The organism is Pseudomonas sp. PICF141 (genome assembly GCF_002286815.1).
In the GTDB taxonomy this organism is placed as follows: domain Bacteria; phylum Pseudomonadota; class Gammaproteobacteria; order Pseudomonadales; family Pseudomonadaceae; genus Aquipseudomonas.
Window position 1 is genome coordinate 57672 of sequence record NZ_MUNM01000054.1, and the last position, 55717, is coordinate 113388.

The 55717-nt window shown below is 59.4% G+C and carries 54 protein-coding genes and 3 pseudogenes (1 of these 57 running past the window's edge); 32 read left to right on the forward strand and 25 right to left on the reverse strand.

Features of this window, described 5'->3' with window-relative positions:
• Positions 1 to 110: 110 nt before the first annotated feature.
• The 5 genes from BZL43_RS28290 (at position 111) to BZL43_RS14730 (ending at position 5010) form a co-directional block, all read left to right on the forward strand.
• Complete coding sequence (locus BZL43_RS28290; protein WP_168185095.1) at positions 111 to 251, forward strand: hypothetical protein; 141 nt, start codon at positions 111 to 113, stop codon at positions 249 to 251.
• Positions 252 to 318: 67 nt separating this feature from the next.
• Positions 319 to 759 (forward strand): carboxymuconolactone decarboxylase family protein, encoded by a 441-nt coding sequence (locus BZL43_RS14715; protein WP_095632981.1) that lies wholly within the window; start codon positions 319 to 321, stop codon positions 757 to 759.
• 214 nt (positions 760 to 973) lie between these two features.
• The gene (locus BZL43_RS14720; RefSeq protein WP_095632982.1) at positions 974 to 1474 is read left to right on the forward strand and encodes a sigma-70 family RNA polymerase sigma factor; all 501 of its coding nucleotides are present in this window, start codon (positions 974 to 976) and stop codon (positions 1472 to 1474) included.
• Positions 1475 to 1514: 40 nt separating this feature from the next.
• Positions 1515 to 2489 carry a FecR family protein gene (locus tag BZL43_RS14725; RefSeq protein ID WP_095632983.1) on the forward strand — a complete coding sequence of 325 codons (975 nt, stop codon included), beginning with the start codon at positions 1515 to 1517 and terminating at the stop codon, positions 2487 to 2489.
• A gap of 97 nt (positions 2490 to 2586) precedes the next feature.
• Entirely contained in the window at positions 2587 to 5010 is a 2424-nt protein-coding gene (locus BZL43_RS14730) for a TonB-dependent receptor (protein WP_095632984.1), read from the forward strand.
• Positions 5011 to 5123: 113 nt separating this feature from the next.
• Here BZL43_RS14730 and BZL43_RS14735 read toward each other — a convergent pair whose 3' ends face one another.
• A complete protein-coding gene (locus BZL43_RS14735; RefSeq protein ID WP_095632985.1) occupies positions 5124 to 6275 on the reverse strand; it encodes an MFS transporter in 1152 nt (383 codons plus the stop codon).
• Positions 6276 to 6443: 168 nt separating this feature from the next.
• Between BZL43_RS14735 and BZL43_RS14740 the strand changes: the two genes are divergently transcribed.
• Complete coding sequence (locus BZL43_RS14740) at positions 6444 to 7436, forward strand: diaminopimelate epimerase (protein WP_095632986.1); 993 nt, start codon at positions 6444 to 6446, stop codon at positions 7434 to 7436.
• A gap of 102 nt (positions 7437 to 7538) precedes the next feature.
• On the opposite strand, the gene codA is transcribed toward BZL43_RS14740, so the two are convergent.
• The 5 genes from codA to BZL43_RS14775 all read right to left on the reverse strand — a co-directional run bounded on the left by codA (position 7539) and on the right by BZL43_RS14775 (position 12889).
• The gene (codA, locus tag BZL43_RS14745) at positions 7539 to 8786 is read right to left on the reverse strand and encodes a cytosine deaminase (RefSeq protein ID WP_095632987.1); all 1248 of its coding nucleotides are present in this window, start codon (positions 8784 to 8786) and stop codon (positions 7539 to 7541) included.
• A 13-nt stretch (positions 8787 to 8799) separates the two neighbouring features.
• The gene (gene codB / locus BZL43_RS14750; RefSeq protein ID WP_095632988.1) at positions 8800 to 10071 is read right to left on the reverse strand and encodes a cytosine permease; all 1272 of its coding nucleotides are present in this window, start codon (positions 10069 to 10071) and stop codon (positions 8800 to 8802) included.
• A 261-nt stretch (positions 10072 to 10332) separates the two neighbouring features.
• Positions 10333 to 11160: an alpha/beta fold hydrolase gene (locus tag BZL43_RS14760; RefSeq protein ID WP_095632990.1), complete on the reverse strand. Its 828-nt coding sequence runs from the start codon at positions 11158 to 11160 to the stop codon at positions 10333 to 10335.
• 217 nt (positions 11161 to 11377) lie between these two features.
• A complete protein-coding gene (gene queD, locus BZL43_RS14770; RefSeq protein ID WP_003173033.1) occupies positions 11378 to 11734 on the reverse strand; it encodes a 6-carboxytetrahydropterin synthase QueD in 357 nt (118 codons plus the stop codon).
• Between the two features lie 75 nt (positions 11735 to 11809).
• Positions 11810 to 12889, reverse strand: coding sequence for a hypothetical protein (locus BZL43_RS14775; RefSeq protein ID WP_095632991.1), 1080 nt, complete (start codon positions 12887 to 12889; stop codon positions 11810 to 11812).
• 248 nt (positions 12890 to 13137) lie between these two features.
• On the opposite strand from BZL43_RS14775, the gene BZL43_RS14780 reads away from it, so the two are divergent.
• From BZL43_RS14780 to BZL43_RS14795, 4 genes are read left to right on the forward strand one after another with little or no spacing between them, the layout of a single operon-like run.
• Positions 13138 to 13446 (forward strand): PepSY domain-containing protein, encoded by a 309-nt coding sequence (locus tag BZL43_RS14780; RefSeq protein WP_095632992.1) that lies wholly within the window; start codon positions 13138 to 13140, stop codon positions 13444 to 13446.
• Positions 13446 to 13766 carry a PepSY domain-containing protein gene (locus BZL43_RS14785; protein WP_095632993.1) on the forward strand — a complete coding sequence of 107 codons (321 nt, stop codon included), beginning with the start codon at positions 13446 to 13448 and terminating at the stop codon, positions 13764 to 13766. The genes BZL43_RS14780 and BZL43_RS14785 overlap by 1 nt, the downstream gene beginning before the upstream one ends.
• Before the next feature lie 3 nt (positions 13767 to 13769).
• Positions 13770 to 14438 (forward strand): response regulator transcription factor, encoded by a 669-nt coding sequence (locus tag BZL43_RS14790; protein WP_095632994.1) that lies wholly within the window; start codon positions 13770 to 13772, stop codon positions 14436 to 14438.
• Positions 14435 to 15748, forward strand: a complete 1314-nt coding sequence (locus BZL43_RS14795; protein WP_095632995.1) for a sensor histidine kinase — start codon at positions 14435 to 14437, stop codon at positions 15746 to 15748. Before BZL43_RS14790 ends, BZL43_RS14795 begins: the two co-directional genes overlap by 4 nt.
• 54 nt (positions 15749 to 15802) lie before the next feature.
• On the opposite strand, the gene BZL43_RS28830 is transcribed toward BZL43_RS14795, so the two are convergent.
• A complete protein-coding gene (locus BZL43_RS28830; protein WP_371916214.1) occupies positions 15803 to 16558 on the reverse strand; it encodes a methyl-accepting chemotaxis protein in 756 nt (251 codons plus the stop codon).
• Positions 16559 to 16660: 102 nt separating this feature from the next.
• A pseudogene (locus tag BZL43_RS28835) lies at positions 16661 to 17950 on the reverse strand (HAMP domain-containing protein); the annotation flags it as partial.
• Between the two features lie 374 nt (positions 17951 to 18324).
• Between BZL43_RS28835 and BZL43_RS14805 the strand changes: the two are divergent.
• The 4 genes and pseudogenes from BZL43_RS14805 (at position 18325) to BZL43_RS14815 (ending at position 21938) form a co-directional block, all read left to right on the forward strand.
• Positions 18325 to 19641, forward strand: coding sequence for a Na+/H+ antiporter family protein (locus tag BZL43_RS14805; protein ID WP_095632997.1), 1317 nt, complete (start codon positions 18325 to 18327; stop codon positions 19639 to 19641).
• A gap of 146 nt (positions 19642 to 19787) precedes the next feature.
• Positions 19788 to 20606, forward strand: a pseudogene (locus tag BZL43_RS28840) (cache domain-containing protein); the annotation flags it as partial.
• Positions 20607 to 20708: 102 nt separating this feature from the next.
• Positions 20709 to 21464: a methyl-accepting chemotaxis protein gene (locus BZL43_RS28845; RefSeq protein WP_371916215.1), complete on the forward strand. Its 756-nt coding sequence runs from the start codon at positions 20709 to 20711 to the stop codon at positions 21462 to 21464.
• A 315-nt stretch (positions 21465 to 21779) separates the two neighbouring features.
• Positions 21780 to 21938, forward strand: a complete 159-nt coding sequence (locus BZL43_RS14815) for a metallothionein (RefSeq protein WP_095632999.1) — start codon at positions 21780 to 21782, stop codon at positions 21936 to 21938.
• Between the two features lie 70 nt (positions 21939 to 22008).
• Here the strand turns inward: BZL43_RS14815 and BZL43_RS14820 are convergent, their stop codons facing one another.
• The gene (locus BZL43_RS14820; protein WP_007907010.1) at positions 22009 to 22236 is read right to left on the reverse strand and encodes a DUF6555 family protein; all 228 of its coding nucleotides are present in this window, start codon (positions 22234 to 22236) and stop codon (positions 22009 to 22011) included.
• A gap of 253 nt (positions 22237 to 22489) precedes the next feature.
• On the opposite strand from BZL43_RS14820, the gene selD reads away from it, so the two are divergent.
• Together selD and mnmH are read left to right on the forward strand one after the other, a co-directional pair.
• A complete protein-coding gene (gene selD / locus BZL43_RS14825; protein ID WP_095633000.1) occupies positions 22490 to 23524 on the forward strand; it encodes a selenide, water dikinase SelD in 1035 nt (344 codons plus the stop codon).
• Positions 23524 to 24627, forward strand: coding sequence for a tRNA 2-selenouridine(34) synthase MnmH (mnmH, locus tag BZL43_RS14830; RefSeq protein WP_095633001.1), 1104 nt, complete (start codon positions 23524 to 23526; stop codon positions 24625 to 24627). Before selD ends, mnmH begins: the two co-directional genes overlap by 1 nt.
• A 136-nt stretch (positions 24628 to 24763) precedes the next feature.
• Here the strand turns inward: mnmH and BZL43_RS14835 are convergent, their stop codons facing one another.
• Positions 24764 to 25438 carry a histidine phosphatase family protein gene (locus BZL43_RS14835; protein ID WP_095633093.1) on the reverse strand — a complete coding sequence of 225 codons (675 nt, stop codon included), beginning with the start codon at positions 25436 to 25438 and terminating at the stop codon, positions 24764 to 24766.
• Between the two features lie 286 nt (positions 25439 to 25724).
• On the opposite strand from BZL43_RS14835, the gene BZL43_RS14840 reads away from it, so the two are divergent.
• A complete protein-coding gene (locus BZL43_RS14840) occupies positions 25725 to 26432 on the forward strand; it encodes a glutathione binding-like protein (RefSeq protein WP_095633002.1) in 708 nt (235 codons plus the stop codon).
• Positions 26433 to 26498: 66 nt separating this feature from the next.
• Here the strand turns inward: BZL43_RS14840 and BZL43_RS14845 are convergent, their stop codons facing one another.
• Positions 26499 to 28031 carry an FAD-dependent oxidoreductase gene (locus tag BZL43_RS14845; protein WP_095633003.1) on the reverse strand — a complete coding sequence of 511 codons (1533 nt, stop codon included), beginning with the start codon at positions 28029 to 28031 and terminating at the stop codon, positions 26499 to 26501.
• A 395-nt stretch (positions 28032 to 28426) separates the two neighbouring features.
• Here BZL43_RS14845 and BZL43_RS14855 point away from each other — a divergent pair, with 395 nt between their 5' ends.
• Positions 28427 to 29521 carry a DUF1615 domain-containing protein gene (locus BZL43_RS14855; RefSeq protein WP_095633005.1) on the forward strand — a complete coding sequence of 365 codons (1095 nt, stop codon included), beginning with the start codon at positions 28427 to 28429 and terminating at the stop codon, positions 29519 to 29521.
• Between the two features lie 245 nt (positions 29522 to 29766).
• Positions 29767 to 30387 carry a glutathione S-transferase N-terminal domain-containing protein gene (locus BZL43_RS14860; protein ID WP_095633006.1) on the forward strand — a complete coding sequence of 207 codons (621 nt, stop codon included), beginning with the start codon at positions 29767 to 29769 and terminating at the stop codon, positions 30385 to 30387.
• A 183-nt stretch (positions 30388 to 30570) separates the two neighbouring features.
• Here BZL43_RS14860 and BZL43_RS14865 read toward each other — a convergent pair whose 3' ends face one another.
• The gene (locus BZL43_RS14865; protein WP_095633007.1) at positions 30571 to 31011 is read right to left on the reverse strand and encodes a CBS domain-containing protein; all 441 of its coding nucleotides are present in this window, start codon (positions 31009 to 31011) and stop codon (positions 30571 to 30573) included.
• 235 nt (positions 31012 to 31246) lie between these two features.
• On the opposite strand from BZL43_RS14865, the gene BZL43_RS14870 reads away from it, so the two are divergent.
• A complete protein-coding gene (locus BZL43_RS14870; RefSeq protein WP_168185096.1) occupies positions 31247 to 33607 on the forward strand; it encodes a DNA polymerase II in 2361 nt (786 codons plus the stop codon).
• On the opposite strand, the gene BZL43_RS14875 is transcribed toward BZL43_RS14870, so the two are convergent.
• The 3 genes from BZL43_RS14875 to BZL43_RS14885 all read right to left on the reverse strand — a co-directional run bounded on the left by BZL43_RS14875 (position 33572) and on the right by BZL43_RS14885 (position 36173).
• Positions 33572 to 34042, reverse strand: coding sequence for a DUF1810 domain-containing protein (locus BZL43_RS14875; RefSeq protein WP_095633009.1), 471 nt, complete (start codon positions 34040 to 34042; stop codon positions 33572 to 33574). The two genes, BZL43_RS14870 and BZL43_RS14875, sit on opposite strands and share 36 nt — an antisense overlap.
• Before the next feature lie 30 nt (positions 34043 to 34072).
• Positions 34073 to 34894, reverse strand: a complete 822-nt coding sequence (locus BZL43_RS14880; RefSeq protein WP_095633010.1) for an aldo/keto reductase — start codon at positions 34892 to 34894, stop codon at positions 34073 to 34075.
• 130 nt (positions 34895 to 35024) lie between these two features.
• On the reverse strand, positions 35025 to 36173 hold the full coding sequence (locus tag BZL43_RS14885; RefSeq protein WP_095633011.1) for an aldose epimerase family protein: 1149 nt from the start codon (positions 36171 to 36173) through the stop codon (positions 35025 to 35027).
• Between the two features lie 251 nt (positions 36174 to 36424).
• Here BZL43_RS14885 and BZL43_RS14890 point away from each other — a divergent pair, with 251 nt between their 5' ends.
• The 3 genes from BZL43_RS14890 to BZL43_RS14900 all read left to right on the forward strand — a co-directional run bounded on the left by BZL43_RS14890 (position 36425) and on the right by BZL43_RS14900 (position 39519).
• The gene (locus BZL43_RS14890; protein ID WP_095633012.1) at positions 36425 to 37174 is read left to right on the forward strand and encodes a hypothetical protein; all 750 of its coding nucleotides are present in this window, start codon (positions 36425 to 36427) and stop codon (positions 37172 to 37174) included.
• 116 nt (positions 37175 to 37290) lie between these two features.
• The gene (locus tag BZL43_RS14895) at positions 37291 to 38076 is read left to right on the forward strand and encodes a sulfite exporter TauE/SafE family protein (protein ID WP_007901717.1); all 786 of its coding nucleotides are present in this window, start codon (positions 37291 to 37293) and stop codon (positions 38074 to 38076) included.
• Positions 38077 to 38160: 84 nt separating this feature from the next.
• Positions 38161 to 39519 (forward strand): erythromycin esterase family protein, encoded by a 1359-nt coding sequence (locus BZL43_RS14900; protein ID WP_095633013.1) that lies wholly within the window; start codon positions 38161 to 38163, stop codon positions 39517 to 39519.
• Positions 39520 to 39537: 18 nt separating this feature from the next.
• Here the strand turns inward: BZL43_RS14900 and BZL43_RS14905 are convergent, their stop codons facing one another.
• Entirely contained in the window at positions 39538 to 39906 is a 369-nt protein-coding gene (locus BZL43_RS14905) for a VOC family protein (protein WP_095633014.1), read from the reverse strand.
• A gap of 178 nt (positions 39907 to 40084) precedes the next feature.
• Here BZL43_RS14905 and BZL43_RS14910 point away from each other — a divergent pair, with 178 nt between their 5' ends.
• Positions 40085 to 40618, forward strand: coding sequence for a DUF4174 domain-containing protein (locus BZL43_RS14910; RefSeq protein ID WP_095633015.1), 534 nt, complete (start codon positions 40085 to 40087; stop codon positions 40616 to 40618).
• A gap of 200 nt (positions 40619 to 40818) precedes the next feature.
• On the opposite strand, the gene ampC is transcribed toward BZL43_RS14910, so the two are convergent.
• Positions 40819 to 41973 (reverse strand): class C beta-lactamase, encoded by a 1155-nt coding sequence (gene ampC / locus BZL43_RS14920; RefSeq protein WP_095633016.1) that lies wholly within the window; start codon positions 41971 to 41973, stop codon positions 40819 to 40821.
• Between the two features lie 139 nt (positions 41974 to 42112).
• On the opposite strand from ampC, the pseudogene BZL43_RS28575 reads away from it, so the two are divergent.
• A pseudogene (locus BZL43_RS28575) lies at positions 42113 to 42184 on the forward strand (hypothetical protein); the annotation flags it as partial.
• A 160-nt stretch (positions 42185 to 42344) separates the two neighbouring features.
• Here the strand turns inward: BZL43_RS28575 and gudD are convergent.
• Positions 42345 to 43688, reverse strand: a complete 1344-nt coding sequence (gudD, locus tag BZL43_RS14925) for a glucarate dehydratase (protein WP_095633017.1) — start codon at positions 43686 to 43688, stop codon at positions 42345 to 42347.
• A gap of 36 nt (positions 43689 to 43724) precedes the next feature.
• Entirely contained in the window at positions 43725 to 45071 is a 1347-nt protein-coding gene (locus BZL43_RS14930) for an MFS transporter (RefSeq protein WP_095633018.1), read from the reverse strand.
• Positions 45072 to 45435: 364 nt separating this feature from the next.
• Here BZL43_RS14930 and BZL43_RS14935 point away from each other — a divergent pair, with 364 nt between their 5' ends.
• Positions 45436 to 46149: a FadR/GntR family transcriptional regulator gene (locus BZL43_RS14935; RefSeq protein WP_095633019.1), complete on the forward strand. Its 714-nt coding sequence runs from the start codon at positions 45436 to 45438 to the stop codon at positions 46147 to 46149.
• A 93-nt stretch (positions 46150 to 46242) separates the two neighbouring features.
• Positions 46243 to 46485, forward strand: coding sequence for a hypothetical protein (locus BZL43_RS14940; RefSeq protein ID WP_095633020.1), 243 nt, complete (start codon positions 46243 to 46245; stop codon positions 46483 to 46485).
• Between the two features lie 137 nt (positions 46486 to 46622).
• Here the strand turns inward: BZL43_RS14940 and BZL43_RS14945 are convergent, their stop codons facing one another.
• Both BZL43_RS14945 and BZL43_RS14950 read right to left on the reverse strand, forming a co-directional pair.
• Positions 46623 to 47972 (reverse strand): heavy metal sensor histidine kinase, encoded by a 1350-nt coding sequence (locus BZL43_RS14945; RefSeq protein WP_095633021.1) that lies wholly within the window; start codon positions 47970 to 47972, stop codon positions 46623 to 46625.
• Positions 47972 to 48652 (reverse strand): heavy metal response regulator transcription factor, encoded by a 681-nt coding sequence (locus tag BZL43_RS14950; RefSeq protein WP_095633022.1) that lies wholly within the window; start codon positions 48650 to 48652, stop codon positions 47972 to 47974. Before BZL43_RS14950 ends, BZL43_RS14945 begins: the two co-directional genes overlap by 1 nt.
• A gap of 153 nt (positions 48653 to 48805) precedes the next feature.
• Here BZL43_RS14950 and BZL43_RS14955 point away from each other — a divergent pair, with 153 nt between their 5' ends.
• A complete protein-coding gene (locus BZL43_RS14955) occupies positions 48806 to 49342 on the forward strand; it encodes a plastocyanin/azurin family copper-binding protein (RefSeq protein ID WP_095633023.1) in 537 nt (178 codons plus the stop codon).
• Positions 49343 to 49403: 61 nt separating this feature from the next.
• On the forward strand, positions 49404 to 50234 hold the full coding sequence (queF, locus tag BZL43_RS14960) for an NADPH-dependent 7-cyano-7-deazaguanine reductase QueF (RefSeq protein ID WP_095633024.1): 831 nt from the start codon (positions 49404 to 49406) through the stop codon (positions 50232 to 50234).
• 170 nt (positions 50235 to 50404) lie between these two features.
• Here queF and BZL43_RS14965 read toward each other — a convergent pair whose 3' ends face one another.
• Positions 50405 to 50668: a DUF4404 family protein gene (locus tag BZL43_RS14965; RefSeq protein WP_095633025.1), complete on the reverse strand. Its 264-nt coding sequence runs from the start codon at positions 50666 to 50668 to the stop codon at positions 50405 to 50407.
• Positions 50669 to 50777: 109 nt separating this feature from the next.
• Positions 50778 to 51398 (reverse strand): phosphatase, encoded by a 621-nt coding sequence (locus BZL43_RS14970; protein WP_095633026.1) that lies wholly within the window; start codon positions 51396 to 51398, stop codon positions 50778 to 50780.
• Between the two features lie 201 nt (positions 51399 to 51599).
• Between BZL43_RS14970 and BZL43_RS14975 the strand changes: the two genes are divergently transcribed.
• The 3 genes from BZL43_RS14975 (at position 51600) to rssC (ending at position 54378) form a co-directional block, all read left to right on the forward strand.
• Entirely contained in the window at positions 51600 to 52289 is a 690-nt protein-coding gene (locus BZL43_RS14975; protein WP_095633027.1) for a VacJ family lipoprotein, read from the forward strand.
• Between the two features lie 425 nt (positions 52290 to 52714).
• Positions 52715 to 53896 carry a two-component system response regulator RssB gene (rssB, locus tag BZL43_RS14980; protein WP_095633094.1) on the forward strand — a complete coding sequence of 394 codons (1182 nt, stop codon included), beginning with the start codon at positions 52715 to 52717 and terminating at the stop codon, positions 53894 to 53896.
• The gene (rssC, locus tag BZL43_RS14985; protein ID WP_095633028.1) at positions 53896 to 54378 is read left to right on the forward strand and encodes an anti-sigma factor antagonist RssC; all 483 of its coding nucleotides are present in this window, start codon (positions 53896 to 53898) and stop codon (positions 54376 to 54378) included. The genes rssB and rssC overlap by 1 nt, the downstream gene beginning before the upstream one ends.
• Positions 54379 to 54597: 219 nt before the next feature.
• On the opposite strand, the gene tal is transcribed toward rssC, so the two are convergent.
• Positions 54598 to 55524 carry a transaldolase gene (gene tal, locus BZL43_RS14990; protein ID WP_095633029.1) on the reverse strand — a complete coding sequence of 309 codons (927 nt, stop codon included), beginning with the start codon at positions 55522 to 55524 and terminating at the stop codon, positions 54598 to 54600.
• Positions 55525 to 55702: 178 nt separating this feature from the next.
• Positions 55703 to 55717 carry the final stretch of a tRNA dihydrouridine(20/20a) synthase DusA gene (dusA, locus tag BZL43_RS14995; RefSeq protein WP_095633030.1) on the reverse strand. The gene runs 996 nt beyond the window's last position, so 15 of the gene's 1011 nt are visible here — the last part of the coding sequence; the start codon falls outside the window, past its right edge — the gene reads right to left on this strand; it ends in the stop codon at positions 55703 to 55705.

Here is a 55717-nt window from a genome sequence, read left to right on the forward strand (position 1 = left end):
GTAACAAGCCTAGACGAGCCAGGGTTTGGCGACGTGTCAGCGGTTGCTGATGCGCCGTCCCAGAAATTGACGAAGTGACACAGGACAACGGCATTCGGGAGGAGAGCGACATGATGGCAGATACTCCTTTCGGGCATCCCGGCCGCGTAATCAAGAATGAATCGCATTCTAATGGCGTCGAGGCGCTGATGGCAATTACCCATGCCTTCTATTTATCGCGCTTGCCTTTGGCATCCTCAACTTCCCAATAATTGGCTATTTGTTCCACCGCAGGCCGGCATTAACGTAGCGCCAACCCATCTGTGACTGGAGCTCACCATGCAACCTCGTATCGATTTCTACACCGCCTCCCCGGACGGCCTCAAAGCGATGATCGCCCTGGAAGCCGCTGTCTCGAAGCTGCCCCTGGAAAAATCGCTGATCGAACTGGTCAAGCTGCGCGCATCGCAGATCAACGGCTGTGCCTTCTGCCTCGACATGCACGCCGCCGATGCCCGCAAGGATGGCGAGACCGAGCGTCGGCTTTACACCTTGTCGGCATGGCGTGAAACGCCGTTTTTCACCCCCCGTGAACGGGCGGCCCTGGCCTGGACCGAGTCCTTGACCCAACTGAGCCTGACCCACGCCCCGGACGAAGACTATGTAATGCTCAGCGCCGAGTTCAGTCCCAAGGAAATGGTCGACCTGACCGTGGCGATTTCCACCATCAACAGCTGGAATCGCCTGGCCGTGGGTTTTCGCAAAATGCCTCAAGCCTGATTTTTTGAGATAGCGACCAGGCTCAATGCCCATCGGTATTGAGCATTGAGCATTGAGCATTGGGCGCCCGCGGCATCGATGCCGGCGCGGGCCGCCCGCTATTTTTTATCCTGGTTCGACATCTCCAGTCTTCCGACGAGCTACACGAGGGAATCCATTGCTTCCAGTTAATAGGAAGCATTACTATTCGCGCCCCCCTCCACAGCACACCGCAATGACCTCCAAGCTGCCCCGCAGACACGGCTTTTTCGAGCATTACGAAGAGTTGATTGGCACCTGGACCCGTCGCCTGAGAAATCGTCAGCAGGCCGAGGACCTGGCCCACGACACCTTCGTGCGGGTGCTTGAGTCCGATTCGGCGGAGGTGCAACAACCTCGGGCGTATTTGCACCAGACCGCACGCAACATTGCGGTGGATGGTTATCGGCGTGAGGATCGGCGGGGCGCCATGGAGTCGGAGGCGATCGATCACAGTGCGTCGTCGTCCGGCGACCCGGAGCATTTCATGCACGCGATCCAGTTGGCGGATTCCATCGAACGGGCGCTTACCGAGCTGCCGCTCAACTGCCGCAAGGTGTTCGTCTGGCAGAAGATCGAAGGCCTGACCCAGGCCGAAATCGCCGAACGCCTGGGGCTGTCCAAGAACATGGTGGAAAAGTATATGATCCGCACCCTGCGGCATTTGCGTGATCGCCTGGACGGGTTGCAACCATGATTCGCCGCGCCTTTTCATTCCCGGCCCAACAGGACTTTCCATGATGGATACTTGTGATTGTGCGTGCGGGCAAACAACGGTTCGCGATGAAGCGGCGCGCTGGTTTGTGCGTTTGCAGGACCCTGCCGTCAACGCCGAAGAGCAGCGGGGTTTCGAGGTCTGGCTGGACGAACACCCACAGCATCGCGACGAATATCAAATGCTTCAGCGTCTGTGGGCAGCGGCCGATCTGCTACCCGCCAAACGCTTGCACGCCTTGTGCGAAACTCCGCCGGCACGCCGCACACGTCATTCGCTGGTGGGTTATGCAGCGGCCGCCAGTGTGTTGGCGGTGGCGCTCGGCCTGGGCGTATTCAGTGGCTTGAACCATCCGGCGACCTACACGGCTGAATATTCCACGGCCTTTGGCGAACGTCGCCATGTGGCACTGCCGGACGGTTCGGTGATCGATTTGAACAGCCGCAGCCGGGTGCAGGTGCGCTATGAAAAGGATCGTCGCAGCATCGAATTGACGCAAGGCGAGGCGATGTTCAGCGTCGAGCACGACAGCGGCCGACCGTTCGTGGTCGAGGCGGGCAGCGGCAAGGTGACGGTCACCGGCACCCGTTTCGACGTGCGTCGCGACAGCAGCGAAACCCGGGTCGCAGTGGAGCAGGGCACGGTCAAGGTTCAAGGTAGCGGCACGGATTTCGTCAGCCTCACCGCCGGCCTTGGTACTCGCGTCAATGCCCAGGGCTTTGTCGCTGCCGCCTATGCGGTCAACCCTGCTGAACTGACCGCATGGCGCAGCGGCAAACTGGTGTTCAACAACGCCAGCCTGAGCGAAGTGGCCGAAGAAGTGTCGCGCTACCGGGAAAAACCGCTGACGGTCGGTAGCGCCAAAGTAGGCAATCTGCGCCTGACCAGCGTGTTCAAATCCGACAACACTGACGCACTGCTCAAGGCCTTGCCGAGCATTCTGCCGGTAGCCATTCGGACCCTCGATGACGGCAGTCAGGAAATAATTGCCCGTTAGATTCAGGTTTTTTTCGAGTTCTTCGTCTTCTTGTCCAACTGCAACTGGTTTGCATTAACAGCCGCACACTTTTGCGATCCACAGGACAACGTTCGACGTGAAGAAAACCACCGCTAAAAATAACAAAACATCCTGGCTGCCCCTCGCTCTCGCCTTGGCGGTCAGCTCGGCGCTGCCTCAGGCGTTCGCTGCCGATGCCATTCATATTCAGGCGCAGCCGTTGGGCCAGGCCTTGAGTCAGCTGGGCCAGCAAACCTCGCTGCAGGTTTTTTTCAGCCCTGAACTGGTGGCTGGCAAACAAGCCCCGGCAGTCGACGGTAATCTCTCGCCGGAACAAGCCTTGCGCCAATTGCTGCAAGGCAGTGGTCTGGAATACCGGATCGATGAAGGCTCGGTGACCCTGATGCCAGCCCCGACTTCTGCCGCCAACGGCCCGCTGGAATTGGGCGTGACCAACATCAAAGTGGTTGGCGACTGGCTCGGCGATGCCAATGCCGCCGTGGTGCAAAACCATCCCGGCGCGCGCACGGTGATCCGTCGCGAAGCCATGGTCGAGCAGGGCGCGATGAACGTGGGTGAGGTGCTGCGTCGTGTACCCGGCGTGCAAGTGCAGGATGCCAACGGCACCGGCGGCAGCGATATTTCCCTGAACGTTGGCGTGCGTGGCCTGACCTCGCGCCTGTCGCCACGCTCTACCGTGCTGATCGACGGCGTACCGGCCGCCTTTGCGCCTTATGGGCAACCGCAGCTGTCCATGGCACCAATTTCCTCCGGCAACCTGGACAGCATCGACGTGGTGCGTGGCGCCGGTTCCGTGCGTTATGGGCCGCAGAACGTCGGTGGCGTGATCAACTTCGTCACCCGGGCGATTCCGGAGAAAGCCACCGGTGAAATCGGCACCACTTTGGAAACCACTCAGCGCGGTGGCTGGAAACACATCGACACCGCGTTTCTGGGGGGGACCGCCGATAACGGCATGGGCGTGGCACTGTTGTATTCCGGGGTGAACGGCGACGGTTATCGCAAAAGCAACAACAGCAATGACATCGACGACGTGATCCTCAAGACCCATTGGGCGCCCACCGATCAGGACGATTTCAGCCTCAATTTCCACTACTACGACGCCAGCGCCGACATGCCCGGCGGCCTGACGCAGAAGCAGTACGACGCCGATCCGTTCCAGTCCGTTCGCGATCATGACAACTTCAGCGGCCGGCGCAAGGACGTGTCCTTCAAGTGGATCCGGCAGATCGACGACCGCACCCAGGCCGAAGTGCTGACTTACTATTCCGACAGCTTCCGTGGCAGCACCATCGCCGCACGCGACCAGAAAACCCTCAGCTCTTATCCGCGCACTTACTACACCTTCGGCATCGAACCGCGGGTGTCCCATGTGTTTGACCTTGGGCCAACCACTCAGGAAGCCAGCGTCGGTTATCGCTACTTGAAAGAAGGCATGCATGAGGAGGCGAGCCGCCTGGCGCTGGTGAACAATCAGCCGGTGGTCACCAAAACGTCTGATGGCCATGTGTTCCAGGATCGCACCGGCGGCACCGAAGCTCACGCCATTTACATCGATGACAAGATCGACGTCGGCAACTGGACCGTGACTCCCGGCATCCGTTTCGAGAGCATCAGTACCGAATGGCACGACCGTCCGGTTCTCGATACCGCCGGCAAACCTGTTCAGGAAAAGCGCCGCAGCATCGACAGTAATGAACCGCTGCCGGCCCTGAGCGTGATGTATCACATGTCTGAAGCCTGGAAGCTGTTCGCCAACTACGAAACCTCGTTTGGCAGCCTGCAATATTTCCAGCTCGGTCAGGGTGGTTCGGGTGACAACACCGCCAACGGCCTGAACCCGGAAAAGGCCAAGACCTACGAGATCGGCACGCGCTACAACGATGACGTGTGGGGCGGGGAAGTGACGCTGTTCTACATCGACTTTGATAAGGAGTTGCAATACATCAGCAACGATGTGGGCTGGACCAACCTGGGCGCCACCACGCACCAGGGCCTTGAAGCCTCGGTGCACTACGACATGGCGGCGCTGGACCCACGGCTCGACGGCCTGACCGCCAATGCCGGTTTTACCTACACCCGCGCGGTTTACGAAGGTGAGATTCCAGGCTTCAAGGGCCGTGATCTACCGTTCTACTCGCGTCAGGTGGCCACCGCCGGGCTGCGTTACGACATCAACCGCTGGACCTACAACCTCGATGCCTTTGCCCAGTCCAAACAGCGCTCGCCGGGCACCGCGGTGAACGCTGATGGCAGTTTCAGCGGCAACTACATCACCGAAGGCAGCGCGGACGGCCAGTACGGCGACATTCCGGGTTACGTCACCTGGAACGTGCGTGGCGGTTATGACTTCGGCTCGCAACTGTCGAACCTGAAAGTCGGAGCGGGGGTGAAGAACATTTTCGACAAGCAGTACTTCACCCGCTCCAGCGACAACAACTCGGGGATGTACGTCGGCGCGCCACGCACATTCTTTGTGCAGGCCAGCGTCGGGTTCTGATTGACCGAGGTGGATTCATCGCGGGCAAGCCCGCTCCCACATGATCTTTGACGTCCACAAAATCTGTGTTCACTGAAGACCTATTGTAGGAGCGAGGCTTGCCCGCGAAGCTTTTAAACCTTCAACACCCTCCCGCCAATCGCCACGGCCACCAGCAATATCGCCATCAACCCAAAGGCAAAACTCAAGCTGCTGCCGTGGGCGATAAAGCCGATCACCGCAGGCCCGGCGAGAATGCCCGCATAACCAAGAGTAGTAATGGCCGGCACGGCAATGCTTTCCGGCATGACGGTCTGTTTGCCGACGGCGGTGTACAGCACCGGCACAATGTTCGAGCAGCCAGCCCCCAGCAACGCATAACCCACCAGCGCCGCCTCCCAGGCCGGTGCGAACGTCGCCAACGCCAGGCCTGCCGCGGCCGTCAGCCCACCGAACACAATCACCCGCGTATAACCAAGACGCCGAACAATCCTGTCGCCGGTCAAGCGCCCGACGGTCATGGTCAGCGCAAACGCCGCATAACCCAGCCCCGCATACGCCGTGTCGATCCCGCGCTCCTGTGCCAGGAACACCGCGCTCCAGTCGAGCGCCGCGCCTTCGGCCAGGAACACGATGAAGCACATCCCGCCGATAAACAGCACGATGCCATGGGGCACGGCGAATGCCGGGCCAGAACTTTCACTGCCGTAAGGTAACAGGTGCGGCGCAGCTTTGAGCAAGGCCAGCACGAGTATCACGATCACCACCAACATCGCCCCCAGCGGCGAAAAACCCAAACCGAGCAGGGCGCTGACACCCGCCGCACCGACGATTCCGCCGAGGCTGAACAGCCCATGAAAACCCGACATCATGGTCTGGCCGCTGGCCCGCTCGACGATCACCGCTTGCAGGTTCACCGTCGAATCCACGGTGCCCAGGCCCGCGCCGAACATGAACAATGCTGCGATCAACGCCGGAATCGAAGACACCGTCGCCAACAGCGGCAGTGCCGCACAGATCAATAAAGTCCCGCCGCTCAACACCCGGCGGCAGCCGAAACGCGTCGCCAGAATACCGGCCATGGGCATCGCCAGAATCGAGCCCACCCCCAGACACAGCAGCAACAGCCCGAGGGTTCCTTCATCCAGGCCGGCCCGTGCCTTGGCGTAAGGCACCAACGGCGCCCAGGCCGCGATGCCGATGCCTGCGATGAAAAAGGCGATGCGGGTGGACATCTGTTCCAGACGCCCGGGGACGAATGCGGCTTGGGTGTTGAGGCTGGTCATATCGATCCTTGGCAAAAAACGTCGCGTCCCCAAAGGGACACTGAACAACCGCAACGGGTTCGATCACCTCGTTGGGGCGGGCTGCTGTCAGACAGCGTGACATCCTTGCACAGCCGGCCATTGTTTCGCGATATTGTCAACGCATCAGTTATTCATAGAGGGAACGCCATGACACGGATGTACGACGCTCGAGGGAATATCTACGCGGTCGTGACGCCGGACAACGTGCGCGATAACGGAATCCAATTGCCTGCGCTGGCCAGCCTTGCCGCGCAAACCCGCCAGGCGTGGACGTTGTCGGTCATCGAGGCATTCTGCGCTTGGGCGCCAGGTACACAGCCGCCCGGCAGCAAGGCACATTGCTGCGATGGTCTGCTGGTAGGGCCGTTTCAATCGTCGCCGCCGTTTGATCTGTTGATCGTCAACACTGACGGCACACTGGCCGAGCGTAGCGGCAATGGCCTGACGATTTTTTCCCAGGCCCTTGCTGAACAAGGGTTGATGCCCACGCAACAGACTTGTCTGCTTCAGGTTCATCACGACAAGAGCGACACGGTTTCGCCGGTGCAGACTTTGGTGAAGCCCGCTGAAATCGATGGCGTGCAAGGGTTCTGGCTGGACCTGGGGCAGCCATCGTTCGGGCCTGAAGCGGTGGCTGCGCAAGGGGTTGAACCGGCGACGTTGAAGGGTTGTGAAGTCAGTCATGTGCGGCCATTGTCGACGCTCGATCCCGCCTGGAACCGCAGCCAGTTCGTGCGCATCGGTAATCCCCATTGCGTAACGTTGGTGACCGGTGCCGAGGCGTTGCCGAGTAACGCGCAGATGCGCGAACCGGGATTGGCCAACGGCTTGACCCGCATCGCATACGCCATGCCGACCGGGGCCGGGCAGCCATGTCCGGCAGGGGTCAACCTGCAATGGGCGATGCTTGAAGCCGAGGGCCGAATCATTGCGCGGGTGTTCGAACGCGGCGAAGGGCCGACTGCCTCGTCCGGCACCAGCGCCAGTGCAGTGGCGTGTGCGGCGTGGCGCGTGGGTTGGGTGACGGCCGGGGAGGTGAAGGTGGTCATGCCTGGCGGCACGGCGCCGATTTTGCTGGAAGAGTTGGATGGTGAATTGAGTCGGGTCAAATTATTCGGGACGGCGCGGTTGATGCGGTGAATTTTAAACCGCTATCGCGGGCAAGCCCGCTCCCACAGGGATCACGCTGAACCTGTGGGAGCGGGCTTGCCCGCGATGGGGCCATCACATTCAACGAAGATCTCAGCTCAAACCACCACTAAACTCCACCACCGGCATCTGCCGCTTCATCAACACCTTGCCCTCGCGAACCGAATACAGCGGCAAACCCTGGCTGCGAATCACCTCATAATCGCTGTCCGCTGACAGAATCAGCAGATTCGCCGGTCGCCCTTGTTCCAGTCCATAGCGATCACCCAGGTTCATGGCCTTGGCACTGTTGTCGGTCACCAGATCCAGCGCACTTTGCAGATTGCGATAACCGAGCATGTGGCAGATGTGCAACCCAGCCTCGAGCACCCGCAAAATGTTGCCATTACCCAGCGGATACCACGGGTCGACGATCGAATCCTGGCCGAAGCACACGTTCATCCCGGCTTCGAGCAACTCGTTCACTCGGGTCACGCCGCGGCGTTTCGGGAAGTTATCGAAGCGTCCCTGCAGGTGAATGCTTTCGGTGGGGCAAGAGACAAAGCTGATCCCCGAATGCCCGAGCAGCCGGAAGAGTTTGGCGCAGTAGGCGTTATCGTAAGAGCCCATGGCCGTGGTATGGCTGGCGGTGACGCGCGAGCCCATGTCGCGGCTGCGGGCCTCTTCGGCCAGTACCTCAAGGAAGCGTGAATGCGGGTCGTCGGTTTCGTCGCAATGCACGTCAACCAGACAACCGGTGCGCTCGGCCAGGTCCATGAGGAACTTCACCGAACTGACGCCCTGATCCCGGGTGTACTCGAAATGCGGAATGCCTCCGACCACATCGGCGCCCAGGCGGATCGCTTCTTCCATCAGCTCCCGACCGTTGCGGTACGACTCGATGCCTTCCTGGGGGAACGCGACGATTTGCAGGTCGATCAGATGATGGCTTTCCACGCGCACTTCAAGCATCGCCTTGAGCGCTGTCAGCTCGGGGTCGGTGACATCGACGTGGGTACGCACATGCTGGATGCCGTGGGCGGCGAGGGTCTGGATAGTCTTCTTGGCGCGGGTTTTGGTGTCTTCCTGGGTGATGGTTGCCTTGCGCTCGCCCCAGCACTCGATGCCTTCGAACAGCGTGCCGCTCATGTTCCAGCGCGGCTCGCCGGCGGTCAGGGTGGCATCGAGGTGAATGTGCGGTTCGACAAAGGGCGGCACCACCAGATTACCGCCAGCGTCCAGGTCGTCAGGCCCCAGTGACGGGGCTTCGGTTTGCCGGGCAATGCTGTGAATCAGGCCCTTTTCCAGGTGCAACTCATGCAGGCCTTCTTGGTTGCGCAGGCGGGCATTGATGATATGCATCAGGCAATCCTTCTCAGAGATCTTGTAATGGTGCGTCGGCGGTACGGATACCCAGTACCCCGGTCAATAGCACATACGTTAGCGCGGCTACGGCAATCCCTACCAGCGGCGCGACCCACGGCGAGCTGAAGGCGGCGATTGTGCCGACCGCATAAGCGCTCAGCCCCGGCCAGTTGAACGCGGGCAACCGTGTGTCGGCCAGACGTGGGTAGCGGCCCCGATAGCGAAAGAAAAAGTCCGCCATGATCACCCCGCCAATTGGCGGAATCACTGTGCCCAGCAGAATCAGATAAGGCACCAGCATGTCGTACATGCCCAGCAGCGCCAGTAACGTACCGATCACCGCGCCGGTCAGGGTCACGGCTTTGCGCCGGCCGGTGCGCAGCAGGTTGCAGCCGGCGACGGCGAAGTTGTAGATGGTGTTGTCCTGAGTGCTCCAGATGTTGAGCAGCAACATTGCCATCGCGGCCATGGCGAAGCCTTGCAACAGCAGCACTTCGACCACATCCGGCTGCTGATAAACGATGGCGCCGTAGGCACCGATCAACACCATCAGACCGTTGCCGACGAAGAAACCGATCAGGCTCGCCAGCATCGCCACCCGCGCCGAACGGGAGAAGCGTGTCCAGTTGGTGGCTTGCGTCGCACCGCTGACGAACGTGCCGAACACCAGGGTAATGGCGGTCGACCAATCCAGCGTTCCCGTCGGCACCACCGCGAGCAAGCCCTCGAGACCGCCGACCTTCACCGTGGCGACCCACATCGACAGCATCAGCAGCAACATCATGGCCGGCACGGCGATGTACGACAGAATCTCCAACCCGCGATAGCCGATGTAGGCCGTGGCGCAGAAACCCAGGCCGAACAGCACCATCAGCCCCAGAACCGTGCCCTCGCTCAGTTCGAAATATTTGCCCAGCACCACCGCCGCCGTTGCGGTGCCCCAGGCGTACCAGCCGATCTGGGTGAAGCCGAGGATCAAATCGCTGAGCTTGCTGCCCACTTCACCAAAGCAGAAACGTCCCATCAGCACCGAGTTCAGGCCGCTCTTGAAGGCGATGTAGCCTAGCCCCGCGGCATAAATTCCCAGCAGCAGATTGCCGACGATAATCACCGCCATCATCTCGCCGAAACTGAACGCCACACCGAGCTTGCCACCGGCAAACATGGTCGCGGTGAAGAAGGTAAAACCCAGTAGCACCATGGCGGTGGAGGCGAGTCCCTTGCGGGCATGCATCGGGACTTCGCTGAGGGGGTAATCGTTGCCCGAATCGTTTTGCGTCATGTGGCGTTCCTTGCTGGATGGAGGACGCGGGGGTGTTGCAGTGCTCGTGCCAAGCGTGGGGTGGCGTAGTTATTTATAGCCGAGCCAACGGAGTTGGCCCGCAGAGGGCTCGAAAGCGGTGCGGAGTTGAGTCAAATTGGAACATTTGCTGATCGTTCCCACGCTCTGCGTGGGAATGCAGCGCGGGACGCTCTGCGTCCCTTTCGAGGCGGACGCAGAGCGTCCATTGAGGCATTCCCACGCAGAGCGTGGGAACGATCATCATCCACCGGCCAACGGCAAAAACCGCAGCAGCGCCGCCACAATCGCTTCCGGCGCATCCTCCTGAACCAGATGCCCGGCATTGGCAATGGCATGAAACTGCGACCCCGCAATCATCTGATGCAACGCCCGGCCGCGTTCGATGGGAAGCCACTGATCGTTCTCTCCCCACAGAATCTGCACCGGGCACCGAACCGTCGGGTACAGCTCTTCTACCTCGCGGGTATAACGTTCATCCATCTGCGCGATCTGCCGATAAAACGCTGCTTGTCCAGACTCCCCAAGCCATGGCTTCACATGGGGCGCCAGCTCCTGATCGGGAATCTCGCGCTTGATCGCGCCACGAATATAGGCCGGCACAATTGCCTGTTGAATGTAATCGGGCAGTCCACTGAATGCGGCTTCATGCTGACGCACATGCTGCACGAACGGCGAACCCCAGGGCGACAGCGCCACGGGATCGATCAGCGTCAGGCTGCGGTATTCCTTGCCATTGAGCAGATGCGCGCGCAACGCGGTGGCGCCGCCGAAATCGTGGGCCACCACGTCTGGCCGTTCCAGGCCCCAGTGCTCCAGCAGTTGCGCCAATAGTTGGTTTTGCACGCCCAGCGACACATCGCCGTCCGGCTGTGCGGATTGTCCGTAACCCAGCAGATCGAAGTAGTGCACCCGATGCGTGGTGATGAAGTGCGGCGCAATCCGGTGCCACACATAAGAAGAGAAGGGCGTGCCATGCACGAACACCAGCGGCGGCCCGTCGCCACGCACGGCGTAGCGCACGAAGTGCCCGTTGAAGCGATAGGTCTGAGCCAGCGGCCAGTCAGCCATTGGGAGCGTCCTCTTGGCGTGTGCGAGCCAAGAAGCATAAGCATAAAAAAACAGCCATTGAAGGCTGTTTTTCTATTCACTGACGAAACGCAGTTCCACCTGTGGGAGCGGGCTTGCTCGCGAAGGCGTCGTGTCAGGCGACATCGATGTTGACTATGCCGCCGCCTTCGCGAGCAAGCCCGCTCCCACAGGGGATTTTCGTTGTCTTTAGATCGGCTTACTCACCGCGATAGATGCAACCGCTGGTGCACGTCTCGTGGATACGAATCGCGCTGAGTTCCGGCAACAGGGGCTTCAATTCATTCCAGATCCACTTGGCCAGCACTTCGCTGGTCGGGTTTTCCAGGCCGGGAATGTCGTTCAGGTAGTTATGATCCAGGCGCTCGTAGAGCGGCTTGAAGATCGCCTTGATTTCCGAGAAGTCGCGGATCCAGCCCGTGTGCGGATCGAGGTCGCCGCTCAGGTGAATCGCCACTTTGAACGAGTGACCGTGCAGGCGACCGCATTTGTGGCCGTCTGGCACGTGGGGCAGGCGGTGGGCGGACTCGAAGGTAAACTCTTTGAAGATTTCCACAGTGATGTTCAGCTCTGTCAGGTGGCGATCGCCGCGGCGATATGGGCAGGCGGCGAGTTTAACAGTTTGTCCTGACTAAAGGGTCAGCAAGCGCTCGCCAAGGCGACCGTTGGCGGTCAGTTCGAGGAATTCGTCACCCAGCCTGCGGCTTTCATCCATCGTCGTGCGCCAGTATTTCTGCCGGCTCGGGGCATCGCCCATGAAGCGCTTGAAGTCGTTACGGTCCGGCAGTTTGCCGTAGGGCAGGCGCGACAGATAGTCCCTGGAGGGCGCCAGCAACAGAACATCCTGCAAGCGCGCAGGGCAGGCGCGGCGCCACGGCAGGGTCTTGTCGAACCAACCGGGGATCACTCGATCAGTGAAATGCGGATACAGCACAATATCGTTGCCGCTGTAGGGCAGGTCGAGGTGATAGTCCAGCAGCCCCCCATCGCGAAACGTCCCGGCACCGGCACCCGGCAGGTCACGCACGCCTTGCATGACCATCGGGATGGAACCGGAGGCGAGCAGGGCCTGGCGCAGGTTGCCGGCATCCAGCGCAACGAAGCGCGACGGGAAGTCATCCAGCGCGTTGACCGGTGGCGCCAGGCGCGGGTCGTGGATGATCAGCCGCTCGAAATGCCGCGACAACCGCGCGCGCCCGCGCAGGTTGTCGGCGATCACCGACGACAGCCCCAGCCCAAGCCGACCGCGATGATCGTCCGCCAGCAGGCCATGACTTTTGACCACCATGATGTTCAGTCGATAGTGGGCGTTGTCCAGAATCGAGGCATCGCGGCCGTCGAGCAAGTCATCGAGCATGCGTCGGGAGCTCTGGCTGATCTGCGCCATGGTCACGCCCTTGGCGAAATTCTGCTCGGTGTACAGATGACCGAGGCGGCGGATGCCTTCGGCGGCGTCCGGCAGGCAGGCGCTGGCGAACCGCCAGGAACCCACCGAGGCACCGATCAGCGAACGTTCCCGTGGCGCCGCCGGCAGCCATTCACCGAACAGCGCCAGATCCAGCCCCTGAATGCCCAACGCCTTCGGGCCGCCGGCGGCACCCGGCAGCGTGCCCACATCGGCGGCGCTCAAGCCATTGGCGCGGATGCGCGCCAAGGCACGCGGGCCGGCCTTGAGCGTCAGGGAAGGGAACTTGATGTGGATCGCGGTCATACCGGTCTCGCTGTCTGGCAGGCGGGGGATTATAAGCGCGTGTCAGACAGCGCAGCGCACAATCTGTAGGAGCCAGGCTTGCCGGCGAAGGCGATTTCGAGGACGCCTTCGCCGGCAAGCCTGGCTCCTACAGGGATTTGTGCAGGTCAGTAATGTCGAGTTGCCGTCGATGATGGCAATTCAGTTTCAGTTAAGTTCAAATCACTAAGGTAGCTCTCGTAGCAACACATAAAAATACGGAGACACCCATGAAAATCCTGACTGCCCTGTTTACCGCCTCCATCATCACCATGACCGCCAGCATCGCCCACGCGCGCGACCTCGGCCCCGACGAAGCCCTGAGACTGCGCGACGCTGGTACCATTGTGTCCTTCGAGAAACTCAACGTCACGGCATTGGCCAAACACCCCGGCGCCAAAATCACCGAAACCGAGCTCGAAGAAGAGTACGGCAAGTACATCTACCAGGTGGAACTGCGCGATCCGCAGGGCCTTGAGTGGGACCTGGAACTGGACGCTGTCAGCGGGCAGGTTCTCAAGGATCATCAGGATACGTAATGAAGGTGTTTTCTTTTAATCGGCGTGCCAGCGGTCGGATGGCGCTGGTGCTGCTGGCTTTTTGCTCGGTGGTCCTGGCCCGCGACCTGGATCAGGACGAGGCCCTGCGCTTGCGCCAACAAGGTGTGATCCTGCCGCTGGAGCAGCTCTTGCAGCAGGCGCTGGACCTCTATCCCGGGGCCAAGCTGCTGGAAGCCGAGCTTGAGGAAAAGCACGACGTCTACATTTATGAGGTCGAGCTGCTGACCGGCGAAGGCGTGGTGCGCGAGCTGGACCTTGATGCCATCACCGGCCAATTACTGAAAGACAAGGAAGACTGACCGATGCGTTTGCTTCTGGTGGAAGACCATGTGCCGCTGGCCGACGAATTGATAGCCGGCCTCAACCGACAGGGGTACGCCGTGGACTGGCTGGCCGACGGTCGCGATGCGGTGTACCAGGGCAGCAGCGAGCCTTATGACCTGATCATTCTCGACCTCGGCCTGCCGGGTTTGCCGGGGCTCGACGTACTGGCGCAATGGCGGGCCGGCGGCTTGGCCACGCCAGTGCTGATCCTCACCGCGCGCGGTTCCTGGGCTGAGCGGATCGAAGGTCTGAAGACCGGCGCCGACGATTACCTGACCAAACCGTTCCACCCCGAAGAGCTGCACCTGCGAGTCCAGGCATTGTTACGCCGCTCCCACGGGCACGCCAATCAGCCCACGCTCAAGGCCGCCGGTTTGCATCTGGATGAAGCTCGCCAATGCGTGACCCGCGACGGCGCCGACATCCAGCTCACCGCTGCCGAGTTTCGCCTGCTGCGTTATTTCATGCTGCACCCCGAACAGATCCTTTCCAAAAGCCACCTTGCCGAACACCTCTACGACGGTGAAACCGAGCGCGATTCCAACGTGCTGGAAGTTCATGTCAACCACCTGCGACGCAAGCTCGGCCGCAGCGTGATCGAAACCCGTCGCGGTCAGGGTTACCTGTTTGGCGGGCAAGCCCAGTGAGGTCGATCCAGCGCCGCTTGAGCCTGGGCCTGATCAGCGTGATGGTGATCGTCGGCCTGGTGCTGGCGCAAACCAGCTTGTGGCTGTTCGAAATGGGATTGCAGCGCTACCTCGAAGCCGGGCTGCGCAACGACAGCGAAAACCTGCTGGTGGCGCTGGTGCGTGGGCCGCAGGGTTTGCAACTGGATGAGCGGCACTTGTCGCCGGCCTATCAGCGACCGTTTTCCGGGCATTACTTCCGTATCGATTTTGCCGACAGCCATTGGCGTTCCCGCTCGTTATGGGATCAGGAGCTACCGCAACTTGACCACCCTGGCCTGCATAGCAACTTGCAACTGGGGCCGGAAGGGCAGCAATTGCTGGTGTTGCGTTCGGACTATCGCCGGTTGGGCCTGGCGATTTCCATCAGCGTCGCCCAGGACTACACCCCGGTACGCGAGAGCTTTTGTCGCATGCAACAGGTCGGCCTGGGGTTGGGGCTGGCGGGGCTGTTGTTTATTTTGCTATTGCAACGGATCACCGTGCGCCGCGCCTTGCGTCCCCTGGAAAAAGCCCGCGAGCAAATCGCCCAGTTACAGCAGGGGCAGCGCTCGCAACTCGACGAAGAAGTGCCGTTGGAGCTGGAACCGCTGGTGGCGCAGATCAACCATTTGCTGGCCCACACCGAAGACAGCCTCAAGCGTTCACGCAACGCCTTGGGCAATCTCGGCCATGCCTTGAAAACCCCGCTGGCGGTGTTATTGAGCCTGGCGTCCAGCGAAAAACTCGATGCTCACCCGCAACTGCGCAAAGTCATGCAGGCGCAACTGGAACAGGTTCAGCAACGGCTCAATCGCGAACTCAACCGCGCCCGCCTGTCCGGCGATGCACTGCCGGGGGCGTTGTTCGATTGCGATGCCGAACTGCCGGGCTTGCTGGCCACTTTGAACATGATTCACGGCGAACACCTCGACTTGAGCTACCGGGCCCCGGCCGGTTTGCAACTGCCATGGGACCGCGAAGATCTGCTGGAATTGCTCGGCAATCTGTTGGACAACGCCTGCAAATGGGCGGATGCCGAGGTTCGATTAAGCGTGGTTGAAACGGCTGAAGGGTTTGAGTTGAGCGTGGAGGACGATGGGCCGGGAATTCCCGAAGACCAGCGCGCTCAGGTATTCAGCCGCGGTACCCGGCTGGATGAACAGACGGATGGGCATGGGCTGGGGCTGGGCATCGTGCGTGATATCGTCGATACGTGGGGCGGGGTGTTGAAGTTGCAGGAAAGCGAGTGGGGCGGGTTGAAAGTCACGATCGAACTGCCCAAACGCTGATTTCCCTCCAGCCGATCGTTCCCGCGCGGAGCGCGGGAACGATCATGCGTTGGATCACACGCGAAACTGATCCATCAAGTTCTGCTGCTGATTCGCCAAGCTATTAAGCGACTGGCTCACCCGCGCCGATTCATTGGCCTGCCCTGACAGGGACTCGGTCACATCCCGAATGGTCGCCACGTTGTTATTGATTTCTTCAGCCACCGCGCTCTGCTCTTCTGCCGCACTGGCAATCTGCAGGTTCATGTCACTGATCACCGTTACCGCCTCACCAATCTGCCGCAATGCCGTCACCGCCTGACTAACCTGCTCGACACTGCCCTGAGCCTGGCGATGGCTGTTGTTCATCGAACTCACCACCTCCTGCGTACCGCTCTGCAGCTGCTCGATCACCAGACGGGTTTCCTCCACGGACTCTTGAGTACGCCGCGCCAGGTTGCGCACTTCATCGGCCACCACGGCGAAACCGCGTCCGGCTTCACCGGCACGGGCGGCTTCGATGGCGGCGTTCAGTGCCAAGAGATTGGTCTGTTCGGCGATAGCGCGAATCACTTCCAGCACTGAACCGATTTTTTCGCTGTTCGCTGCCAGGCCTTCGACCTGGACCATGGCCGCGCTCATGTCGACGGCGAGGTGGTCGATGCTGGCGGTGGTGCGGTCGATCACGGCCAAACCCTGACGGGTCGCCTGATCGGCATCGCGCGCCGCTTGTGCGGCCTGCGCGGCGCTACGGGCGACGTCCTGGGCGGTGGCGCTCATTTCGTGGGACGCGGTGGCGACCTGATCGACCTGACGGTATTGCTGCTCCATGCCGGCGCTGGTCTGGGTAGCGATGGCGGATGATTGGTCCGCCGTGCTGCGGGCGTCCTGCACCGAGCGTTTCACTTGGGCAATGATCGGTTGCAGCTTGTCGAGGAAACGGTTGAACCAACCGGCCAACTGGCCCAGCTCATCCTGCTTGTCATAAGCCAGGCGCCGGGTCAGGTCGCCTTCGCCGCTGGCAATGTCTTCCAGCATGCGGGCCACGCCCAGGATCGGTCGGGTCACGCTACGCGCCATCAGCCACACCAACAGCAGACCGACGAGCGCCGCCAGCACACCCAGGCACAGTTCAATCAGCGTACCGGTGGTGTTGCTATCGTCGAGTTGTTTTTTCAGCGCTTCGGCGGGGCCGACCAGGACCTTCTCGGGCACGTCGAGCAACACGCCCCAGGATTTGCCACCGGGAATCGGCTGGAAGGGCGACAGCACTTTCAGTTGCCGATGGCTATGCAGGCTTTCGGTTTTACCGCTGGTGGTCAGTCGGCGCAGCAATTGGGCACCGTCGATCGTGTCCACAGCGTCCAGGCGCTGGCTGAGCTTGCTGGCGTCCGGGCTGTAGCCGGCGAGCAAACCGACCGGGCTGACGATGCTGACATTGGTCTGGCCGTCATAGAGTTTTTGGCTGGCGTTCTGGCTGATCGCTTGCAGGCTGTTGAGGTTGATGTCCACCGACAGCGAGGCAATGACTTTGCCGTTGACCATCAGCGGGAACACGATGCTGGTCATCAGCACGTTCTGGCCGTCGATCACATAGAAGTAGGGCTCGATCACACATGGCTTGAGCGTGGTGCGCGGGCACGTGAACCAGGCGTTGGCCGGCTCGCCGCTGGGGCCGGTGGCGGTGTCGGCCATGTCGCTTTCCGGCAGGGCCATGGAGGTCAGCTTGCCCGGTATCGGTTGCGACCAGTACAGGGCGAAGCGACCCTTTTCGTTACTGCCAATCTCTGCCTGATCGGCAAACAGTTCATCCTTGCCGTCCAGCGCATTGGCTTCGAACACCAGCGACAGGCCGAGCAGTTCCGGGTTGGCTTGCAGGGCCGACTTGACCTGCCGGGTCAGATCTTCACGCAGATCAAAGGCATCGAGAAAACGCTTCTCGGCCTGATCGCGCAAAAACAGCACCTGCCGCGAAAAGCCATGGCCATATTGATACGCGTCCATGAACTGCTGACGAATACCCAGCGCCTGAACTTCCCCTTGGGACTCGATGCGCGCCTGGGCGGCTTCGGTCAGCATGTCCATGCTCGAGGCTTTCACCAACGCGGAGCTGTGCTCCATGCGATACAGCGAAAGCCCTACCAGCAGGGTCACGATGCCTGCCAGGCACAGCCCGGCCAACAGGGTGATTTTCCATTGAATGGAAAGTTGTCTGAGCGACATGGAAACGTCCTTTTATTCGATAAATATCTGAGACTTTGCACTGTAGCGGCCAGAATCCGGCTTTCTTTATGTCGTTGGGCCGAATATCCACTCATACCCTTGTGAGACTGATTCACCCCCTGTAGGAGCTGCCGAAGGCTGCGATCTTTTGATCTTCTGGCGTCATCGAGGTCATTGAAAATCAAAAGATCGCAACCTTCGGCAGCTCCTACAGGGGGTGGTGTTCGCTTTGACAAGGGGACGACGGTCCGGCACAGTGCGCGCCCTCTGATAAAACCCTTTTCTCCATCCGCTGGTGACGCTCATACAGACTACCGGCCGGACTCATCCGTTTGGCGGTGATGCCTCACCGCGCTGCTTTTGAGGTAACGACAATGAATGCAGTAATTGCCGCGGTCGGCATCATGCTGATACTCAGCCTGTCCCGCGTGCATGTGGTGATCGCGCTGATCGTGGGGGCGCTGGTCGGTGGCTTGACCGGTGGCCTGGGCATCGACGCGACCCTTAAAGCTTTCAACAGCGGCCTCGGCGGCGGAGCGACTGTCGCGTTGTCCTACGCCTTGCTCGGCGCGTTCGCGGTGGCCATCGCCAAGTCCGGCCTGGCCCATGCGCTGGCCGACAGGGCCCTGGCCCTGGTCGATCGCCAGCACGCCAACGGTGGCGGAAATGTCAAATGGCTGCTGATCGGCTTGCTGTGGGTGGTGGCCATCGCCTCCCAGAACATTTTGCCGATTCATATCGCCTTTATCCCGTTGCTGGTGCCGCCACTGCTCTATGTGCTGACCAAACTGCAACTGGACCGTCGTTTGATTGCCTGCGTTATCACCTTTGGCCTGATCACGCCGTACATGTTCCTGCCCGTGGGCTTCGGCAACATTTTCCTCAATGAGATCCTGCTGGCCAATGTTGCCCGTAGCGGCGTGGACATCAGCGGCATCAACGTCACCCATGCCATGGGCATTCCAGCATTGGGCATGGTGTTTGGCCTCGCAGTAGCCTTCATCAGCTACCGCAAGAAGCGCGTTTACAACCTGGAAAAGATCGAACAGGTCGAACAGGTCGCGGTGCAATACAACCCGTTGAGCTTGATAGTCGCCGGCCTGGCCATTGCTGCTGCGTTCATTATTCAGTTGCTGCTCGATTCGATGATTATCGGGGCGCTGGCCGGCTTTCTGATTTTCTCGGCGTCGGGCATCGTCAAATGGCGCGACACCGATGACCTGTTCACTGAAGGCATGAAGATGATGGCGATGATCGGCTTCATCATGATCGCCGCGTCCGGTTTTGGCGAAGTGATCAAAGCCACCGGGCAAGTGCAGACGCTGGTCGAAGCCTCGGCCTCATGGATCGGCCACAGCAAAGCCATTGGCGCGTTGTTGATGTTGCTGGTGGGCCTGTTAGTGACCATGGGCATTGGCTCGTCATTTTCCACCGTACCGATTCTGACGGTGATTTTCGTACCGTTGTGCATGCAACTGGGCTTCAGCCCGCTCGCGATTGTCAGCATCATCGGTACCGCCGGCGCATTGGGCGATGCCGGGTCTCCCGCGTCGGACTCGACCCTGGGCCCGACCTCCGGTCTGAATATCGACGGCCAGCATCACCACATCTGGGACACCGTTGTCCCGACCTTCCTGCACTACAACCTGCCGCTGCTGGTGTTTGGCTGGGTAGCGGCGATGGTTCTCTGATTTCGCTCCCGTAGGAGCCAGGCTTGCCGGCGAAGGCGATTTCGAGGACGCCTTCGCCGGCAAGCCTGGCTCCTACAGTTTTACGTTGGCCTGCCGTTATAGCCTTGACCACGCCAACAAAAATCAAAAGAGTGAACCTCATGCGCATGAGTCTGAAGGCTAAAGTCCTGTCCCTTGCCGTCCTCCCGGTGTTGCTCTTTGCGCTGGTCATCAGCCTGACCACATTGTTCATTCTGCAGGAGCAGGCCCGCAAGGAAGTCGAGCAAACCCGTCAGCGCCTGCTCAGCGATGCCAAGGCAACCCTGCAAAGTTACGTTGCCGTGGCCATGACCACGATCAAACCGCTCTACGACGCGGCAGCCCCCGGCGATGACGCCGCGCGTGCGCAAGCGATCAAGTTGCTGTCGAGCATCAGCTACGGCAAGGACGGCTACTTCTTCGGCTATGACTCCAATACCGTGCGCCTGTTCAAGGCCAGTAGCCCCGAAGGCGTGGGCCAGAGCTTCAAGGACAATCGCGACCCGAACGGCGTCTACGTCAACCGCGACCTGGTGAAAGTCGCCAAGGACGGTACCCACTACCTGCAATACAGCTCGACGCTGCCCGGCAACACCCAAATGCTGGTGCCCAAGCTCGGCTACACCGAATACCTGCCGAAGTGGGACATGGCGGTCGGCACCTCGGTCAACCTCGACGGCATCGAAGCGCAAGTGGCGGTGGTTGAGGCCAAGGTCCAGGAACGCATGCAAGGCGTGGTGCTGAGCATTGTCGGGATTGCCGTGGTGGTGCTGCTACTGATCGCGGCTGCCGGGATGCTGTTGGCCAACACCATTCTGCGTCCGCTGAACCTGATGAAAGCCAACCTCGACGACATCGCGGCGGGCGAGGGCGACCTGACCCGGCGTCTGGCCATCACCCGCCAGGATGAACTCGGCCAGCTGGCCGGCTCGTTCAACCGTTTCGTCGACAAGATTCATGGTCTGGTACGGCAGATCACCGAAATGACCTCGCAACTGACCGGGCTGGTGAATCAGGTCTCCGATCAGGCCCAGCGCTCGGATCAAGCCATGGAGCGTCAGCGTCACGAAACCGATCAGGTGGCCACCGCAATCAACCAAATGTCAGCGGCGGCTCAGGAAATGGCCAAAAGTGCGCAAAACGCGGCAGTTGCTGCCCAGCAGACCGACGAAGAGGGTCAGGCCGCCAAACGCGTGGTGGCCGGCAGCATCGTGAAGATTCATGCGTTGGTGAATGACATTCGCAGCAGCGGCGTGTCGCTCGACAGCCTGCAGAAAGACGTGTCGTCAATTGTCAGCGTGCTCGGGGTGATCCGTTCGATTGCAGAGCAGACCAATCTGTTGGCGCTCAACGCTGCGATTGAAGCGGCCCGCGCCGGTGAGGCCGGGCGTGGTTTTGCGGTGGTCGCCGACGAAGTGCGTGCATTGGCCAGCCGCACGCAAATCAGCACCCAGGAAATTCAGAGCATGATCGACCGCTTGCAGGCCGGCACCCAATCGGCGGTCGAAGCCATGCGCCGCTCCAGCGAGGCCGGCGACGGCACGTCGGCCCAGGCCAACGAGGCGGGGGCGTCTCTGGACGCCATGGCCCAATTGATCGGCACCATCAACTCGATGAACGCCCAGATCGCCAGCGCCGCCGAAGAGCAAACCGCCGTGGCCGAAGAGATCAACCGCAGCGTGCATCAAATCGCCGTGGCCGTAGACAGCGTCGCCGATGAAACCCAGCTCGGCGCCCAGACCTCGCGTAGCCTGGCCGATCTGGGGCAGCGCCTGGGGCAACTGGTCGGGCAATTCCGTATCTGATTGATGTTGCTTTTGTGGCGAGGAGGCTTGCCCCCAATGCCGGTAAGTCAGGACGTAGAACCTGTAGGAGCTAGGCTTACCCGCGAAGAATGCGCCGCGGTTTTTCAGGTATTACGTGTCATCGCTCTTCGCGGGCAAGCCTCGCTCCTACAGGTGCTGTGCTTCCCCTCACCATAGGGCAATCGCGACTACCCTCATAAGTAAGCAAGCACCGTCCAAGGGTTAGTTTGAACCCGTTTGGGGAGCGGACGGTCACCTGCTTCAGGTGTCGCGCATTCGCGGCACCCGGACGACCCTAACCACGGAGTCAGACTTATGAATGACGGTACCTGCGACTGCCCGAAATGCAACTGTAAACTCGGTGAACACCCTATCGTGCGTCACGGCAAGCACTATTGCTGTGAAGCCTGCGCCAAGCACCATGAAAACGGCGAAGCCTGCGCCAACAAAGACTGCAAGTGTGCTCAACCCTGACCGCTCAGGCAAAAAAGTGGAGCCGTCCAGGCTCCACTTCACTTCAAATCTTTCCCCTCCTGTTTGACGCTCAACTGGCGGGTCGCCAAGTTACATTCTCGATGCCGAATTTTTCCGCCAGCGGCTTGCTGGTCTTCTGCACCCGTTCACGGCCAAAGCGCGGGATCCGGCCTACTCCGGCATCGCAACTTGCCCAGTGCCAAGCCTCTGCATTGTCCATCTTGTCGAGGCGGATAATGAAAGACTTGGGCTTGCCATGAAGGGTGTATTCAATGACGAAAAGTTTTGCGTTGTTCATAAAACCTGTATTCCTCCCTGTAGTTATAGAGGGATCGCGAGGCGCGGCGAAAATTCAGTCGAATTGTCGGACGGCGACAGTGACTGGTGACAGCCGGACGCCCCGTAATCCTGGTTGAACCAGTCCGACAGGCAGGCACCTTTTTTCTGCAGGTTCGCCACAATGGATCGCTTATTCCTGCGGGTTGTGAAGACCCCGCAGGAATGGGGTTGCTGTAGAATCCTCGGCATTGACTTTACAAGGTGCATCCCCGATGAGCGAGCCGATTCGTCTGACCCAATATAGCCACGGCGCAGGCTGTGGCTGCAAGATTTCACCCCAGGTACTGGAGGTGATTCTGGCCGGCAGCGGCGCGCAAAACCTGGACCCGAAACTCTGGGTCGGCAACGCTTCTCGCGATGATGCGGCGGTGTATGCCATCGACGAAGAACGCGGCGTAGTGTCGACCACCGACTTTTTCATGCCGATCGTCGACGATCCATTCGATTTCGGCCGTATCGCCGCGACCAACGCCATCAGCGATATCTACGCCATGGGCGGCGATCCATTGATGGCAATTGCGATTCTCGGCTGGCCGGTCAATGTGCTGGCGCCGGAGATTGCCCGGGAAGTGATTCGCGGTGGGCGTTCGGTCTGCGATGAGGCGGGGATCCCACTGGCGGGCGGCCATTCGATCGATGCGCCAGAGCCGATCTTCGGCCTGGCCGTGACCGGGCTGGTGGAAAAACGCCACATGAAGCGCAACGACACCGCCACCGCCGGTTGCTTGCTGTACCTCACCAAACCCTTGGGCATCGGCATCCTCACCACCGCCGAGAAGAAAGGCAAGTTGCGCACGGCCGACATCGGCCTGGCCCGGGACTGGATGTGTACCCTGAACAAACCCGGCAGCCGTTTCGGCAAACTCGACGGCGTGACCGCGATGACTGACGTCACCGGTTTCGGCCTGCTTGGGCACTTGGTCGAGATGGCCGACGGCAGCAACGTGACTGCACGCATCGAATATGACCGGGTGCCGCGCCTGCCAGGTGTCGAGTATTACCTCGATCAGGGCTGCGTGCCGGGCGGCACGCTGCGCAATTTCGACAGCTATGCCAGCAAACTGGGGCGGCTTCAGGAACTGCACAAACGGGTGCTTTGCGATCCGCAGACCAGCGGTGGCCTGCTGATTGCGGTCACGCCTGAGGGCAATGAACAGTTTCTGGTGGTGGCAGCCGAACTCGGCCTGGCCCTTGAGCCGATCGGCGAACTGATCGAGCGACAGACTAATGCGGTAGAGGTGTTTTGATGTCCATCGACTTCACCGATTACCGCGACATCTTTCTAAACGACCGGCCAATGATGGATACCCGCGCGCCGATCGAATTCTGCAAGGGCTCATTCCCTGGCGTGGTCAACCTGCCGCTGATGAATGACCTGGAAAGGCAACGGATCGGCACTTGCTACAAGCAGCAAGGTCAGCAAGCCGCCATCATCCTGGGGCATCAATTGGTGGCCGGCGAAATCAAGGCCGAGCGCATCCAGGCCTGGGCCGATTTTGCCCGGGCGCATCCGGATGGTTATTTGTATTGTTTTCGCGGCGGTTTGCGTTCGCAGATCGTTCAGCAATGGCTCAAGGACGAAGCGGGCATCGACTATCCGCGGGTCGGTGGCGGCTACAAGGCCATGCGCACCTTCTTGCTCGATACGCTCGATCAGGCTATTGCCCAGTGTGATTTCGTTTTGCTGGGCGGCATGACCGGCACCGGCAAGACCGAGGTACTCACGCAATTGAGCAACGGGCTGGATCTCGAAGGCCACGCCCATCATCGCGGCTCCAGCTTCGGCAAACGCGCCACCGGGCAACCTTCCAACATCGATTTTGAGAACCGCCTGGCGGTGGATGTGCTGAAGAAGCGTGCCCGTGGTATCGAACAGTTCGTGCTGGAAGACGAGAGCCGCATGGTCGGCAGCTGCGCCTTGCCGTTGCCGTTGTATCAGGGCATGCAGCAATTTCCGATGGTTTGGCTGGAAGACAGCCTGGAAGGGCGGGTCGAGCGAATCCTGCGTGATTACGTGGTGGACTTGTGCGCCGAATTCATCCAGGTGCATGGCGATGAAGGCTTCGCAATGTTTTCCGAGCGTTTGCTGGCAAGTCTGAACAATGTCCAGAAACGATTGGGCGGCGAACGTCATCAGCGGATGTTGGCCTTGATGGAAGACGCGCTGGCAGAACAGGCGAACAGCGGTGCGGTGGATTTGCACCGAGGCTGGATCGAAGGGTTACTGCGCGAATATTACGACCCGATGTATGCGTTTCAGCGGGAGAAGAAGGCTTCGCGGATCGAGTTTGTCGGGGAGCGGGGGGCGGTGCTTGAATATCTGCGGGAGCGGGGTAATGACCTAGGGTGATGTTGTTTTCGCCGGCCCCATCGCGAGCAGGCTCGCTCCCACACTGGATTTCAGTAGTACGCAGAATCTGTGGTCACTGAAGATCAAATTGGGAGCGAGCCTGCTCGCGATGAGGCCCTGACAAGCGCCCGACCGCTTACGTCGGACAAGTCTTCTGACCGTTATCCAGGCCTTGCTTGTAGCTGTTGCTCTGCAGGCTGGCCTTGCCGTTGTGCCAGGTCAGCGTGAGCACGTACAGCGAGTCGTAGTCGCTGGATGCCCAGTCCTCGGTGATGTTCTGTTTCTTGCCGACGGCTTCCCCGGCGACCTTGTTGATCAGCTCGGGCAGGTAGCCGTGGGACCAGGCCGTATAAATGACCGAGTTGTGATACTTGTCGTCCAGCAGTTCATCCGCCAGGTCGCTGGTGTCATTGGCCGAGAAGTTGATGTTCACCGGCAAGCCTAGCTTGATCGCGCTGGGGCTGATGGTCATCAGGGGGCGGATATAACTGTAGGAATTATCCAGTTCGCCTTCCTCGACATTGCGTGTCGGGTTGGCGGCAAACACGTAGTCGGCCTTGCCGAATTTTTCCGGCAACAAGGTGGCCAGGTCGATGGCGCGGTTCAGCCCCTGACAATTAAGCTGACCCAGTCCGCCAGCGGGTTTTTCCGCATGTCGCAGGAAGACCAGCGTCTGGGTGCCGTCCGCCGGTTGGGCGCGGCTTTCACTGGACTCAAGCGACAAAAACAACGCGCTGACCGCCAGCAGGGAGGGCAGGAAGATATAGGCGCGATGTTTGAAGCGTTGGGCGAATTTCAATGGATTCATCATCGAATAGGTCATCTTCAGCGTATTCGGTTAAGGCTGACAAACCTTGGCACCGCGAGCTCCCAGCATCGGGTGTTTTCCATGTCATTGACCCGGTCCGTTTCCTACAGGGCAATGCTCAGAGTCCTCTGGAGCCCTTTGGTTCGATCCGGGTAAGGCGCCTGGCACTTTAACGGCAACCTTGAACGGATTGGGGAAAGGTTATCGACTGGATGTTGCGGATTTATGGATACGGCACATACCTTATCCACCTTATGACCTTCACTCCGTCTTTGCGTGGATGCCCCTTATGACCGATTTGTCTGCATTCCCCATTACTCGAAAATGGCCGGCCCAATACCCCGAATGGCTCCAGCTCTATTCCTTGCCAACGCCCAATGGCGTCAAGGTTTCGATCATGCTCGAGGAAATCGGGCTACCCTACGAGCCCCATCATGTGAGCTTCGACACCAACGATCAGCTGTCTCCTGAATTTCTCTCGTTGAACCCCAATAACAAGATCCCGGCGATCCTCGACCCCCATGGGCCGGGGGACCAACCGCTTGCCTTGTTCGAATCCGGGGCGATTCTGATTTACCTCGCCGACAAGAGCGGGCAACTGCTGGCGCAGGAATCGGCGGCACGTTACGAGACCATTCAGTGGCTGATGTTTCAGATGGGCGGTATCGGGCCAATGTTCGGCCAACTCGGTTTTTTCAACAAATTCGCCGGCAAAGACTACGAAGACAAGCGTCCTCGTGATCGCTATGTCGAGGAAAGCAAGCGCTTGCTTCAAGTCCTTGAAGGCCGTTTGCAGGGGCGCAACTGGATCATGGGCGAACGCTACACCATTGCCGACATCGCGACTTTTCCTTGGGTGCGCAACCTGATCGGCTTCTATGAAGCCGGCGAGCTGGTCGGTATCCAGAATTTCCCCAACATCATCCGCGTGCTGGAACGTTTCCTGGCAAGGCCGGCGGTGATTCGCGGGCTGGAAATCCCCAGGCAGCCGCTTTGAATCCCATCATCAGGCAATGAACTCATCGCGCCGAATTTGTGGGAGCGAGCTTCAGTGGTCTCGGGGTCAGCCGAAAAACGGCCGAATTTCTCGCTCCCGGAAATACCGCTCGATCACCTTCGGATCGGCGCTGTAGTCGGCAATCGCCACATACGTATCCGGCCGCAGCAGGTAAAACCCGTTGCGCGCCAGGCCCGCCGCTTCAAACGCCGGTCGCCAGTCGAACACCTGCAACGGCAGGTGATGCTCGGTGCACCAGGCGATCATCTCGTCGCTGGTATCGCCATACACATGCACCTGCCAGGTCGGGTCCTTCAGCGGTTCGAAATTGTCCCCTTCACCGTCGTGGGCCCAGGGCAGGCGATCACCGCCGTGAACATGGCCCGCAACGCCCTCGCTCAACGGCATGCCGCGATAGTTGAGAGTGGTCTGCGACACCGTGCGAAACAGGAACTCCCGAGCGGCTTCCAACGAGGTCATTTTCGGGATCAAAAAAGGTGCCACACGGGTGCGCAAGACGTCGGCAATTCGCCCTTCGGCGGTGACGAAACTGAAGACCCGGTCGGTAGTCGCCACCAATCGCCGGGCAAAGGCAATGCGCTCGGTTTCATAACTGTCGAGCAGTTTGGCCGAGGCGCCACCGGTTAACACCGCCGCGAGTTTCCAGGCCAGATTGATTGCATCGCCAATTCCGGTGTTCATGCCTTGGCCACCCGCGGGGCTGTGGACATGGGCGGCGTCACCCAGCAGAAACGCGCGCCCGGTGCGAAAATGATCCGCAACCCGGTGATGCACGCGGTAGGTCGAGAACCAGTTCACCTTATCGATCTGCACCTTCAGATGCTCAATGGCCCGGTGGCTGATGTCTTCAAACTGAAGGGTTTCGGCACGGTCGGCGCGCTCGTCGCGAACCGTGCCGATCAGTCGGGCCCGACCTTCGCCGGCCAAGGGGAATACGGCGAGGAAGTCGGCTTCATCAAGGTCCACATGCAGTTCACCGTTGAACGTGGGGCCGCGAGCCTGAACGTCCGCCACGTAAAAAATCTGCTGGTAAGTGCCGCCTGGAAAACCGGTGTCCAGCGTTTTGCGCACAATCGACCGGGCGCCATCGCAGCCTGCGAGGTAACAGGCCTGGCAAGTTTCCTCCTGACCATCGGGCAAACGCAGCCGGGCGGTGACGCCATCGCCGGTTTGCTCGAAGCTGTGCAGTTCGGTGTTGCGCTCAACTGTAATACCGAAGCCGGCCTCCAGGCGGTCGATCAGCAGGCGTTCGTGTTCGTCTTGCGGATACATTTCCAGAAACGCGTAGGGCGTCAGACCTTCGCCGATGCTGCTCAGCGGCAGGCGCGCGACCGGTTCGCCCTTGACCCAGAAATTAGCCGCGGCCACTTTATGGCCGTTTTGCACAACGGTGTCGCTGAGGTCGAGCTGGCGATACAGTTCAAGCGTTCGCGCCTGTACCGCCAGCGCACGTGAAGTGGTGCCGGGTTCCGACGTCTTGTCGATAATGCGCACCGCAATCCCCAGTTTGCTCAGCCACAGCGCCAGTACCAGCCCGGTCGGGCCGGCGCCGATGATCAGCACGTCGCTACGGTTCATGAGCCTGTCCTCCTCGGTGTGTGGAGCAAGTATGGTTCAGCCCGGATACACCCACCGCCCGCCTGCCCAACGGAACCAACCAGATTTGTAGCAGCTGCCGAGCTTGCGAGGCTGCGTTCGGCTGCGCAGCAGTCGTGAGTCCGATTAACGCGGTCAGCCTGACGCACCGCAATCTCTGGTTTTACGACTGCTGCGCAGCCGAACGCAGCCTCGCAAGCTCGGCAGCTGCTACACGGCTACACGGCTACACGGCTACAGCGCTACAGCGCTACAGCGCTACAGCGCTACAGCGCTACAGCGCTGCAGGGGAACAGTCAGCAGCTGTCACAGTCATAGCCTGCGCCATGCCATTGATCGTATGGTTAACCCGGCTCAACGGATTTTGATGGAGCAACATGCAAGTCAATCGATTGATCATGAGCATCACGGCATTGTTGGTCCTGGCCGGTTGCGGTACCCAACGCACGATGGAACCGCCGCCGCGCAAGCCCGCCGAGGTCAAGGCCGAGATCATGCGTCTGCTACCGGCCAAGACCCCCGATCGCCAAGGCTGGGCCACGGACATCTACGCGGCGTTTGCCGCGCAAAATATTCCGCCGACCACGCAAAACCTGTGTTCGGTACTCGCGGTCACTGAGCAGGAATCGACGTTTCAGGCAGATCCGCCGGTGCCAGGCCTGGGCAAGATCGCCCGGGACGAAATTGACCGTCGCGCCGCCAAGGCTCACATCCCAGGTCTGCTGGTGAGCGGTGCCTTACAGGTCAGTTCACCCAATGGCAAAAGTTACAGCGACCGGCTGAATGCCGCGCGCAGCGAAAGAGAACTCAGCGCGATTTTCGATGATTTCATTGGCATGGTGCCCATGGGGCGGACGCTGTTCGATGGTTTCAACCCGGTGCATACCGGTGGGCCCATGCAGGTCAGCATCGACTTCGCCGAACAGCAGGCGCGTCATTATCCCTACCCGGTAAACGGCTCGATTCGCCGCGAAGTGTTCACCCGTCGTGGTGGCCTGTATTTCGGTATTGCCCATTTGCTCGGCTACCCGGTGAGCTACAAGCAGCCGCTGTATCGCTTCGCCGATTTCAATGCCGGTTGGTACGCCAGTCGCAATGCGGCGTTTCAGAACGCAGTAAGTCGTGCAACCGGCATCCCGCTGGCGCTGGATGGCGATCTGGTGCGCTACGGTTCGATCATGCCTGGCGCTACGGAATTGGCGGTGCGCACCCTCGGCAAGCAGTTGGACATGCGCAACCTGACCATCAGGGATCAATTGGAGGAGGGCAAAGGCCTTGAATTCGAGGACACCAAGCTGTATCGGCGGGTGTTCGCCCTGGCCGAACAGGCTGAAGGCCGGCCATTACCCCGTGCGGTATTGCCGGGAATCGTACTGCAAAGCCCGAAAATCACCCGCAAACTCACCACGGCGTGGTTCGCCAAGCGGGTCGATGAGCGTTACCAGCGTTGCATGAAGCGTGCGGGGAAGTAACTGGAGCAAAAATGACTAAAAAAACCGGCTGATGAAGGCTAATGTCAGTCAAGCCATTTCAGCCGTGATGCAGTCTTTGTAGCCGCTGGCGAAGCCTGCGTTGGGCGGCGTAGCCGTCGTAACACCGCAGAGTGTGGGATGTGAGGCAGATTGCATTAGCCATTATCACGACTGCTGCGCAGCCGAACGCAGCCTCGCGGGCTCGGCAGCTGCTACAAAGAGAGAGTCGCAGAGGAGATTTCGTCATGTATCAGCTTTACGGACATCAGAACTCGGGTGCGGCTGCCATCGAAGCTGCGCTGGAACTGTGCGAGGTGCCTTATCGCTTTATCGATGTCTCATCGTCTCCGGAGGCGGTTCAGGCATTGGAGAAGCTCAACCCGCTCAAGCAGATTCCGACCCTGCAATTGCCCGATGGCGGGGTTCTGACCGAGAGCGCGGCCATCCTGATTCACCTGGGCCTGACGTTCCCGGAGTCGAACCTGTTGCCGGAAAACCCGCTCAAACGTGATCAGGTTATTCGGGGCCTGGTGTACATCGTCACTAATTGCTATGCCGCCATCGGCATTATCGACTACCCCGAGCGTTGGCTGGCCGAGGCGGACGAATCATCCAGGGAAAACCTTAGGGCCGGTGCCCGCCGGCGCCTGCACTGGAGTTGGCAGGTGTTTGCCGATCAGTTCGCCGGCAAGTTGTACCTGGGCGACGGAGCACCGAGTGCGCTGGATATTCTGGCGGCGGTGGTGACGCGCTGGGCGGGGACGCGGGAGCATTTGCGCGTTGCGCGACCGGGGTTTTCCGCCTGGCTCGAACGCTTCGACCGGCACCCTGCCTTGGCACCGGTTTTCGCGCGGCATTGGCCGTAAGAACACCAACAAACTATTGTGGGAGCAAGCTTTTGTGTTGAGTGAGCTTTGTGGCGAGGGGGCTCGCCCCCGTTCGGCTGCGAAGCAGTCGCAAGGCTTTCGGGGGCGCTTCGCGACCCAACGGGGGCAAGCCCCCTCGCCACAGAAGCCCGCTCCCACAGGGGGATTTTCGGTGTGCTGGAATCACTCGCCGCGAATGTACTGCTCCAGCTGGCGAATCAGTTCAGCCTGTTCGGCGATGGCTTCCTTGACCAGGTCGCCGATGGACAGCAAGCCGATCAACTCGCCGTTTTCCACCACCGGCAAGTGCCGCAGGCGCTTTTCGGACATGATGCCCATGCAGGTTTCGACGGTTTGATGGGTGTCCACGGTGATGACCGGCTTCACCATGATGTCACTGACCGGCGTGCCGACGGAGGATCGCCCCTTGAGTACCAGTTTGCGCGCATAGTCCCGCTCGCTGATGATGCCGACGACCTTTCCCTCTTTCAGCACCGGTAACGCGCCGACGTTTTTTGCGGCCATCACCATCAGCGCTTCCAGCACCATTTGATGAGGCGCAATGGTGTGGACTTCCTGATTCTGTTGGGCCTTTAACTTGAGCAGTTGGGCGACGGTTTTCATGGCGGTTTCTCGGGTGTTGTCGTTGTTCTTGAAGAATCGTAGAGACAGGCTCTCAGAGCAAGGCAGAAAGCGGCAGATACCGCGCAAAAAGCGTCATTCAGTGATTTTTCTTTGTAAAAACTCGACGAAAATCCAGTAGGAGCGAGCGGTTTTACCGGCGTTAGGGCAAGCCTCCTCACCACACCGCCGATCACGCGTAGAATTACCCCTTGAATCGATTCGTTGAGGTGCAGTGGTGGATTTACAGCAGGGCTTCGTCCTGACCCGGCATTGGCGCGATACTCCGGCCGGCACGGAAGTCGACTTCTGGCTGGCGACTGATGCCGGTCCCCGGCGTATCCGCCTGCCGCATCAACCGTCGGTAGCGTTTATTCCGCTAGCCCAACGTGAGCAAGCCGAAGCGCTGCTGCACGACGAGAAAAACGTCGAGTTCAAGCCCCTGGCGCTTCTGGACTTCGAACATCGCCCGGTGCTCGGCCTGTATTGCCGGCAGCACGGTCAATTAATGCGCCTGGAAACTGCGCTGCGCAGATCAGGCATCGATGTATTCGAAGCCGATATCCGCCCGCCGGAGCGCTACATGATGGAGCGTTTCATCACCGCGCCCGTTCTGTTCGGCGGCACGCCCGGTGCCGAAGGCCTGCTGCTCGACGCGCAAATGAAACCCGACCCCGGCTACCGGCCGAAGCTCAGACTGGTTTCGCTGGACATCGAAACCACCGCTCAGGGCGAGTTGTATTCCATAGCCCTGGAAGGCTGCGGCGAGCGGCAGGTGTACATGCTCGGGCCGCCCAATGGCGACGACAGTGAGGTGGATTTCCAGCTCGAATACTGCGATTCGCGAACCCTGCTGCTGAAAAAACTCAATGAATGGTTCGCCCGGCACGATCCCGACGCCATCATCGGCTGGAACGTCGTGCAGTTCGATTTGCGCGTACTGCACGAACATGCCCGGCGCCTGGCGGTGCCGCTGAAGCTGGGGCGTGGCGGTGAAGAAATGCAGTGGCGCGAACACGGCAACGGCAACCATTACTTCGCTTCGGCTGCCGGCCGGTTGATCATCGATGGCATCGAATCGCTGCGTTCGGCGACCTGGAGCTTCCCCTCGTTCAGCCTGGAAAACGTCGCGCAAACCCTGTTGGGCGAAGGCAAGTCGATCGACAATCCATACCAGCGCATGGACGAAATCAATCGCATGTTCGCCGAGGACAAACCGGCCCTGGCGAAGTACAACCTCAAGGACTGCGAACTGGTGACGCGGATCTTCGCCAGGACCGAACTGCTGACTTTCCTGCTCGAGCGTGCCAGCGTCACCGGTTTGCCGGCGGACCGCAGCGGTGGCTCGGTGGCGGCATTCACTCACCTGTATATGCCGTTGATGCACCGTCAGGGCTTCGTCGCGCCGAACCTGGGCGGCAAACCTCCAGAGGCCAGCCCCGGCGGTTTTGTCATGGACTCGCAGCCCGGGCTGTACGAATCGGTGCTGGTGCTCGACTACAAAAGCCTATATCCGTCGATCATCCGCACTTTTCTGATCGACCCGGTGGGCTTGATCGAAGGGCTCAAGCATCCCGAGGACAGCGAGTCGGTGCCGGGTTTTCGCGGTGCACGTTTTTCAAGAACCCGCCATTGCCTGCCGGCCATCGTCGCCCGGGTCGCCGAAGGTCGCGAAACCGCCAAGCGCGAACACAACGCGCCTTTGTCCCAAGCCCTGAAGATCATCATGAACGCCTTCTACGGCGTCCTCGGTTCCAGCGGTTGCCGCTTCTTCGATACGCGACTGGCCTCGTCGATCACCTTGCGCGGGCATGAAATCATGCTGCGCACCCGCCAGTTGATCGAAGCCCAAGGCCACGCGGTGATCTACGGCGACACCGACTCCACCTTCGTCTGGTTGCGCCGCGCCCACGGTCAGACAGAAGCCGCGCAGATCGGTCATGCGCTGGTGGACCACGTCAATCAGTGGTGGCGCGAGCATGTGAAACAGGAGTACGGGCTGGAAAGTGCCCTGGAACTGCAGTTCGAAACCCATTACAAGCGCTTTCTGATGCCGACCATTCGCGGTGCCGAGGAGGGCAGCAAGAAGCGCTATGCCGGATTGGTCACCCGCGCCGACGGCACTGATGAAATGGTCTACAAGGGCCTGGAAACCGTGCGCACCGACTGGTCGCCGCTGGCCCGGCAATTCCAGCAGGAGTTGTACCTGCGCATCTTCAATCGCAAGCCCTATCAGGATTACGTACGTGACTATGTGCGCAAGACGTTGGCCGGCGAGTTCGACGAGCGCTTGATCTACCGTAAACGCCTGCGTCGTACCCTCGACGATTATCAGCGCAACGTGCCGCCCCATGTGCGCGCAGCGCGGATCGCCGATGACTACAACGACCAGCAGGGACGCCCGCGGCAATATCAGAACGGCGGCTGGATCAGTTATGTCATCACCGTCGCCGGCCCCGAGCCGCTGGAAATCCGCAGCGCGCCCATCGACTACGACCATTACGTCACCCGGCAGTTGCAACCGGTGGCGGATGCGATCCTGCCGTTCGTGGATGACGATTTCTCAACGCTGATTGGGGGGCAGCTGGGCCTTTTTTGAGTCCAGCAGCGATAACGTCCAGTCGTCCGGTATGCCGTGAAAATACTGATCCAGCGCCTGATGGAACAGACTACCTTTTGGCGAAACCTGGGCGAACAGTGTCATCGATGAGTGAAATTTGAGGTTATCGGGATGGCCGAAAATCTTGGTGATCGAGCTGTGAGGAATGTCCAGAACCAGCTGCGTGCACAGGCGCAAGCGTGGTCCCAGTAACGGATGCTTGAGGTAGGCGGCGGCTTCTTCACTGGAGCGAATGGCGAAGTAGCGGGACATCTCGCTGTCGCCCAACCCGGAAAACTGCGGGAAGATAAACCACATCCAGTGTCGGCGCTTCTGGCCGGCGCGCAACTCTTCCTGCACCCACTCGAACACAGGGTCCTGCGCCTGAACGAAGCGTGGCAAATTGAAAGAGTCGAGTTGATCGGTACTTCTCATGCCGATGCCCTCTGACAGCACCGCGATGGCTCAGACCATGGCCAACCGCTGCTTACATTGTGGCGCATGAAATGCCTGGTCCAGCGCCTCCAGATCCCCAATGTCAAGCTGCAACTGCGCCGCTTGTGCATTGAGCTGCACATGCTCGGGGCGGACCGCTTTGGGGATGGCGATCACGCCGTTCTGACGCAGAATCCATGCCAGCGCCACCTGCGCCGGTGTCGCCTCGTGACGGGCGGCAATCTGCTTGAGCGTCGAGTTGGCCAGCATGTGCCCACCCTGGCCGATCGGACAATAGGCCATCACCGGCATCCCGTGATGATGGCTCCAAGGGAGCAGGTCGAACTCGATGCCGCGTTCTTCCAGGTTATACAGCACCTGATTGGTGGCGCAGGCGGGCGAGGCCAGTTCTTCCAGGTCATCCAGGTCGAAATTGGACACGCCCCAACGGCCGATCTTGCCCTCTTCGCGCAGGTGCTCGAAGGCTTCGACGGTTTCCGCCAGGGGATAGTCGCCTCGCCAATGCAACAGGTAGAGATCGATGTAATCGGTATTCAATCGCCGCAGGCTGCGCTCGCAGGCCTGGGGGATGCCTCTGCGGCTGGCGTTGAAGGGATAGACTTTGCTGACCAGAAACACCTGATCGCGAAGGCCGGCGATGGCTTCACCCACCACCTCTTCAGCGCCTCCTTCTGCGTACATTTCAGCGGTGTCGATCAGGGTCATGCCCAATTCGATGCCCAAACGCAGCGCTGCAACTTCCTTTGTGTGTCGGGAGCGTTCCTCGCCCATGCGCCAGGTTCCTTGGCCGATGACCGGCACTTGGCTGCCGGCCAGCTCAAGAGTACGCATGCATCCTCCTTTCTAACGTCCGATCGATACTTCAGTTGGCAGCAAAATGGCCCGGTGGTTCCGTGGTGGTCATCGAAAGATCGCAGCCTGCGCAGGTGCTGTCGAAGGCTGCGATCTTTGATCTTTTGATCTACAGGGTAGAAAACTTGTACACCGTAGTCTGGTTATAGCTCTGGCCCGGATCCAGTCGTGTGGACGGGAAGTTCGGCTGATTCGGCGAATCCGGATAATGCTGAGTCTCCAGAGTAAACGCCCCCCAATGCGGATAAACCTTGCCAGCCTTGCCCTTGACCGTGCCATCGAGGAAATTGCTGGTATAGAACTGCACACCCGGTTCAGTCGTGTAGAGCTGCAACCGGCGTCCGGATTGCGGGTCGCTGACATCGGCAGCGAGTTTGCCCAGATCACCCTTGGCGTCCAATACCCAATTGAAATCGAAACCGCCTTGTTTGGGTTCGGCGAATTTCAGTTGCGGGTGATCAGCCTTGATGTGTTGACCGATGGCGGTCGGTTGAGTGAAGTCCATGGGTGTGCCGGCGACCGGGGCCAGTTCACCGGTAGGGATCAGTTTGCCGGTGACCGGCGTGTAGCGGGTTGCATGCAAGGTCGCAAGCTGCTTCAGGACGTCGCCATTGCCGGCGCCGGCCAGGTTGAAGTAACTGTGGTTGGTCAGGTTCAGCACCGTGGGCTTGTCGGTGCTGGCCTTGTACTCGATACGCAGCTCATTGTTTTCGGTGAGGCTGTAGGTGACTTCGGTTTTCAGGTTGCCCGGGAAACCCATTTCACCGCTCGCCGACAAATACGTCAGGGTCACGCCCACCGAATTCTTGCCTTTGCTCGGTTCGGCTTTCCACACCCGTTTATCAAAACCCTGGGCCCCGCCGTGCAGTGAATTGCTGCCGTCGTTGAGTGGCACCTGATAACGCTTGCCGTCCAGATCGAAGGTGCCATTGGCCAGGCGATTGCCGAAGCGGCCAATGGTCGCGCCGAAGTACGCGGTCCCGCTTTGGTAACCCTGTACATCGTCAAAGCCCAGCACCACATCGTCAAGCTTGCCGTTTTTGTCCGGCACTTTCAGCGACTGCAGAATCCCGCCGTAGGTAATGACCGTGGCTTGCAGGCCATGGCTGTTGCGCAAGATGTATTGCTCGACGGGCGTGCCATCATCGGTTTTGCCGAAAGCTTTGTGTTCGCTGGACAAGCCGGCGGCGTAAGCGGGGAGGGTGGCGATCATCAGGGACAGTCCGAGGCTGGAGAGCAGGTATCGAGGTTGACGCATGGTTGAACCTTCCTTTTTTGTTGTTTTTGATAAGTAGTCATACTAATAAGTGAGATTTAACGCAATCAAGGAAGGATTTATAGCTTATCTAGGCAGAGTTGCAATTATAAAGTATGACTAATACGAGGCCGCTATCACGGTGACCTGTGTTTACGGACCACCGGCACTGCACTTTTCTGGCTTTCGCGGTTCTATCCTTGGCCAGCCCGCGGCGATCCCCACCGCCGGCCCATGCCCAAGTTCAAGAACCCATGGCTCGAGTTTTACCCGGTTTTACCCTGTGCATTCGCCGTTATTGCCGGCTGCTGATTGGCCTGTCGATGCTCTTTGCCAGTGGCTGCAGCCATCAGCCGGGCAACGACATCATTAGCCAGTTTCGCAAAGGCACCCCCCAGGAAGTCCTCCAGACCAGCGTCGATCGCATGGCGACCCTGACCATGCGCGACAACCTCGAAAGCCTCTACCTGCTGATGAACAAGCTCTACCTGCGCAACCCGCAGGAGCTGAAGAAATCCGGCTTCCTCGATGTCGGCACCGCGGAAAAACAAGTGCGCATGGCCATCGAACAGCAGGAGCCGCTGCCCACTCTCGGCGGCAAAAAAGACCTCGCCGCGCTGAGCTATGCCATGAGCCCGGAATTTCTCGGCGACCGGGTCGGTGCCTTTATCTATGCCATCGGCAGCATGCTCGTCACCGCTCACGGCAATCGGCTGGAGTTCTACATGACGGATGCGATCAACCCGACCTTCGTCAGCAATGCCGCGCGCAACATCGAGAAAGCCACTTGGATCTTGAGTCAGCGACAAAACAGGCAAGGCGAGCCCTTGCTGTTTTCCAACGAAATCTCGGAGGAGGGCAGCAACCTGAGCTTTGCCGTGGAGTTCGGCAAAATCGTCGCACGGCTGGACCTGCTGACCCAGATGCTCGATGAACGCTACCGGCGGATCGGCCTCAACTATGCCCAGAGTTTGCTGTTTCTGAATTTTTTGCCGGTGCAGTAAAACGAGTGCTGAACCCAATTCCTGGCATAACGATAGACCGCATCGATATAACTGGTTATAAGAAAAATCGCTATGCTGCGAGCCGGTTATTTTCCTGCGATTTTCTGGGCGTATTAATGGAATTCGGTAATTTCGGGTTGGTCGTTGCAGGTCTGGTGGTCGGCTTTATTGTCGGCATGACCGGCGTCGGAGGCGGTTCGTTGATGACGCCGATTCTGCTGTGGTTCGGCGTCAATCCGGCGACAGCGGTGGGCACTGATTTGCTGTATGCGGCCATTACCAAATCCAGTGGTGTGCTGGTTCATCGCAAGAACAAGAACATCGACTGGGCGATCACCGGTTGGCTGACCCTTGGCAGTGTGCCGGCGGTGGCCCTGACGCTGTGGTTTTTGAGCAGCTTGCAGACTTCGCCCGACGCGATGAACGCCGTTATCAAACAAGCCCTGGGCTTCGTTTTGTTCGCCACGGCGCTGGCCATTTTCTTCAAGAAGCGCTTGCTCGATTTCGCCCACAAACGGGCGGGCGGCCACTACAACCCTAGCGGCCCCCGGTTGAACGCACTGACCGTCATCACCGGTCTGATCCTGGGCGCCATGGTGGCCCTGACTTCCATCGGCGCTGGCGCTCTGGGCACCGTAGCGCTGTTCATTCTGTACCCGATGCTCCCCACCCGCCGTCTGGTCGGCACTGAAATCGCTCACGCGGTGCCCCTGACCCTGGTCGCCGGCCTGGGCCATGCGAGCATGGGCAACATGGATTGGCATATTTTGGGCTACTTGCTGGTCGGTTCGCTGCCGGGGATTTACCTGGGCAGCCATTTGACCGGGCGTATCTCCGACGAACTGCTGCGTCCGTGCCTGGCCACGATGCTGGTGCTGATCGGCTACAAGCTGGCGTTCTGAGCCGCGATCACTGAATTCAGCGGAATCATGCCCTCGCTGACGTAGTCAAAATGATGACGACGTGCAGATGAGGTCATGACGTCCATGAACAGTCCCGTAAGCGATCTTCTGCGACGGTTCAGCCGTCCTCGCGGCGAGCCACCCGCCAATGCGGCCGACGTGCTACGCCGTCATGCCGAGCCGTTGCCGGCACTCGACTCACCGGAATTCGGCAAACTCTTCGACCGTTTTGGCGATGCCAGCGTGGTGCTGATCGGCGAAGCCAGTCATGGTACTCAGGAGTTCTACCAGACCCGGGCGGCGATCACCCGCCGCCTGATCGAGCAGCATGGCTTTGGCATTGTCGCCGTTGAAGCTGACTGGCCCGATGCCGGCCAGATCGACCGATGTGTCCGCGACCTGGGCCGCTCAGCCTGGAAAAAACAGGCCTTCGCCCGGTTCCCCACCTGGATGTGGCGCAACACCGCCGTGCAGACGTTCACCCGCTGGCTGCACCACCATAATCGCGGGCTGACGCCTGAGCAGCGGGTGGAGTTTCGGGGGCTGGATGTTTACAGCATGCGTCACTCCATCGACGAAGTGCTCGACTACCTCGATAAGACCGACCCGCAACTGGCGAAAGAGGCGCGTCATCGCTACAGCTGCCTGACGCCGTGGCATGACGACCCGGCGCTGTACGGTCATTTCGCCGAGCGGGGCAACATGGCCACGTGCGAGGACGCCGTGGTCGAGCAATTGAATGTGTTGCTGGGCGAACGGCTTGACCCAATGGTCGCCGACGACGAGGCGTTTTTCAGCGCCACCCAGAACGCCCGCGTGGTGCGGGCTGCCGAGCAGTATTACCGCGCCATGTACCGCGGCTCCACCGCTTCGTGGAACCTGCGTGACCTGCACATGTTCGACACCTTGCAAACCCTCATGGTGCACCGCGGGGGAGGCGCCAAAGCGGTGGTGTGGGCGCATAACTCGCACATCGGCAACGCCGCCGCGACGCAAATGGGGTGGGAGGGGCAATTCAACATCGGCCAGTTATGCCGCACGGCCTACGGTTCACAAGCGGTACTGATCGGCATGGGCACCGACCATGGCACCGTTGCCGCCGCTGACGACTGGGACGAGCCGATGCAGGTTAAAAAAGTGAACCCGGCATTGGCCGACAGTTGGGAGCAGCTGTTTCTCCAGGCCGGCATCCCCGCAGCGCTGCTCGACTGGCGGACGTCACCGAGCGAGGAATTGCTGGACGTACTGGCTGAACCGTTACTTGAGCGCGCCATCGGTGTCATCTATCGACCCAGGACCGAGCGCCAGAGTCATTACTTTCAGGCCGTGCTGGCAGAGCAGTTCGACGCTTTCGTGTGGATCGAAAAAACCCACGCGGTCTCGCCATTACCCGCGCCTGAATTCATGGAGCATGAGGAAGACACCTTTCCGTTCGGTATATGACACGCCAATGACGGGTATCTATTGCTGGGTAAAAATCTCCAGCAGATGCCCGTCCGGGTCATCGAAATACACCCGTCGGCCGCCGCCGTATTCATTGATCTCGTTCGGCCTCTGTTTGCCTGGATCGGCCCACCAGGGCTGCTTGCTCGCTTGCAGGCGAGCGAAGGCCGCATCGAAGTCGTTGTCACCAATCAGGAACGCATAGTGTTGGGAGGCAATCGGCGGGTCGTTGTTGTAGAAATCCAGTGACACACCGTTATCGAATTTGACCACCAGCATCGGCCCGAACGGCTCGGCATCGGGCAGGCCGAGGAGGTCGGTCAGGTAGCGGGCCGACACCTGTTTGTCACGGCACCAGACGATGGTGTGGTTCAGCTGAGCGCTCATGGAAAAATCCTCACGGCGAATCAGAGGTGTGAGTCGTGTTATGAGATTAGCCCAGGCTGTTGCGCAATGACTGCCCTGACCTAAGCTTGGGGCAAGGCGAACACAAATACGTTGCCTCCCCCGGAACGTTCGCCGCGATGCGCAATCATTAGAGCGTGGATATCAAAAGGAGATGCGCATGCTCATCAGGTCTTTGACCCTGGCTTCTTTGCTGGCTTTCGTCGGCCCCTTGTTCGCCGCCGATGACGATTCCCCTCTGGTTAAAGACGTGGGCAGGGCCCGTCCCCTGATTGTCATCGCACCCAGTTCGGTCGACCCCACTTGGGTCAGCCTGAAAAAGTCGCTGGATGAACCCGCCAATCGCAAGAACTTCACCGAGCGAAACATGGTGCTGTACACCGTGATCAACACGATGGGCCAGCGCGACGGCAAAGACCTCGATCCGCAAACAACGATGGCGTTGATTCGCTCGCTCAAGTTGGGTGCCGGGGCGAAAAGCAAAATCATCCTGGTTGGCAAGGACGGCGAAAAGAAACTTGAAAAGGACGCGGTCGAGTTGAAAGAGATTTTCAGCACCATCGACGCGCTGCCAGCCGCCGAAAAGGAAGCGACAGTACCGGTGCCAGCGCCGGTGGCTGACGTTGCACCGGCCAAAGGCACAAAAGGTAAACCGGCGAAGCCCGCCAAACCGCCTGAGCAGCCGAATGATTGAATTTCCGCTGGTAAGTTAAGACATTTGAGCGACGAGAATCCTGTGGCGAGGGGGCTTGCCCCCGTTCGGCTGCATAGCAGTCGTAAACCCGGCATCAGAAGTCTATCTGATACAACACGGTGGCTGGTTTGGGGCCGCTGCGCAGCCCAACGGGGGCAAGCCCCCTCGCCACAGGTGCGCGGTTGCCCAGCCTTGATGGATTATTCGACCAACGCATTCAATATCTTGTAAGCGATTTTGACTCGCTCGGCGTTCGGGTAGTTTTTGTTGGCCAGGATCACGATGCCAATGTCCTTCGCCGGGACAAAGGCGACGTAGGCGCCAAAGCCGCCGGTTGAGCCGGTTTTGTTGATCAGCGCATGATCGTGTTGGGGCTGCGGAGGGTTCAGCGGTTGGACTGCATGAGCCTCAAGCGCCATCTGCGACGAGTTGCCCGCCAGCAATGTATCGAGCGTTACCGGGTAGTTGTAGAGTTCCCATCCCAACCCTTGAGTCATCTCGCCGACGCTGTAGTAACCGGTGTGTGTGGTGGCGATGGCTTGCTGCAAGGGCTTTTCCAGCGAAGCCGGATTCATGTTCGCCTCAACATAGCGCAGTAGATCCGAGGCACTGGTTTTCACGCCATACGCTTCAGAATCCAATGCGCCCGGGCCGACCCGCACAGGCTTGTCGTCCTTGTTGTAACCCTGGGCATAAAACGCCATCTGATCCTGCGGCACCTTGAGGTAGCTGTGCTTCAGGCCGAGTCTGGGCAGCAAGGTGTTTTCCATCAGCTCCTCGAACGGCGCTCCCATGCGGTGAGCTGCCAGATAGCCGAACAACCCAAGGCTGGGGTTTGAATACTGGCGATGAGTGCCGGCGGCGTAGGCCGGTTTCCACTGCTTGAAATAGCCGAACATTTTGTCCTGATGGTCTGCATCGCTGGGGAACTGCAGCGGCAAACCACCGGCGGTGTAGGTGCCCAGTTGCAGCACGCTGATAGTGTCGAACGCGCTGCCACGTAATGTCGGCAGCACCTGGCTGGCTTTGTCTGTAAGCGACAATTTGCCGGTAGCCTGCGCGTAGGCGGCGAGGGTGGCGGTGAAGGTTTTGCTCACCGAACCGATCTCGAACAAGGTGTCTTCGGTAACGGTTTTGCCGTTTTCTTTCGAGGCCACGCCGTAGTTAAAGTAATGCGGTTTGCCGTTGACGGTAATCGCGACCGCGACACCGGGGATCTGCTGTTGCTGCATCACCGGCTCAACGGCGGCCTTGACGATCGCTTCGATGCGGTCGTCAGCAAAGCTGTGACTGACGCCTGACAGAAGTGCGAAAGCGCTGTAAGCCGCGAGTTTTCTCTGATTTTTTATACGCATGATGAGTCACTTTCCATGAGTTTCTGTTGTGTTAACCGCTACACTCCGAGCGGTTTTTCAAGTTGCTCCGTTGTTGGGCGAGCCAAATCTATGCAGTTTGGCGAAGACCGACAAACGACGATAATTCGGATGAGCCATTAGAACGAGACATCCGTTTATCGATTTGCGCCTGTCGACCAACAATAACCGGGTGGACGTGGCCGCTGAAGGTTCAAGGACTGGTTGCTGCAAGTGGCCCACGATGAATCGTAGGAGCTGCCGAAGGCTGCGATCTATTGATCTTGACGTTTGGCGAAGCTGAAATCGCTAAAGATCAAAAGATCACAGCCTTCGGCAGCTCCTACAAGGGAATGCGTAGTGTCCTCGGAGGGTTACCGCACCAGACACGGCCGCTTGTTATCGAATTTCCACCCCGGGATCAGAAACTGCATCGCCACGCTGTCATCCCGCGCGCCCAGCCCCATGCCTTTGTACAGCTCATGGGCCTTGGCCACTTGATCCAAGTCCAGCTCAACCCCCAGGCCCGGTTTTTTCGGCACTTGCACACAGCCGTCGACGATTTGCAACGGTGCTTTGGTCAGGCGTTGGCCATCTTGCCAGATCCAGTGAGTGTCGATGGCGGTGATCTCACCCGGTGCAGCCGCTGCAACGTGGGTGAACATGGCCAGGGAAATATCGAAGTGGTTGTTGGAATGCGAACCCCAGGTCAGGCCCCATTCGTGGCACATCTGCGCGACTCGAACCGAGCCTTGCAGGGTCCAGAAATGCGGGTCGGCCAAGGGAATATCCACTGACTGCAACTGGATCGCATGGCCCATTTCCCGCCAGTCGGTGGCGATCATGTTGGTCGCGGTTTTCAGGCCCGTGGCACGACGGAATTCAGCCATGACTTCGCGGCCGGAATAACCGTTTTCCGCACCGCACGGGTCTTCAGCGTAAGCGAGAACGTGATGTTGATCCCGGCACAGGCGGATCGCTTCGTTGAGCGACCAGGCGCCATTGGGATCAAGGGTGATGCGTGCATCGGGAAAGCGTTCGGCGAGGGCGGTGACCGCTTCGATTTCCTCGTCGCCGCTCAACACGCCGCCCTTGAGTTTGAAATCCTTGAAGCCATAACGGGCGTGGGCGGCTTCGGCCAGGCGCACCACGGCGTCGGCGTTCATGGCTTTTTCGTGACGCACACGAAACCAATCGTTGTCGGCGTCCGGTTCGCTGCGGTAGGCCAGATCGGTTTGTTTGCGATCACCGACATAAAACAGGTAACCGAGCATTTTCACTTCGTCACGCTGCTGGCCTTCGCCGAGCAAGGCGGCGACGGGTACATCCAGATGCTGACCGAGCAAGTCGAGCAGGGCAGCTTCCAGGCCGGTAACCGCATGAATGGTGATGCGCAGGTCGAAGGTTTGCAGACCGCGACCGCCAGCATCGCGATCGGCAAAGGTCTGGCGTACTTGATTGAGGATCTTCTGGTAAGCGCCAATCGGGTTGCCGACCACCAGTGCGCGTGCGTCTTCCAACGTCTGGCGAATACGCTCGCCACCCGGCACTTCGCCGACGCCGGTGTGGCCGGCGTTGTCCTTGAGGATCACGATATTGCGGGTGAAAAACGGGCCGTGGGCGCCGCTCAGATTGAGCAGCATGCCATCGTGGCCGGCCACCGGAACCACCTGCATGCTGGTGATGATCGGGGCTTTCGTGGCTTCTTGTAGGTTCATTTTCTTGTCCTTTAAACCGTGCTCTTACATGAGTGTTCAGGCGTGATTAGGTGCTGGTTTGCCCAAGGCAACCACAGGTGCAGGTTTTGGTTTGTTGCGCGCGGCGAAGACGATGATCGCAGCGATGATCGAGGTGGCGGCCAGGCCATACAGCCCGCCCTGAATCGAGCCGGTGTGTTGTTCCAACAGGCCGAAGGTGGTTGGCGCAACGAAGCCACCGAGGTTGCCCACCGAGTTGATCAGTGCGATCACGCCGGCAGCAATCCGTGCATCCAGGTACGCCTGGGGAATCGGCCAGAACAGTGATGAGGCGGATTTGAAACCCAGTGCGGCGAAGCAGATGGCGACGAAGGCGAAGATCGGCCCGCCCGTGGTGGACATGAACATCCCGGCGGCAGCGATCAGCAGGGCAGTGGCGACCCAGGCTTGCTGGTGTTTCCATTTGGCCGACAGTGTGGCGAAGGCGTACATGCCGACGATCGACAGCAACCACGGAACAGAGTTGAACAACCCGACCTGGATGTCGCTCAGGTCGCCCATCTTCTTGATGATGCTCGGCAGCCAGAAGGTGGCGGCGTAGATGGTCAGCTGGATGAAGAAATAGATCACGCAGAACAGGATGATCTGACGATCCTTTAGCAGCGTGCCCAGCGACGGTTTGATCGGCGTCGCGGCTTCGCGGGCCAGTTGTTCGTCATCGATGGCTTTGACCAGTGCGTCCTGCTCAGGACGGGTCAGCCATTTGGCATCGTGGGGCTTGGAGTCCAGCCAGAACCAGACGAACACGCACAGCCCGACCGAGAACATCCCTTCAATGAAGTACATCCACTGCCAGCCGTGCATGCCCAAACCACTGATTTGCAGCAGCAGCCCGGACAGCGGGCCGCTGATCAGCGACGCAATCGCCGAGCCACTGAGAAAGATCGCAATCGCCTTGCCGCGTTCGACGCCAGGCAACCAGCGGGTGAAGTAATAAATCACCCCGGGAAAGAAACCGGCTTCGGCCACACCGAGCAAAAATCGCAGAATGTAGAAGTGGGTTTCGTTTTGAATGAACGCCATGCAAGAAGCCACCAGGCCCCAGGTCAGCATGATGCGAGTCAGCCAGATTCGTGCACCGACTTTTTGCAGGAGGATGTTGGAAGGGACTTCAAACAGCGCGTAACCGATGAAGAACAGACCGGCACCGAAGCCGTAGGCGGCAGCGCCAATGCCCAGGTCATGTTCCATGTGGGCGCGGACGAAGCCGATGTTCACACGGTCGATGTAGTTGACGATGAACATGATCACGAACAGCGGCAGAACGTGGCGTTTCACTTTTGAGATGGCGGACTTAAGGGCCGAATCGGCACCCTCGGTCGTCCCGGATATGGATGTATTCACTGCTTTTTCTCCCACTCGTTGTTTTTATGCGGGGTGTGGCTGGGTGGTGCGTTGTTGATAGACATCATACAACTAGGCTTTTTTGTCCTACAAGTACTGTCACTCAACAAAAAATGCTAGGTGGGCGGGTTTTTATTCGTTTTATAGGTTTGTGTGGCGTATTTTCTGGGTTTTAGTCGAATCTATCCAATCGATAAGTCCCATTTTTCGCGACGAAGCGCGTCGGTGCGATGGTGTTAAGCGTCTGTTGTGCAATGAATATTGAGTGTTGTCATACAAGTTGAGCGACTTTTTATCAAGATTCCCGTCATCGAAAAGCGCCCGCGATGATACGATCCGGATACCCGCTTTCCGGATGATTACCATGCAAGAAGACATCGACGCACCTGCCCGCAAGCGTGCCCATAACCTGGCCCACGATCTGGTGAGCAAACTGACCCAGAGCATCCTGCTCGGCCAGATGGTGCCGGGGGACAAGCTGCCGTCGGAGAACTCGATTGTTCAGGAGCATGGCGTCAGTCGCACAGTGGTGCGCGAAGCGATCTCGAAGTTGCAGGCTTCGGGGCTGGTGGAAACCCGCCACGGCATCGGCACTTTTGTTCTGGCGCGGGCACCGGATCAGGGGCTGCGTCTGAATGTCGATACGGCGCTGGGCGTGCGCAGTATTCTGGAATTGCGCATGGGCCTGGAAACCCAGGCGGCGGCGTTGGCGGCGGTTCGTCGCACAGACCAGCAGTTGGCACAGATGCGTGAAGCGCTGGATGACTATCAAAGCCTGTTGGCCAACAACGACAGTTGCGTCGAGGCAGACAAACGCTTTCATCTACTGATCGCCGAAGCCACCGGCAATGCGTGTTTCACCGAGATCATGCAGCACCTGGGCAGCGCCATGATTCCCCGGACCCGCGTCAATGCCGCCGAGCGCGGATCGGCGGATCTGAGCAAGCTGGGGCAACTCGCCAACCTCGAGCACGAGGCGATTCTCAACGCCATCAGACGCCAGGATCCGGATGCGGCGCGGGCGGCAATGTGGTTGCACCTGACTAACAGCCGTGACCGCTTTTCGGCTGATCGGTAGTCGCCGTTGGTCTCCTCGATAGCACCCCTTTTACAGGCTCGTTTCCAACCTGTACGGCCCGGATTCGCTGGGCTTGATCAATGGAGGTGCGTCATGGCTTACGATCAAATCCTTCAAGGGGGAACTTCCGATAACGACCCTGTCAGACCCAATCCCGATATGGACGATCCGTCGATGGATCAAGACGCACCACCGGGCATGGACCCATCGCGAGACCCGGCCGATACGGACGTCGATCGTCCTGAAGACTGGAGGGACCCGGCCCTGGACCCGGCTCTGGATGACGATATTCCAGCCCCGGATGAAGAAACGCCATTGTCCGACGACAGGCGATGAATGAAACCCGGTCGATGGGGTTCATTCGCTAAGGATTTGAGCGACGAAAATCCTGTGGGAGCGTGGCTTGCCCGCGAAGAATGCACCGCGGTATTTCAGGTACTGCGTGTCATCATTCTTCGCGGGCTCTGCAGGCCTTAATCCCCCTTCGGCAACTCAATCACAAAGCGCGTCCATCCCTTATCCGATTCGCAACGAATCTGCCCGCCGTGGGCGCGGATGATTGACTGGGTAATGGCTAATCCCAACCCCGCATGCTCACTGCTGCCTTCACGGCGCGCCGGGTCTGCGCGGTAGAAGCGGTCAAACAAACGCGGCAACAAGTCTTCAGAAATCACTTCACCACTGTTTTCAACCGTCAGGCTCAGGCCTGTCGGCTGCTCGATAATCCTCACCCGAACCTCGCCGCCGCCCGGGGTAAACCGCAGTGCATTGTCCAGCAGGTTGGACAGCGCCCGGCGCAACATGCTGCGGTCGCCCTGCATGCGCGCGCTGCCCTCACGACTCAATTTCACCTGAGCGTCCTCGGCCAGCGGCGCAAAAAACTCCAGCAGCACATCGGCTTCTTCCGCCAGTTCCAGCGCTTCGCGCTTGGGCATCAGCAAGCCGTGGTCAGCCTTGGCCAGATACAACATGTCATTGACCAGTTGCGCCATCCATTGCAGTTCTTCGAGGTTGCTGTGCAGCGCTTCGCGGTAATCCTCGATGGGGCGAGGGCGGGTGAGAGTGACTTGGGTGTGGGTCAGCAGGTTCGACAGCGGTGTGCGCAGTTCATGGGCGATGTCGGCGGAAAACGCCGAGAGCCGCTGAAAAGAGTCGTCGAGGCGTCCGAGCATGGCGTTGAAGCTGTAAGCCAGTTCCTCGAGCTCCGGCGGCATGTCTGCTTCTGGCAGGCGAGCGTTGAGCGATTGCGCCGACACGCCGCTGGCGACCGCACTCATGCGCCGCAGCGGGCGCAAACCCCTGCGTGCAGCCCAAGCACCGAGCAGAGCAGTGGCCAGGGCCGACAAACCGACCGTCAGCCAAATCAGATGCTGCATGCGCTGCAGAAAATGTTGGTGATGGGTGATGTCCAGCAACAAGGTCAGTTGCGGTGAATCGGGTTTGTCGGGGAACAGGAGGGCATTCAGGACGCGGTAGTCAGTGCCATCGTCGCTCATCGTCGACAGGCCCAACTGGCGCGGCAAGTCCTGGGGTAAACGGGGCGAGCTGTCGTACACACGTTGTCCGTCGCTGCCCATGATGCGCAGGGAAAGATCGGCTTGGCGGCTCAATTCATCGGCCAGTCTGATCTCGCTTTCGCTGGAAGGAATGTCATCCAGTGCCCGACGCAAGCCAATCAGTTTGCCGTCGAGCAACTGCTGGTCCAGCTCGACAAAATGCGCCTCGCTGGCGCGGCTGAACAGCACCCCGGCGAACAACGACACCACGGCAGTGCAAGCTGCGAATAGCAGCGCCAGACGATTGCTTAGTGAGAGTCGGCGCATCAGGCGGGGCGCTCTTCAAGGACGTAGCCCATGCCGCGCACGGTGTGGATCAACTTGTTCGGAAAATCATCGTCGATCTTCAGGCGCAAACGGCGGATCGCCACTTCGATCACATTGGTGTCGCTGTCGAAATTCATGTCCCACACCTGGGAAGCGATCAGCGACTTGGGCAGAACTTCACCTTGACGTCGCAGGAGCATTTCCAGCAGGGCGAATTCCTTGGCGGTCAGATCGATGCGCTGACCGTTGCGTTCGACCCGGCGACGAATCAGGTCCAGGCGCAAGTCGGCCAGTTGCAGGCTGGTTTCCTGAGGCACGGTGCTGCCGCGGCGCAGCAGACTGCGAACCCGCGCCAGCAGTTCGGAGAAGGCGAACGGCTTGACCAGATAGTCGTCGGCACCCAGCTCCAGGCCGTGAACCCTGTCCTCCACGGCGTCTCGCGCTGTAAGAAACAGCACCGGCGTGTCGAGGCCCGCGCCGCGCACGGCTTGCAGAATCTGCCAACCATCGCGACCGGGCAGCATCACATCGAGGATCAACAAGGCGTAATCGCCGCTCAATGCCAGTTGTTGGCCAGTGCTGCCATCGGCCACCAGTTCGGTGGTGAAACCGGCCTCGGTCAGGCCCTGGCGCAGGTAATGGCCAGTTTTCGGTTGGTCTTCGACAATCAGCAGTTTCATGGGCGACTCGGGCAGTTGGAACGGGTGCGTTATACCGTGGGCGGCGGCGATAAAGGCCAATCTGACAAAGTTGTAATCTGCCTGTCAGGTGGCTGGCAGAGCCCGCGGGTTAAGTTTCCCACAAGCTGAACCTCATCTTGTTGGAGTGCGACTATGTTTTTGCAAAATCGTCTGGTACTGAGCGCTTGCTTGCTGACTCTGAGCTTGGGGCTGGAGGCTTCACCGGCGCATTCCTACGACTTCGGTCAACCGGCGGCAGCGACGAAGGCTACCCGTAGCGTTGAAGTGGTGATGGGCGACATGTCCTTCACTTCCAGGGCGATTGATATCAAGGCCGGAGAAACCGTGCGTTTTGTACTGGTGAATAAAGGCCAGTTACTGCACGAATTCAACCTCGGCGACGCGGCGATGCATGCCCGGCATCAGCAGGAAATGCTCCAGATGCAGCAAAGCGGCATGCTGATGCCTACAGGCATGAAGGCCATGGACCACGGCTCCATGGCCACAATGGACCATTCCTCCAAAGGGCATGGGATGAAACACGATGATCCGAACAGTGTGCTGGTGGAGCCGGGCAAAACCGCCGAGCTGACCTGGACCTTCACCAAGGCCACCAACCTGGAATTTGCCTGCAATATCCCCGGTCATTATCAGGCCGGTATGGTCGGCAAACTGACAGTCAGTCAGTAAGCACTCAAAGGCGGGAGCAAAGGCTGGTAGAATCCGCTGATTCTTCAGTCAGGTTTCCGCCATGCATCCCGCAGCCGAACATTCGCCGCTGGGCAAGTCCAGCGAATACATCGCCACCTACACGCCGTCCTTGTTGTTCCCGATCCCGCGCACCGCGAAATGGGCCGAGCTGGGCCTGACGGCTGAAACCCTGCCGTACAAAGGCGTGGACTTCTGGAACTGCTTCGAATTGTCGTGGCTGTTGCCGTCCGGCAAACCCGTGGTGGCGATCGGCGAGTTCAGCATTGCGGCGGATTCGCCGAACATCATTGAATCGAAGTCGTTCAAGCTGTATCTCAATTCGCTGAACCAAACAATGTTTGCCGATACCGCAAGCCTTGAAGCCACGCTGGCAAAAGACCTTTCGGCCGCTGCCGGCAAACCGGTTGGCGTGCGGGTTCGCAGCTTGAAAGAGGTTGAGGCAGAAGGCGTCGTGGCGTTGCCAGGTGTGTGCATCGATGACCTGGATATCAGCGTCAGCAACTACGAGCATCCGCGTGCGGAACTGCTGCGGTGCAATGAGTCGCTCATTATTGAAGAGTCCGTACACAGCCATTTGCTCAAATCCAACTGCCCGGTCACCAGCCAGCCGGATTGGGGCAGCGTAGCGGTGGAGTATCGCGGCGCGGCGCTGGACCATGCGAGTCTGCTGGAGTACATCGTGAGCTTCCGTCAGCACTCGGACTTCCATGAGCAGTGCGTGGAGCGAATCTTTCTCGATCTGCAGCGGCTACTCAAGCCAGAGAAGTTGACGGTGTATGCACGGTATGTGCGTCGTGGCGGACTGGATATCAATCCGTATCGCAGTACGGAAGACGTGCAACTGCCGAACCATCGACTGGTTCGTCAGTAAAGAACCAAGGTGGGAGCGAGCCTGCTCGCGATGAGTCCAGCACATTCAACATTGATGTTGGCTGACACTCAGCCGTCGCGAGCAGGCTCGCTCCCACAGGGGTATTGGCAAATCCCGGATATGAAAAAGCCCCGCTATCAATAGCGGGGCTTTTTTTGTATCTGATGGGTTCAGATCCCCATGCTGACCAAGGCTTGCATGATGTTGCGCAAGGTCCCGGCAAATGCGGGATGTTCGACTTCGAAGCGCTCGACGGCCAGGTTCACATTGTCGACGAGGTTGGTGTCCGGGGTTTGGGTTTCGAGTTCAAGCTCAAGTTCGATCTGTTGCATCAGCGCGTGCAGGTCGTCGCGCTCGGCTTCGGTCAGCGGTGGATTCTGTTCCAATTGCTCGCGCAGTTTGTTGAGCTGTTCTTGCAGTTCGCGGGCAGGCATGGCGTTCTTCCTTTTATCGATAGGCACTGGCATAGACCGCAGCAGCACGCCAAAGGTCTATGGCTGACCTTTAGATTAATCCACTCCCGGGCAAACTGCATGATCTCGATCAGGGCTTCTCGCCCTTGAGCCGGCGCAGGCTGATATCCGCCAGGCAAGTGTCGAGTTCGCCCAGATGATCGATCACTGAATGCACGCCCAGGCCGAACAACTGCATTGTTGCCCTGGCGCGCAGGTGTTCCCGTTCCTTTTGGCTCAAGGCCTGCCATTCGCTAAGGGCCAGCCCGCACAGCGAGCCGCAGGACGCCAGGCCAATGGTCCACAGCCCGGCATTCAGGCCCGATTGCAGAAGTCGTGGTTCGCCGCTGACCAGCACGCAACCGTCCAGACGCTCGACATTCAATGCCATCAACGCTTGCCAGCAGGCGTTCGGGGCCGGCCATGGATTGATTGTTGCCAGGTGTTGCGAAGGTTTGATCCATTCCGGGAGTGCCGCGGCCAGCGAGTGACTGAGGGCGGGGGGTAATTCATCGAGCCAGGCGCAAGGAATCCGTTGGCGCTGCAAGCTGGACAGGCTGTCCAGAGCGCCAAGCGTGACTTCGGCATGCTCGGCAGTCAGCGTGCCGGCCTGGCGAGTGCGTGCGCCGAAATCCACCAGGCATCCGCTGAGGCCGAACAGTACCGCGGTCAGGCTGGGGGCGATGAGAGGCGTGGTTTCGGCGCGTGGCATATCAACATCCTTGAAATAGCAACAAGGCTATTCATGGACGGTGACAATTGAGTGACACCGATGTGAATCGCTTCCAGTCAACAGAGTCATCCGTAGGGCCATCGCGCACGATGCTGCCTAAACCGGGTTTTCCGTCATATACTAGCGGCCTTTGCGCCTGGGCCAAGCCCCCGCGCCAGTACGAATCCAAGGAGTTTCTCTATGCGCTGGAGCAATCATCTCGCTCAGCTTTTTATGTGTGCCAGTGTATTGCTGGTTCCATTCGCGGCCCAGGCGGCCACGGAAGAAGACCCTTGGGAAAGCATTAACCGCCCGATCTACAAGTTCAACGATTTTGTCGACACTTACGCACTCAAGCCATTGGCTCAGGGCTACCAATTCGTTACGCCGCAGTTTCTGGAAGAGGGCATCCACAACATGTTTCGCAACGTCGGCGACGTGACCAACCTCGCCAACGACGTGTTGCAGGCCAAGCCCGCTGCGGCCGGCGTCGATACCGCGCGTTTGATCTTCAACACCACTTTCGGCCTGCTGGGTTTCTTCGACGTGGGCACCCAAATGGGCCTGCATCGCAATGATGAAGACTTCGGCCAGACCCTCGGTTATTGGGGCGTAGGCAGCGGTCCGTACCTGATGTTGCCGCTCATGGGGCCAAGCACCTTGCGTGATGCGCCTTCCAAGTATGTCGACGGCTATACCGGTCCATACCGTTATATCCACGATGTACCGGTGCGTAATTCGATCTTCGGCCTGAACATCGTCGACACCCGCGCCAATCTGCTGTCGGCCGAAAAAATGATCAGCGGCGACAAATACACCTTTATTCGCAATGCGTACCTGCAAAATCGCGAATTCAAGGTCAAGGATGGCCAGGTCGAAGACGATTTTTAATCTCGACCGGTAAAACGAAGAAGGCGGCCATTTGGCCGCCTTCTTTCGTTGGCTGGCGCCTCGTCGCCCTCATGATTAGCAACACATCGGCATCCACTCCATGCGGATGAAATCGCGCTTTTCCCTGTAGTCCCGGCCGGTTTGGCTCATGGCTCGATACTTCCTTTGGGTTACGGTTTTGCCTGTTCTTATAACTCCCGGTGATTTGACAGGTAAAGACGTCAAGCGACCATCGGTGTGAGCTTGAAACGCCTCGCGGATGGGAGTACCGTCTGCGCCTTAGAAGGGCACCTTTGGTGTACCCGTAATTAGGGCCAATGCTCGAAAACGGTGCGGCAGAGAGGCTAGAAAGCGAATCCAGTAGTGTGTGCGAGGGCCAATGCCCAGCCTGCTACGCCAACCTAATTCTGGCGCCGTTTGCCCACATGCCAAAAACCAGTGCCACGCTGCTGATAATCGATGATGACGAAGTAGTGCGCGCGAGCCTCGCGGCCTACTTGGAAGACAGTGGTTTCAGTGTCCTGCAGGCCAGTAACGGTCAGCAGGGTCTTCAGGTATTCGAGCAAGACAAGCCCGACTTGGTCATCTGCGATCTGCGCATGCCGCAGATGGGCGGACTCGAACTCATTCGCCAGGTCACCGAGCTGTCGCCGCAAACCCCAGTGATTGTGGTGTCGGGCGCGGGCGTGATGAACGATGCGGTCGAGGCCCTGCGCCTGGGCGCGGCGGACTATCTGATCAAGCCTCTTGAAGATCTGGCGGTGCTCGAGCACTCCGTGCGCCGGGCCCTGGATCGTGCGCGTCTGCTGCTGGAAAACCAGCGCTATCGCGAGAAGCTGGAAAAGGCCAACCGCGAGCTCGAAGCCAGCCTGAATCTGCTCCAGGAAGACCAGAACGCCGGTCGCCAGGTGCAGATGAACATGCTGCCGGTCAGCCCCTGGAGCATCCACGAGTTCCAGTTTGCGCATCAGATCATTCCGTCGCTGTACCTGTCGGGCGATTTCGTCGACTACTTTCGGGTCGATGAGCGTCGGGTAGCGTTTTACCTCGCGGATGTTTCCGGCCATGGCGCCTCTTCAGCCTTCGTTACCGTGCTGCTGAAGTTCATGACCACGCGCTTGTTATTCGAATCCAAGCGCAACGGCACGTTGCCAGAGTTCAAGCCTTCAGAGGTTCTTGGTCATATCAACCGGGGCCTGATCAGTTGTAAGCTGGGTAAACACGTCACAATGGTCGGTGGAGTCATCGACGAGGAGACCGGTTTGTTGACCTATAGCATCGGCGGTCATCTGCCGTTGCCTGTGTTATACACGCCAGACAGTGTTCGTTACCTGGAAGGGCGCGGCTTGCCGGTGGGGCTTTTCAATGAAGCCACCTACGAAGACCACGTTCTGGAATTGCCGCCAGTATTCAGCCTGACGCTGATGTCTGATGGCATTCTGGACCTTTTGCCAGAACCCACACTCAAAGATAAAGAAGCTGCTTTACCTCAACGGGTGAAGGCAGCTGGCGGCAGCCTGGATGGTCTGCGCCAGGTTTTTGGATTGGCCACGCTAGGGGAGATGCCGGATGATATCGCCCTGTTGGTGTTGAGCAGGAATCTTTAATGAGTACCGGTAGAATCCAGTTCGCCGAGCAGGACGGCACCTTCGTCCTGAAGTTCATCGGTGAAGTTCGCCTGACCCTGTGTTCGGCGTTGGATGCGACTATCGAGCGGATCTTCACCGCGTTGAATTTCAACGCCATCGTGATCGATCTGACCGAAACCCGCAGCATCGATAGCACCACCCTGGGCCTGCTGGCCAAATTGTCGATCCTGTCGCGGCAAAAGGTCGGCCTGCTGCCGACCGTCGTCACCACCCACGAAGACATCACCCGCCTGCTGCAGTCCATGGGTTTTGAGCAAGTGTTCAACATCGTTGATCGCCCGGTCCCATGCCCTGAATGCCTGACCGACCTGCCGGATCAGGACCAGTCCGAAGAAGTGGTGCGGGTCAAAGTCCTTGAGGCGCATAAAATCCTCATGGGCCTGAACGACTCCAACCGTGAGGCGTTTCATGACCTGGTGAATGCGCTGGAGCGGCACTGATCCACTGAAACGGTGTGGGTCGGGCTGACCCGCACTAGCCCCGCGCAAACACGCCATCTCGACCCACCACGAATCCCCTGTAGGCGCGAGGCTTGTCCGCGAAGGCGCCATAACGGTCAGCACATCCCCCAGCGCGAAGCCTATTCAATCTCCAGCATCAACACACAAAAAAGGGCGAACCCGCTAAGGTTCGCCCTTTTTGCACAGCTTCGAACTAGATCACAGCTTGGCCTGCAACAACGCCTCAAGCTTCTCTTGGTCCCGAGCAAACTGACGAATCCCCTCCGCCAGCTTTTCGGTCGCCATTGCATCCTCGTTGGATAGCCAACGGAACTGCGCTTCATTGAGGCTCAGGCGCGCCTCGCCAGCATGCCCCGGCGCCAGTTTGCGCTCGAGCTTGCCAGTATCCGCCGCCAGCTTCTCCAGCAGGTCCGGGCTAATGGTCAGGCGATCACAACCGGCAAGATGTTCGATCTGATTCAGATTACGGAAGCTCGCGCCCATCACTACAGTCTTGTAGTCATTGGCCTTGTAGTAGTTATAGATGCGGGTCACCGACTGCACGCCCGGATCATCCGCGCCGGTGTAGTCGTTGCCGGTGGCTTTCTTGTACCAATCGTAGATACGGCCCACGAACGGCGAAATCAGAAACACTCCGGCATCGGCACAAGCGGCAGCCTGAGCGAAGGAGAACAGCAGCGTCAGGTTGCACTGAATGCCTTCCTTTTCCAGCTTCTCGGCGGCGCGGATACCTTCCCAGGTCGAAGCGATCTTGATCAGTACACGGTCACGGCCAATGCCGGCCTTTTCATACAGGTCGATCAGGCGATGTGCACGCTTCAATATCGCATCGGTGTCGAACGACAGGCGCGCATCCACTTCGGTGGAAATACGGCCCGGTATAACCTTGAGAATTTCTTGCCCTACCGCAACGCCAAAACGGTCGCTGGCCAGGCCCACATCACCCTTGCAGTCGTGAACGCACGCGTTCAGCAACTCGGCATAACCGGCAATGGATGCCGCTTTGAGCAGCAGGGAAGGGTTGGTGGTAGCGTCCACGGGTTTAACGCGAGCGATTGCTTCGAAGTCGCCAGTGTCGGCAACCACGGTGGTCATTTGTTTGAGTTGTTCCAGCTTGGAAGTCATGGGCGTGCTCTATCCTTTGGGTCTTATGACATTACCCGAGCGCTGACAGCCACTCAAGGGTGCGTATGTGTATCGCAGGCCCCAGCGGCAACAACCTGAAAACGGATGTTTGAAAGGCGGGGCGTGGTATCGGTAGATACGATGCTCAAATGGGGCTCGGGTTCAACACAAGTGACGGTTAGCGCCCCTCCAA

Excerpts from the sequence above, each read along its gene's own strand:
- BZL43_RS14785 (WP_095632993.1), top strand. The coding sequence starts at position 13,446 with ATGAAGGTGTTTTCTTTTAATCGGCGTGCCAGCGGTCGGATGGCGCTG.
- ampC (WP_095633016.1), bottom strand. The coding sequence starts at position 41,973 with ATGCGTATAAAAAATCAGAGAAAACTCGCGGCTTACAGCGCTTTCGCA.
- BZL43_RS14895 (WP_007901717.1), top strand. The coding sequence starts at position 37,291 with ATGGAATTCGGTAATTTCGGGTTGGTCGTTGCAGGTCTGGTGGTCGGC.
- BZL43_RS14805 (WP_095632997.1), top strand. The coding sequence starts at position 18,325 with ATGAATGCAGTAATTGCCGCGGTCGGCATCATGCTGATACTCAGCCTG.
- BZL43_RS14735 (WP_095632985.1), bottom strand. The coding sequence starts at position 6,275 with ATGACCAGCCTCAACACCCAAGCCGCATTCGTCCCCGGGCGTCTGGAA.
- BZL43_RS14840 (WP_095633002.1), top strand. The coding sequence starts at position 25,725 with ATGACCGATTTGTCTGCATTCCCCATTACTCGAAAATGGCCGGCCCAA.
- BZL43_RS14715 (WP_095632981.1), top strand. The coding sequence starts at position 319 with ATGCAACCTCGTATCGATTTCTACACCGCCTCCCCGGACGGCCTCAAA.
- BZL43_RS14880 (WP_095633010.1), bottom strand. The coding sequence starts at position 34,894 with ATGCGTACTCTTGAGCTGGCCGGCAGCCAAGTGCCGGTCATCGGCCAA.
- codA (WP_095632987.1), bottom strand. The coding sequence starts at position 8,786 with ATGCATATCATCAATGCCCGCCTGCGCAACCAAGAAGGCCTGCATGAG.
- BZL43_RS14940 (WP_095633020.1), top strand. The coding sequence starts at position 46,243 with ATGGCTTACGATCAAATCCTTCAAGGGGGAACTTCCGATAACGACCCT.
- BZL43_RS14955 (WP_095633023.1), top strand. The coding sequence starts at position 48,806 with ATGTTTTTGCAAAATCGTCTGGTACTGAGCGCTTGCTTGCTGACTCTG.
- mnmH (WP_095633001.1), top strand. The coding sequence starts at position 23,524 with ATGTCCATCGACTTCACCGATTACCGCGACATCTTTCTAAACGACCGG.
- BZL43_RS14855 (WP_095633005.1), top strand. The coding sequence starts at position 28,427 with ATGCAAGTCAATCGATTGATCATGAGCATCACGGCATTGTTGGTCCTG.
- BZL43_RS14780 (WP_095632992.1), top strand. The coding sequence starts at position 13,138 with ATGAAAATCCTGACTGCCCTGTTTACCGCCTCCATCATCACCATGACC.
- selD (WP_095633000.1), top strand. The coding sequence starts at position 22,490 with ATGAGCGAGCCGATTCGTCTGACCCAATATAGCCACGGCGCAGGCTGT.
- BZL43_RS28290 (WP_168185095.1), top strand. The coding sequence starts at position 111 with ATGATGGCAGATACTCCTTTCGGGCATCCCGGCCGCGTAATCAAGAAT.
- BZL43_RS14865 (WP_095633007.1), bottom strand. The coding sequence starts at position 31,011 with ATGAAAACCGTCGCCCAACTGCTCAAGTTAAAGGCCCAACAGAATCAG.
- BZL43_RS28830 (WP_371916214.1), bottom strand. The coding sequence starts at position 16,558 with ATGGAGCAGCAATACCGTCAGGTCGATCAGGTCGCCACCGCGTCCCAC.
- rssC (WP_095633028.1), top strand. The coding sequence starts at position 53,896 with ATGAGTACCGGTAGAATCCAGTTCGCCGAGCAGGACGGCACCTTCGTC.
- BZL43_RS14820 (WP_007907010.1), bottom strand. The coding sequence starts at position 22,236 with ATGAACAACGCAAAACTTTTCGTCATTGAATACACCCTTCATGGCAAG.
- codB (WP_095632988.1), bottom strand. The coding sequence starts at position 10,071 with ATGACGCAAAACGATTCGGGCAACGATTACCCCCTCAGCGAAGTCCCG.
- BZL43_RS28845 (WP_371916215.1), top strand. The coding sequence starts at position 20,709 with ATGGAGCGTCAGCGTCACGAAACCGATCAGGTGGCCACCGCAATCAAC.
- tal (WP_095633029.1), bottom strand. The coding sequence starts at position 55,524 with ATGACTTCCAAGCTGGAACAACTCAAACAAATGACCACCGTGGTTGCC.
- BZL43_RS14975 (WP_095633027.1), top strand. The coding sequence starts at position 51,600 with ATGCGCTGGAGCAATCATCTCGCTCAGCTTTTTATGTGTGCCAGTGTA.
- BZL43_RS14935 (WP_095633019.1), top strand. The coding sequence starts at position 45,436 with ATGCAAGAAGACATCGACGCACCTGCCCGCAAGCGTGCCCATAACCTG.
- BZL43_RS14725 (WP_095632983.1), top strand. The coding sequence starts at position 1,515 with ATGATGGATACTTGTGATTGTGCGTGCGGGCAAACAACGGTTCGCGAT.
- BZL43_RS14720 (WP_095632982.1), top strand. The coding sequence starts at position 974 with ATGACCTCCAAGCTGCCCCGCAGACACGGCTTTTTCGAGCATTACGAA.
- gudD (WP_095633017.1), bottom strand. The coding sequence starts at position 43,688 with ATGAACCTACAAGAAGCCACGAAAGCCCCGATCATCACCAGCATGCAG.
- queF (WP_095633024.1), top strand. The coding sequence starts at position 49,404 with ATGCATCCCGCAGCCGAACATTCGCCGCTGGGCAAGTCCAGCGAATAC.
- BZL43_RS14945 (WP_095633021.1), bottom strand. The coding sequence starts at position 47,972 with ATGCGCCGACTCTCACTAAGCAATCGTCTGGCGCTGCTATTCGCAGCT.
- BZL43_RS14845 (WP_095633003.1), bottom strand. The coding sequence starts at position 28,031 with ATGAACCGTAGCGACGTGCTGATCATCGGCGCCGGCCCGACCGGGCTG.
- BZL43_RS14910 (WP_095633015.1), top strand. The coding sequence starts at position 40,085 with ATGCTCATCAGGTCTTTGACCCTGGCTTCTTTGCTGGCTTTCGTCGGC.
- BZL43_RS14905 (WP_095633014.1), bottom strand. The coding sequence starts at position 39,906 with ATGAGCGCTCAGCTGAACCACACCATCGTCTGGTGCCGTGACAAACAG.
- BZL43_RS14885 (WP_095633011.1), bottom strand. The coding sequence starts at position 36,173 with ATGCGTCAACCTCGATACCTGCTCTCCAGCCTCGGACTGTCCCTGATG.
- rssB (WP_095633094.1), top strand. The coding sequence starts at position 52,715 with ATGCCAAAAACCAGTGCCACGCTGCTGATAATCGATGATGACGAAGTA.
- BZL43_RS14835 (WP_095633093.1), bottom strand. The coding sequence starts at position 25,438 with ATGATGAATCCATTGAAATTCGCCCAACGCTTCAAACATCGCGCCTAT.
- BZL43_RS14815 (WP_095632999.1), top strand. The coding sequence starts at position 21,780 with ATGAATGACGGTACCTGCGACTGCCCGAAATGCAACTGTAAACTCGGT.
- BZL43_RS14775 (WP_095632991.1), bottom strand. The coding sequence starts at position 12,889 with ATGACCGCGATCCACATCAAGTTCCCTTCCCTGACGCTCAAGGCCGGC.
- BZL43_RS14790 (WP_095632994.1), top strand. The coding sequence starts at position 13,770 with ATGCGTTTGCTTCTGGTGGAAGACCATGTGCCGCTGGCCGACGAATTG.
- BZL43_RS14900 (WP_095633013.1), top strand. The coding sequence starts at position 38,161 with ATGAACAGTCCCGTAAGCGATCTTCTGCGACGGTTCAGCCGTCCTCGC.
- BZL43_RS14950 (WP_095633022.1), bottom strand. The coding sequence starts at position 48,652 with ATGAAACTGCTGATTGTCGAAGACCAACCGAAAACTGGCCATTACCTG.
- BZL43_RS14860 (WP_095633006.1), top strand. The coding sequence starts at position 29,767 with ATGTATCAGCTTTACGGACATCAGAACTCGGGTGCGGCTGCCATCGAA.
- BZL43_RS14875 (WP_095633009.1), bottom strand. The coding sequence starts at position 34,042 with ATGAGAAGTACCGATCAACTCGACTCTTTCAATTTGCCACGCTTCGTT.
- BZL43_RS14970 (WP_095633026.1), bottom strand. The coding sequence starts at position 51,398 with ATGCCACGCGCCGAAACCACGCCTCTCATCGCCCCCAGCCTGACCGCG.
- BZL43_RS14740 (WP_095632986.1), top strand. The coding sequence starts at position 6,444 with ATGACACGGATGTACGACGCTCGAGGGAATATCTACGCGGTCGTGACG.
- BZL43_RS14965 (WP_095633025.1), bottom strand. The coding sequence starts at position 50,668 with ATGCCTGCCCGCGAACTGCAAGAACAGCTCAACAAACTGCGCGAGCAA.
- BZL43_RS14760 (WP_095632990.1), bottom strand. The coding sequence starts at position 11,160 with ATGGCTGACTGGCCGCTGGCTCAGACCTATCGCTTCAACGGGCACTTC.
- BZL43_RS14890 (WP_095633012.1), top strand. The coding sequence starts at position 36,425 with ATGGCTCGAGTTTTACCCGGTTTTACCCTGTGCATTCGCCGTTATTGC.